Origin of the sequence: Roseovarius sp. M141 (assembly GCF_024355225.1) — a bacterium.
In the GTDB taxonomy this organism is placed as follows: domain Bacteria; phylum Pseudomonadota; class Alphaproteobacteria; order Rhodobacterales; family Rhodobacteraceae; genus Roseovarius.
Window position 1 is genome coordinate 55168 of the sequence record NZ_VCNH01000003.1, and the last position, 56707, is coordinate 111874.

Genomic DNA, 56707 nt, shown 5'->3' on the forward strand with positions numbered 1-56707 from the left:
GATGGTGTTCCATGCCGGGCGATCCGGGCTTCGCGGGCTTACCGGGTGAGCATCAAGGGTATGGAAGACCGTCAGGACAAGCGCCTTCTCATAAGGCTTGATGGTGCCGATGCGCACGATCGCATCCCATGTGAAGGACCCACTCATCGCCTATGTCCCGCCGGTGGTGCGCATCAGCGGCACCAGGGTGACGGGCCACGCCGCCCGAATGGTTCTGCCAGCCCGGCGGCGATCATGGCGAGGCCGACCTCGCCCTCCCGGACCCAGAGCCGGGCGAGACGGCGACCGTATCGGTCCCGCCCGCCATAGGCGATCCGGGTCAGGCCGGTGGTGAGGAGCCGCGTGAGCTCAAATCTTGCCGCCTGCGCCAGACGCCGCTCATTGGCGCAACGCCCTTCGATCTCGGGCGCATCGATGCCGAGCAGACGGATCTTGGTGCCCAAGTACCAGAGCGTGTCGACGACGCAGGTGATGCGGCGCTGGTACGGGCGGCACTCGCGCCAATCAATCTGCTGTGCAGACGTCGCTGCCGGAGCAACCAGCACGACCGTCAGCACGGAAGCCAAAGCCCCGTCAGTGATCATATGCAGCCTCATGTCGGGCGGAACTCGAAGAGGTGCTGGAACTCGAGGAGCAGGCCGCGCAGATGGTAGGTGGCGAAGACGTCCGGAAGGTCGGTATGGCGCCTACTCAACCCCCGCAGATAGCGTTGAATATGCGTGCGGAAGCCCGGATCATCGACCGTGTAGGGAAAGCATTCCGCGGAGATGATCGCGCAGTCCTCGACGGCGATGATATACCAGCCCTCATCCCGGAACCCGAACGTGTCGATCTGCTCTTGGGACAGGCGTCCGGTGGGCAGGGGCTGGCAGATGTCCGCGTTGACCGGCAGCGCGGAACGGGCGTGGACGCTGACCACCTGTTGCCGACGGCGGAGCTGGTTCGCAAGCAGGAGCACCAGATCATCGTAGCGGTCCTGCTCAAGGGCACGGATCACGCTGGCTTTGAAACTGTCGACGACCTCGCTCACATCACTGCCCCTGAAGAGTCAGACTTTCATCGGTGGCTGCACCTTCCTCCAGCGCGGCGGTATTCGCGCGATTACAAACATCCGCGACCCAGACGCGCATCGCCAGAAACAACCCCATAGTTGCCGCGGCGCGGCACAAAGAGAATAGCCATCGCCAGAAATGCCTGCGATTGAGCAGGTCCATGCTCATTTCAACCGAAAGTCGCGCAAGATCGCCGATGCTGGTGCGAGTATCACCGCGCCTCTTGCCGTAAGTGGAAGGTTTGAGATGACGCTGGAGACAGGTGAGCAGCCCCTCTGCGAGTGAAAGGATGCGCAGATAGCGCCGTGCTTCAGGTATCGGTGCTGGGAATCAGACCGTCATTCGGCTGGTGGAAAGGTCCCGTCCCGCGCGAGCGATCGTCACCGGATGGCGAAGACCGCGCCAGTGGGCTTCGGGAGCGTAGCGAGTAGAGCGCGGCCGGAACGGCGCGCCTGAAACGTCAACAACAGAGTTCTGGAAGATAATTTGCTTGGATCCCCGGGCGCAAATCCTGCCTAACTCGCCGCGAAGGAGTGCAAAAATCCCGAAAACCCGAAGACCCCCACCCGGTCATCGGGTTGGCCCCAGACGGCTGCGTTCACAATAGCGCTCCGGTGCGAAATACCTATCGTGAACCTGTCCCTCCGCTCCGGATGGTCGTTTTTGCGGGTGTCGCTCGAGCGGATCGAGACAGGATCGATGTCGGTTTCACCGATGGCGCGGGATGGCCGGGCTCTCATCGCATCGCGGTTTTTGCGAGACTAGGAGGTGGCTCAAGGGCGGCCTGAGCCTTTTGCGGTTCCCAGCGAAGGAGCAGGTTTTGATAGTTTGGCCGACAAGATCGATCATTGAGACCCTCGCCCTAATCGTGTCATCGACGCCGATCTGAATTATGGCCTCACCGCGATCTCTGGGGCATGCGCTGATCTGGCTTTGATGTTACCTGCACCAGGCTTGAGGACGTGGTGGACAGCTTGTCCGACCGCATCGGTACGGCACGGCCAGCCCTTCACCGATGAGTATGCGTCCCACATCCTCACCGTCAACAAACAACGAGCCACAAAGGCGTCCGAAGTTGCATTGCTCTGTGCCTTCCGTCCCGGGCCGACACGAACAGGCCACGCGCTCAAATTCAATCGACGCCGCGTCTCGCACCAGCTGATTGAGACGCGCTGTGGCGCGTTCCCCGACCTGACGTTCTGCAGTGCAGGAAGGCCTCCATGTCTCAGGCGCGTTAAACCCGACAAGACGCACATTCGCCGTCACGCCTCGAATATCGACAGTATCACCATCAATGATCCGCACATCGCCGGCACGAAGGGATCGATCCTGCAGGGCGGGTCGTACCGCGGCTGGCGCCATCCCAGACAGGAAGCTGGAAGACATCCAGCCCGTCCCCAGGTTTGATCGAATTTGGGTCCACTGCCCTTCTTCGCGCAGTCTTTGGACGCGTGTCCCTTCGGCCAAAACACCCATAACGGCATTCGAAGTAGACGGCCCTGCACGTTGGTTGACACGCGTCCCTGTCACATAGACGTAAGCGGCATCTGTCGTCTGCGATGTGGGTGTCGCTGACGGGCTGGAAGATGTGGACGGTGAAGATGTTGAATCAAACAATGATCCAACCAACGCGAAGAACGCGACAGCAATAATCAGTGGCACCATAATTTGGCGTTCAGCCCTGCGCACGGCGCGCCGTGGTGCACTGATCGCACGGGTCACGGACATCGGACGGGATCTCGCCTGAACGGATCTGGTGCTGCGTTTTGGTGCTGGTTTGGAAGCGCCGTTGTCGGCTGCTGTCGGAGTCTGGGCCGGTCTCTCACGTTCCAGTTTCAAGGCTTTGTGCAGGCTGGCATACTGGGCTTTACTCAGGCGCGTCTCAGTCCCATGCCGCTGAAACCGTTCGGCCATGTTTGTGAGAAACGACACCTCCCAGTCGTTTGCCTTCCCGGACCGCAGACGCGCATCAATGCGCGATTGAATCTCTTTGGTGCGTTCCGGAGAAAAGGGCATCGACTGAATAACCTGCGCGGTTGGTATACTACGCAACAAATGTCATTTGCAGCACGGGTACAATAGACTGAGATTACATAGTGATGCCACTCAGCCAATCGCGCAACGGGATTGGCTGGACTGCAATCCCCAAGACTTTGGAGACTTGCGACGCGTCCAACTTTCGCGCGCTCCCGTTGAAACCGAAGAAAGGGCCGCCCGAAGGCGACCCTCTCTTATTTACTGATCTGCTTTCGTCTTCGCAGGATCCGTGACCCGCATGACCGTCAGACCTTTCGCTTCGGCCTTCTGTCCGAGATTCAGCGCGACCCCGTTGCCGCCGAAGAGAACGACCCCGGTCGCGGCGAACTTGTCGTCCAGAAGCTCGTCGTTACACTTGAACGGAGCCGCCCGCCCATGTGCGGACCAGCGCGGATCGAAGCGGGCCTGTGCGACGCCGCGCGCCCGCGCCCACCGGGCCGCGATCATCTCGGCCCCATGCTTGCCGCCCTTGTGGCAGATGAAGATGTCCTGATTGCGGGTCTGCTTGATGCGATCCCGAACCTTGTCGAGCGTGTTGAAGATGACGTCGATATCGCTCCAGTCGGTGGCACCCGAGACGATCAGGGGAACCCCCTCGACCTTCGACTTGGCAGCCGTCTCGCGATCATGCTGCTCGAGCAGCTGCCGAGCCTCGAAGACGGCTCCCGTCTCCTGTGCCCGGACGCTCGCGCGCGACCCCGCTGCCGGGATGAAGGCATGGCCGGTTTCGACCTCGTAGCATTCCGCTGCCGCCTCGGACATCGTCTCAATGGCGCCGACGATCTCCCGTAGCTGCAGGAAGCGGGCCTGGGTCTCTTCCAGAGCGGTTTCCGCGATTTCCGATCCGTCGTGGCATTTCGCCAGTGCGCCGATCTTGTCGGCCGTGCGGTCAACCTCCTTCGTCAGAGTTACCTTGCGGCGCTGCAGGATGGTCGCGAGCCCATGCGCGAGCGGTTCGATCTCGGCCTCGAGACCGGTGCTCCGGAGTTGACCGAGCAGGGTTTCAAAGGTTTCGCGGATGATGCTGTCCTTCAGGATGTCATCCCCGGGGATCGGAAGCTCGGCGTCCTTCTCCGTCAGCCCGAAAAGTTCGATGGTTTCATATGTGTTCGCTTGGTCGTAGGCCATGTTCATATCTCCGGATATCGGTTGTTGAGCCACCACGTGAGTGTGGGGGCATGGCCGAATGTCTGGTTCTCCGAATCTGTCCGGGTCAGGGACGGCGCAGCCGCCGGCTTGCCGGGCGCAAAAGTTTTCCGAGCACGACGCCGACAACACGCGCGTCATCGCGCACTGGACCGACGTCCCCTCTCGCACCCCCCTCGCCGAAAAGTTTTGCGATCCTTGACGCGGGCTGATTCGGGGGCCATCCGGAGGATATGCTTCCGCACTCATGTGTGTGTGTTTGACGGTAGGTTTGCCCGACGCGAGCAGGCAAACGGCGCGACCGGACGCGGGAGACGGATGGAGCGGCGGGATCGTTTTGCCCCCGGGCAAAACAGACCAGAGCGCAATCCGGCGGAGCGGCCGGGGAGCGCCGTGCTCGCGAGACGGGCAGACCGGGAGGCCGGGTGCAACGCCGCGGTGAGGCCGCATGGCCGAATGCGCGATCGGCCAAGGGCCGATATCTCGCCTGCGACTTGGCTGCCGAGCAGGGGAGGCCGAAGGCTTCCGTCAGCTTGGCGAGCATTGTCAAGCAATGCACATAATGGTAGTCTATTGGAACACCGAGAGGATCGTCATGAGCGTACAGAAGCAATCCGTCAGTTTTACCGATACGGCCTACGCCTTCGCCAGAGAACTTGTCGAAGCCGGGGAATATCCCAACATGAGCGCGGCGGTTTCGGGTGAACTGGCGAAGGCCAAAGCGGAGCGTGAGCACGAACGGGTCCTCCTTGAGGCGGAACTGGAGCGGCGGTTGTCGCTGCCGCTCGATCAGTGGGAGCCGGTCGGGAACGCCACTGACGTCACAGCAGGCGCACGTGCGCATCTGGCCGCAAAGACCCGCAAGACTTGATGCGCTTTGTTCGGCATCCGTTCTTCGAACGGGATCTGATTGGCATCGTCGATCACATCATCGAGGTCACACAGGGCGATACCGCGGCAGCGCTTCGACGTTTGGATGAGGTCGATGCCCTGCTGAAAGCGATCGCAGACAACCCGGCTTCGGGCGTCCGCCTTGCCGGAAAACTCGATGGCTGGCTGGTGCGACACGGGGGCTCCGGGCATCGCCTGACGATCGTTTTCAAACCGGATATCGGGGCCGGACAAATTTACCTGGCCCTGGCAGCCTTTGGCGGGCGGGACTGGATGAAGATGGCCTCCGCCCGCCGGACCTTTTCGGAATAGAAGGTGCGCAACGTCAGCTGGTATTCGCTTCCGAGCCGCCGGACATCACGGTCCGGTTGTCATCGCGCGACATCACTTTCCAGTACTTCAGAAGAGCAAGACGGCTCACCAGAACCATGATGATGGGGGCTGTCGGATGCTTGACATGCTCGTCTCTCAGGCGTTGGCCAATCCTGCATCCGTGAATACGCTGGCTCACTCCGACAGCATACCGGCCGCCCGCATGCTGAAGGCGTTCTTCTACCGGCCGAAACCGACAATCACGTGATCGTGGACCACGATCTCCATCACCTTGCAGGCCGCCACGATCTTCCGGATGAGGTCGATGTCGGTCTGGCTCGGATGCGGATCGCCGGACGGGTGATTATGGCAGAGGATGATGGCAGAAGCATCGAGAACAAGCGCTGAGCGGAGGACCTCGCTGACATAGACCGGGACGTGATCGATGCTGCCACGGGTCATGACCCTGTCGCGGATCAGCTTGTTCTTCCGGTCGAGTAGCAGCACCCGAAACACCTCGACCCGTTCGTGAACAGCGTTGAGTGCGAGGTAGTCGGTCAACATGCTCCAGGACTGCAGGGCGGCGGTGGACCGGGCGTGCCTGCGCAGGATCGCCCGGGCGGCGTCGATAGTCGCAATCTCGGCCTCGGAGAAGTCGGGCAAACGCCGCTCGGCGATCTGATCGGGGTCGTGCAGGGTCATGCTGCCTCCAATCGATCGAGAGTGTCGCGGAGGCTCGTCCCGTCGGGACGCAGGGTATGGTCGATCTCGTCTTCAAGCGCAATGTAGGTGGAAAGCAGATCTGGCCTCAGCCGTGCGGCGCATTGCAGATCGGCGAGCGAAGACATTATGCAGAAGCTGCAGGACAGACGCGACATGCCGCGGCCATAGGCCCAATGCGGCTCCTGCCCCGCAGCGGCGATGGTGTCAAACACCTCCCGCCTGGTGAGGCCATGGATTGGCAGCCAGTCGATCCAGGTTCGGCCCGCCACACCGTTTCGGGCATTCGGCCTGACCACGGGACGGCATCGGCGCGCGGCGCTTTCTTCGGCCCGCATCCCCATCGCGCTGACGATCCGCCCGGCGAACCGGGGGTTGGCCGCGAGATAGCGGCGCAACTCGCGCTCGATCGGACCCCGTTTCTGGTCGGATGTGCATTGGCGATATCGTGGGGATGGGAACATGCCCCGCGCCCGGACCATCTCGAAGAACGACCTTCGGGGTCGTGCGATCACCAGCGGCAGTCCGAAAGTGGTCTTCCGGATATGGCTGATCGTGCCGGGCCATTCGATGTCGCCGAGGGTGGCGTGGACGATGAGGAGCTGATCACGCGGGATGCCGGCCTCGACCAGTTTGATCGTCATCGCCTGGCTGTCCTTACCACCGGAATGGTTGATCGCCACGAGGGCGCCGCGCTCAATCAGGTCGGTGATGTCAGGCGGAATTCGCATCGGAGCCTCCAAAGATTGCGGCCCAGTTGTTCCCGGTGCCCATCTCGTCCCGGCGTTTCAGGACGGCAAGACGGTTCATCAGTTCCATGATGATGGGCGTCGTCGGATGATTGGCGCGCTCGCCTTTCGACGGTCTGGCCAATCCAGGAGGGCCGTATTTGAGGAGCTCAATCGCAGCCTCGAGCGATGGCACATGAGTCTCGCGGTCGATGAGCTCGCGAGGCATGGCCGCTCCGTGGGCAGCGAGTGCTCGGTTCCGCGCCTCGCTCAGACGGCGCCCGTCGATCCTTTGGGCGGCATCGACCCATTCTGAGACGTCGGACCAGGTAAGCCGCGCGCCCGGCGTGGTGTATCTATCATGTGTCATGGGAAGCCCTCGATCCTTGCCGCTCAGATCATCCCGGCGATGACGAGGCCGGATTTCATCGACGGGCGGCCGCAGGCCTCGCAGAACCCGGCGCGCTGATCGGGCTCGTGATCCGCCGTGTGGTCGCAATCGGGTGCCATGCAGATCGCGGGCACGATGTCGTCGAGCGCGTGGTCTTCCAGGAAGTCCGCGACCTCGGCGTAGCCCTCGGAAGTTGCGAGCGTGACCAGTTTGGGATGGGTGAGATTGAACATGGGTGTCGTCCTTCTGTCGGGGTGAAACGAAAAGAGGGGAGCCGCCTCACTGCGGCTCCCCTCTCGGGGATCTGCCTCCTACGGACAGGGGACGCTGACCGGCCGGAGACATGCCGACAGCGCTCCGTCAGGCCTGTTTCATGGGAGGAGGATCAGGCCTGCACGGGTGAGAGGCGCCCCGGTTGCCCGGGACGCCAGTTCTGTAGAAGTCGCTGCCTGTCAGCCGACCAGGGCGAGCCCGGCGTTTTCAGCGCGGTCCTGGCCGGCGCTCTCGACGAAGGGAATGATCGAGAAGGTCTTGCCGCCCCGCTGCTCCTCATTCTGCACGGCATTCACCCGCAGATCGCCATCGGGCGTGTTGATGAGGAGCGAGACGTAGTCGTTGCCGGTGCGATTGCTCTTCGCCATCCAGGCCGAGCCGACGCGGATCGGGTGGCCGCGCGGCGAGCTGACCTCGATCCGGTAGTCGGGATGGGTCTCCTCGCTCTTGAACTCGTTCTCGATGAGCATGAAGTCCAAATCGAACATCATGTTGGCGATGTAGCCGGCGAAGGCGTTGTCGGCATCCATCGCGGTCAGTTCGCCCGAGATCGAGCCGGACTTCATGGCCCCGTTCGAGACCAGCGGGATGATCTCGAATTCACCGGTCATCGCTTCGCGTGCTTCCTTGGTCTGCACGGCGTTGACCCGGAAGGGTCCGAGGCCGACATCGATCTGCATCGAGATGTAATGGTTACCGGTGGTATTGCCGGTCTCGTTCCAGGCCGTGCCGATACGCACCTTCCGGCCGGACTTGTTCACCGCGGTCACATCGAAATCCGGGCTGCGCTCGGACATCTTCGTGCGGGTCTCGAGCTGGATCGCGATGTCGAACCGGCTCGAGTGGATCATGCCGGAATAGGCGGTGGCTGCGGTCTCGGCATTCTTGGTCAGGGTTCCTGCGAACATGGGTCTTCTCCTTGGGTTTGCCGCTGCCCGGCACTTGGCCAGAGCACGCGGGATTGCTTTTCGACCCCTCATGGGATCGCAAAACCGAAAGCCCTCTTTCCTTTCTCTCCTGCCTGTCAGCCCGACCCGGCGCCGGAACGGGTGCCCGACGTTGCCCCGCGCACCACCCTCCCCTACGATGCCGCAGCACCATGGTCCGGCTCAGATATGAAGAAGTCGGCCTCCGCCCCATTCAGCCGATGACCGCTTCGGTCGGTCAGACCGATGGTGCTGCCGTTCCGCACAAAGGTGATGAGGTATTGGCCGAGGCCATCCCGATGCACCCGGTAGCCCTCGTTCGCCCAGTGGACGGATTTGCCGGCATCCACGGCGGCCTTGATCTCCGCGACGTTCATCTGGATCTCCATTTCAGTGTTGGCGTTGGAAACAAGAGAGGCCTGATCCGCAGATCGGGCCTCTGTACACCCGCATTCGATCTACCAGTCGAAGACCTCGAGATAGGGCACCGGCGGGACATCCCGATCGAACAGGACGTAGTCGCACCCGGCATCCAGCGCCAACGCCATGACCGTCTTGAAGGCGTCACAGTCGACGCCTGCCGGAAGATCGGCGAGCGTTTCCGGGACGGAGAACAGCCAGCCATACTCGTTCCGCATGGTCGGCGATTTGGCAAAGAGCCCGTTCTCGATGGCCTGCGCGGTTTGCGCCGGCAGATGTGCGGTGCTGCAATCGTAGAACCTGCGAACGTTGCGCATCATGATCCCATCGCCTCCATCCAGTCCTTGAGGCCGAGGATCGTCTTGCCTTCAGCCACCTCGGCCAGCCATTCCGTGCGCGGATCGCCAACGGGCTCACGTGCCATCAGGTCGATATGCCCATTGGCCATCCAGGGTTCTGGCTGGATCCGACCGAGCCAGTCGGCGAGGCTCGGGATGCGGCCCTGGCAGTCTTCGCGGACATGCTGCTCGCCGATCCAGCGGATGGGAATTTCGCGCCCCGTCGCGTTGATGAGCGAAAGCCCGAAGACCCGTTCGGCCTCAAAAATGCCTTGCGTGTGATGGCGTAGCGCACGGTGGGTGAAAATGGCGAGATGCTCCTTGGAGGCATCAAACCAATCGTGAACAGCCTGATAGTCGGATGGCGTTCCGCCGAACTTCCGGGCCGAGCTCTCGGCATGATGGAGGGGATGGGCCATGTCAGAGCCCCTCGTCGCATGTGTGGGTGCATTCGACGTAACGGTCGGCATGATCGAGCGTGATACTGTCGGCGGTGACATCCCAGGTCAGCGTACCGTAGCCGCCCTCGTTGTTCTCGAAGCCCGGATGCTGGTGATAGGCGACGGACCAGACGAAGTCGCCGAGCTTCGTGCAGAGTTCGTCAGGGAGCGCAATGCCTGCGGGCTGCACCGTCACATCTTCGATATTGCCGGAATCGCCGTAGCCTTCGTATTCGGCAATCACTTCGGTAATCCCGAGGCCGCGCAATTGCGGGAGCAATTCACTCCGGGCAGCCCTGTTCGCGGCCTCGCGCTCGGCCTGCCATTTCGCCATCGTCTCGGCGAAGTTTATCTGGGGATTGGTCATGGGTCTCGTCCTCTTGTCTGAGATTGGGGACAGCGCCGACGGGACAGGAGGTCCGCCACGGTGCCGGAACGCGGGCGGGCAAACCCCCTTCCGCGTTCCCCCGACCCAAGGCCCGCTTCCGTAATGGGGCGGGCCTCTGTCAAGGGTTTCGGGCAAGTCAAAAATCCCGGCGAAGATCTCATTCTTCACCGAGTTTTAAGGCACAAATTCAAAAGCTTACTTTTCCTTTTTCACTGCAACCGCACATCAGGACTGAGGGACACCCCCTACCCGGGCTTCGTTCTTCCGTCCGTAGTCAGCCTCATAGCTGCCACTCTATGCCTGGTCCAAATCTGGTCCTGGGTGCCCATCTTTCCCGCGTATTCAGCATTTGCTGATAACTTGCGGGCCTTCGGCATCTCCAGGAACCTCGTCCCGGCAAGGGACCTCGACGTACCTGTCATGAGGCGCAGCTCAACCCTCCGCTCTGAATTGTCCTTGAAGCTTCCCGCTCATGCAGTCGCGCCGGAGTTCTGCGTGTAGCGGAACGGCGTGCCGTCTATCCACATGCGGTGCAAGACGACGCCAATGCGTCGAGCAAGTGCAATCATGGCCCTCTTCGCTCCACGCCTGTGCGCTACTTTAAGTGCCCAAGATTGCAGCCAGTTCGGGGCACCACGGTGCATCAGGATCATCGCTGCCTGATACAACGCGGTTCGAAGCCCGCGATCACCGGCTCGCGTGATTTGTCCAACGATGTCCATCTCTCCGGATTGCGTGCGCCTTGGCGTAAGCCCCGCCCACGGTCCGACATCCTTCGACCGCGCAAAGCGGGTCGGATCATCAATCGCAGATTTGACTGTCAGGGCGACGATCGGACCGACACCTGGCATCGTCATCATCAAACGGCAAACATCGTCGTGTTTTGCCAGACCCGCGATTTTGGCATCCAAGTCAGCCAACTCGGCGCGCAACTGGGAACGCGCGCGCAGAAGAGCCTCAGTCGACGCCGACAGGATTTCATTCTGCTCAACCAGTTCCCTCACCCGGGCCTCGTACCTAATCCGGGTGACATGCCCCAGCTTCATGCCAAAGTTTCGCAGAACACCCCGCATCGAAAGCTCAAGGTTGATGATGGCCTGCTGAACTGACTTGCGCGCCGTCAGCAACGCGCGGATTTCCTGGGAGGACACAGATTTGCGGTGCACGGGCCTGTACCATCCCATTTGAAGCAAGCGCGCAATGCCCTGAGCATCGCGCCTGTCGGTCTTGATCGGCATGGCTTTCAAGGCTGCCTTCACCAATCGTGTTTCCATCATGACCACGTCAAAGCCAGCTTCTTCCATTCCCTTGCTCAGCCATTGGGACAAAGGTCCGGCTTCGAGCCCGATCGCATCGATCGAATATGACAATGACGCTATTGCACGTACCAATGCCTCAGGCTCGCTCTCCGCCTGTAATTCTTCAACGATCCTCCCCTGTGGCCCCAGCACACAAATCGCAGTGCTTGCCAGAGATACATCCAATCCGATAAATACATTCATGTCGTTGCCCTTCTATTCTTAGGAATTGAGGCGCATGGAAACATACGACCTCGTAGACGCGCTGCAGGCGCATCAAGGGCAACGGCACTTCAGATCATGCTGACAAACAAGCGAAACGTGCTCGATTCGCCGATAGCCCCATTACGGCATCTTTTCCTTTCAGGCGGCCCGATCAGTCCTCGAGGATGATCCCTTCCCGACAATCCTGCCCAGGATCGCGGCGGTATCGACGCCCTCCCCGTGCGGAACGAAGACCCGGAGCTGGAAGGCGATGATCTCCGTGAAGCACCCCATGGCCTTCAACCCCTCGATCGTGCCCCGGTCTGCCCCGTCGATCTCGAGACGTGCCACGCCCGCGACGCGGCGGCGGGTGAGGGAGAGACCTCGGCCCAGATCGACAGGTGCGGAAGAGCCAAGCGCGGCCGTCAGCATCTCCTGCGGGGTTTTGGGCGTGCCCACCATGAACCGCGCACGCAGCGCCGCGGCGCCATCCTCACTCACGGTCCGGCCGATCATGCTCCCCTGCCCTTCCGGCGTGACGCGGTAAATGCGCTCATTGCCCGAAGGAATGTCCTTCCAGATCGGCAACAGAAGCCCGGTCAACAGATAGAACCTCGTCGTGGTCACCTTGGGCAGGCTGTCGGCCTCTTCGTCCCAGAGGCGGCGAAACTCAGGCGGCTCGATCTCCTCCCATACGGACGCTTGGAACTTCCCTTCCTCGACATAGGCGGACCCGGTCGGCCGCGTCACCTTGCGCATGAGCGTGACGATCTCCTCGTCATACATCTGCATGGGCCGGGACGAGATCAGCGCCACGCGCCCGGAGGCACGGTTGGTCATCGGCAGTTTGTCGGGGTTCCGATTGAGCGCTTCCTCGGCCGAAAGAACCTTCACTGGGTCGGTGACCTCGAGGCCGATGATCCGCGTCACTGCCCCCGAGCGCGGACAGGTCCAGAGATCTTCCGTCGAGACCTGCACGATCCTCTCCCCGCGTAGCGTCTCCACCCCGAGATCAAGCAAGCCGGCCGCGCGGGCGCGTTCGGTCTGATCGGCAATCCGGGTCATGAACTCGGCAAAGAGCGCATTCTGCATATGGATCGGCAGCGCCAGCACCCGGTTGAGGAACCGCTGGATCGGCGGCAACTCTTCGAGCAGCACGCCGTCCTGGTCGATCAGCCTCAGGGCGGTCCAGTCCGTGAACCGCTCGTAGCTCATGGCCGCCGCGTGCCCGGCGGCCAGATCGGCGTAATAGCCGCGCAGCGCCGCCCGTGCGATCGGGCTTTCGAGATTGTCCTCGGCGCGGAACATGCCCTGCGAGCCGGTCTCGCGCTGACCCTTGGTGAGCGCCCCCAGCTGATCGAGCCGCCGGGCGATCGTCGAAGTGAAGCGCTTCTCGCCATGGACATCCGAGGTGCAGACCCGGAAGAAGGGCGCACTGACCTGTGCCGAGCGATGCGTGCGGCCGAGCCCCTGGATCGCCGCGTCGGCCCGCCAGCCGGGTTCGAGCAGATAGTGCCGCCGCCGCTTCTGGTTCTTCGCGGTCTGGGCCGCGTGATAGGAGCGCCCGGTGCCGCCGGCATCGGAGAAGATGAGGACGTCCTTCTCCCCATCCATGAAGGCACGGGTTTCCGATGAATTGCTGCTGGCACTGCGCTTCTCAATGAAGAGCGCGCCGTCCTGCGATTTCAGCGGCCGGATCGAGCGCCCGGTCACTTCGGCCACCGCGTCGTCGCCAAAGGCCCAGAGAATCTGATCTAGCGCCGAGGGGATCGGTGCCAGCGCCATCAGCTCCATCATTGCCGCATCGCGCAAGGTGAGCGCCTCGCGCGAGACGACCAGGGCGCCATTCGCATCCCGCAGCGGTTCGGCCACCATGTTTCCATCGATCTCGACCAGCTTCCGGGCGTGGATCGGGAAAGCCTGTTCGAGATACGAGAGCACGTAGTCCCGAGGCGTCAAAGCGCCCTCGACCAGTTCGTCTTCGGGATCCATCGCTTCGAGCCGACGTTTCAGGAGGCTTTCGCCGGTGGAAACCACCTGGACGACGCAGGCATAGCCATCCGCCACGTCCTGCTCGATGGCGCGGATGATGGTCGGGGCCTTCATGCCCATCAGGAGATGGTTGAAGAACCGCTGCTTGGTGCTCTCGAACCGAGATTTGGCCGAGGCCTTGGCGGCGGAGGCGTTCGTCTGACCGGACGCATCGTTGACGCCGGTGGCGGTCAGCGCCGCCTCGAGATTGTGGTGGATCGTCCGGAAGGCCCCTGCGTAGGCGTCGTAGATCTCGACCTGGGCCGGTGTGAGGGCATGTTCGAGAACGTCATATTCCACGCCGTCGAAACTGAGCGCCCGCGCCGTGTAGAATCCGAGCGTTTTGAGATCGCGCGCCACCACTTCCATCGCCGCCACCCCGCCGGCCTCCATCGCGGAAACAAAACTCTCGCGGCTCGGGAACGGATATTCCGGCCCCTGGCCCCAGAGTCCGAGGCGCGCGGCATAGGCCAGGTTGTGCACGCTGGTGGCGCCCGTCGCCGAGACATAGAAGACCCGCGCCCGCGGGGCCGCGAGCTGCAGGCGCAGCCCGGCGAGACCCTGCTGGGAGGGTTTGACCCCCCTGCCCGCCTCAGACCCGGCAGCATTCTGCATGGCATGGGCTTCATCGAAGGCGAGCACGCCGTCGAACTCTGCGCCCATCCAGTCGAGAACCTGGCTCAGCCGCGTGGTGCCGCATTTACCCGCGGAGCGCAGTGTGGCGTATGTCACAAAAAGGATTCCGTCACCCATGGTGACCGGCTGGTCCGGCTTCCATTTCGAGAGCGTCTGGATGTCGGCGGGCGAGCCGCCGATATCCGTCCAGTCGCGGATCGCGTCCTCGATGAGCGTGGCAGATTTGGAGATCCAGACCGCCTTGCGCCGTCCCGCGAGCCAGTTCACCAGGATGAGCCCGGCGCATTCTCTCCCCTTGCCGCAACCGGTGCCGTCTCCGAGGAAATACCCGAGGCGATAGGCGCGCGCCGCCGGGTCATCGTCCCTGCGGGTCATCCGGGTCTGGTCCTCGTCGATCGTGAACCGGCCCGGCAAGTCGCGCGCGTGCGCGTCGTTCGCCATGAGAATGGTCTCGAGCTGCGCCTCGGAGAGATGGCCCTCCTCGATCAGGCGACCGGGCAGGCGCAGATCGGTCGCAGCCTCGCTCGACGGCACCGGAGGCGCCACCGACGCCATTGCGATGCTCTCGACCAGCGGGGTTGGATGCTCCTGCGCGCCCGCGATCTCGATGCGCTGCGGACGATAGCGGGCATAGATGTCGGAAACGGGGGTGTTTTCACGCGGGTTGGAGAGGGAGGTGAACGCGAGAGGGACGGCGGCATGTGTCGTCGGTTTGGCGGTGGAGGATGTGGTAACCCGACGGCCCGATCAGGCAGGTGATCCGGCCCTCGCGCAGCGCGCAGGAGAAATCGGTGACCAGCGGCACTGATCCGGCCCGGACCGTCAGATCCTCAACCCGCAGCATCGCGCCCCCTTGCATGTCCGTGGGCCGTGAGCCTCTCGATCAGGCGCAACGTGCCGAGCATCAAAAGCGTGACCGCGGCCGAGACGACGACGGCGGCAAGCACCAGATCGGCGCGGAAATTGTTCTTGGCGGTGAGGATGTAAATCCCCAAGCCCCGCCGCGCCCCGGCGTATTCGGCAAAGATCGTGGCCACGATGGCGTAGGTGGCCGAAATCCGCAGCCCGGCGAAGAACGAGGCCCGCGCCACCGGCAGTGTTGCGCGCCGGAAGATCCGGCCTCGTCCCGCGCCCATCGCGGTCAGAAGGTCGAGATAGGCCTGCGGCACCTGACGGTAGCCCGACAGCAAACTGACGAGCATGGGAAAGAAGGTGACGAGGATGACCAGCAGCACCTTTGGCAGCATACCGAAGCCGAACCACAGGATCATCAGCGGCGCCAGCGCCACCAGCGGGATCGTCTGGCTGGCGACGAGCAGCGGCATCAGCCCGCGTTGCAGCCAAAGGCTGAAATGCAGGGCGACCGAGGCGCCGAAGGCGAAGACCACCGACAGCGCGAAGCCCAGCGTGGCGACCGCAAGCGTGGCACGCGTATGCGGTCCGATCCGTGCCCGCTCGATGACGAGCGAGCGCAGAACGTCGGTCGGGGCCGTGGCAGGACCAGCGCCGAGACGCCGCTTGCCATGCAATAGATCTGCCAGGCCAGCAGCAGGGCCAGCGCGATCAGCGCGGTCGGCAGGATATGGCGCAAGGGGTGCATGAAAGCTCTTGCCGCGAACCGGGCGCGGCGCAAGGGGTGTCAGGCAAGGCTGGGGCTGTTGGCCGATGCCGTGAGGTCGATGGTGACATGCCCCTCGGCGGGACCGAAGCGCAGGAACGCCTGGCGCAGCGCCTCGAAAACCGCGCCCGCATCGCCGCGCAACCGTGTGCAGAAGTTCTTGGACTTCAGGAAAGTGCCCGACCCCTTCAGGAAGTCGATGCAGCCATAGATTTCGTCCATATGCCGGTCCTGGCCCAGCACATAGAGCGAGAACTGCACGTCGATGCCGACACCGAGATCGGGCGCGGCACCCACCGCCTCCCGCGCCAGGGCCTGACGTTGGGACAGGCTCTGGCCCTGGGCCTGCACCAGCGCCTCGCAGCAGCAGTTTGGGTCGTCCGGCTCGCCCGGGCATCCGCGCGACAGGGTGACATGCATGGTCACGTGATCGGGCTGCCGCGCCACGGCGGCAAAGAGATCGCGGATCGCGTCGATCAGGGGGCCGGGCGCCCCGACCATGAGCGTCGAGACATCGTCGGTCTCGATCCGCAATGCGCTTCTGTGGGGATTGAGGGCCTCGAGCCCGGTGGTGATGACATCGACGAAATCCGACGTCATCGGATAGAGTGACACTTGTGCGCCTATGAACATATTCCCTCGCTCCGCCGGCATTACCCGGATCAGCTGTGAAGGGTTCGCGCGGTCTTGCGCATCTCAGCTCCTGAACGGAGCACCCCTGGATGACTTTAGGGTATCCCATGCACCCGGCGTGTCAAGCGTGACTCGCCACAGCCTGCGACAGGCCGCCTGGACCACCTGAGATGAACCTATAGAGTTGGCAGCGCTTGGCGACTGCAGTAACCATTCCACCATGACTCGCGACTCCGTTCCCCTGATCGATGCCATCGCCGCCGCGCCCGATGATGCCGCACAGGCCCGACTGCTCCGCGATGGGGCCCGCGACCTAATGGCCGGTCCCGCTGCCATCCCGGATATCGCCACCGTCGCGCTGGAGTCGACCGACGATGCCGAAACGCAGGCGGCCGCGGCGCTCTTGTCCAGCGCGCTTGACGAGGCACGGATGGCCCGGGAGAACGACGCGCCCGAGGGCGCGGCCCTGATCGACACCCTCGATGAGGCGCTGACAGCGCGGGACGCGGCCCGGCCGTTCGCGCCGGCCCTGCGCCTGCGTCTCGCGCAGATCTACGCGCGTGCGGGCCTTGCGCCGCCGGAATTCGCCATGCTGACCGCCGACGTCATGGACGGGGACGAGGCCGGGTCCGAAGAGATGCCCGATCTCGGCGCGTTGATCGACCCGATCCTGCAGGAGATCGGTGATGACCCCCTTCAGGTTCATGCCGCGCTTGTCGAGCTCCTCGCCGGGCTGCCGCCGGAGCTGGCGGCGATGCTGGTTTCCATGACGGTCGCGCGGCCGGGCGCGGTGGAGGCGCGGCTCGGTCTTTACTGGCTGCTCGATGCACAGCCCGACCTTCGCCTCGCCGCCGCAACGGCGCTTGTGTCCCGTGCCGAGGCGGGGACACTGACGCCGGAGATTGGCGCGCTGCTGCCGACGCTGCGCAAGTGGCTGCCCGAGGATGCCGCGCGCGCCGCGCTCGATGGGGTGATCCGCCGGCAGATGCAGCATGGCGCATCCCGGACGGCGGGGCGCGGGCCGACCATCCACCGGGCCGCCATAAGCCTGCCGGACGGTGCCGGCGCACAAAGCCTGATCGCCGCCGTCCAGATCGGCAGCCGACGCGCGGTTGCCATGGCGATGCTCAAGCAGGGCCACGGCGTGAAGGATGCCTTCGTCATCCCCTGCACAAGTGCGACCGAACAGAAGCAGATGCTGGCCCGCATCCTGGACGAGATGGAAACCTTCGAGGACGCGCCGGACATGCTCGCCGCGATGCTGGCGCGCGGTCTCGGTGAGGGGCTGGAGCTGGGTCTGATGCCGGCGCCCGGCATGGTCGATCTGGCCGAAATCCTCGGCCCCGACGCACTGACCCCCGCCGCCGGCGATACCGAGGCCATTCTCGACGCCATCGGCGCGGCCGAGGCGCTCGAAAGCCTCCCGGCGCCCCGCCGTACCGCGCTGGTCAAGGCCAGCGCCGACTGGATGGGGCATTTTGAGCAGGCCGACAGCTGGTTCGAGGACACCGGTGCATTGCGCGACGCCATTGGCCGCGCGCGAACGGACAAGGGGCGCGAAACCGCTGTCTGGAAACATCTCGCGGGCCGGCGGGCCTGGTGGGCGCGGCAGTTCGCGGTCTCTGCGGCGGTGCTGAAATCAGCAGCCGGCGTGGACCAGGCGCTCTGGCTGTCCTTCGCCGCAGTAGCACAGGCACTGGTCGACGGGCGATCCCTGAAGCGGATCCCGATCATGGCCGACATCATGGCGATGACGCTGGACGCGGCCGCAGCGCGCGACGGGGATATTTTGCCGATATCGCGCTCCGGTGCGCCGGATGACATCGGCGCTCTGCTCGCCGAGGCCGGGATGAGCGCGGCCTATCTGCAGGGCTATCTCACGGCCCTGGCGATCGCACCGCTGCAGCCGTCGCCGCAGGACTGGCTGGGCGCGCTTCTCGGAGGGATCGAGTTTCCGGGCGAGGGTGTGATCGACCACCTGATGGGATTCCTGATGATGCAGGCCAACCAGACCGATGACGACGCCGCAGACCCGGAAATCGTTGCCCGCAACCTTACTGCCCTGGACGAAGACGGCCTGAAGGACTGGGCTGCAGGTTTCGACAACCTCGTGATGGCGACCCGTGGTTCCTGGCCCGCAAAGCTTCTGGGTGCCGACGACAAGCGCATTCTGCGCGACCTCAAGAAGATCGCCACGGGCGCCGAAGGCGACACGCTGCGCAATGTGCTGCCATCCTGGGTACCCCGACGCCACGAATTGCGGCGGTAGCTGCGCCGACTTGCGATCATGCATCGGCGGCGGAGGTTTGGCATATCCGGCCCACAGCCGCCGTTGGAACGCCGCCCGCGGTGCCGCAGAGCAGAGTCACCGGAGCCGCTGTCCAGACACGCTCCCGCTTAGCCGGGCGCGACGATGCCAGCTTAATCGAGCGCTATCTCACGCGTTCCCCCGCCACAACCATCCGGCTGCTGCTCGCTGATCGCCAGTCCATCGGCACCGATCGGCTGAAATTCCCTGAACAATAACGATATCTCCTTCGCCATACACCTGAGGGAGAATCTCCGCGGCACCACAGAGGACGGCCATTGACTGACTGTTGATTTGAGGTGTCGTTACGGCATTGTCAGCTTGTTCTATCGCGACGTGACGAAGACCGGCGCCACCATCATGCGGCCATTTCAGCAGCACAATCGTTCCACAGACTGAACGCATCAGCCCGGGAGTGGCGATAGGATATTGCGGAGAGGCGATGGCGTTTCGGGCGGAACAGGGTTGCGGTCTGATCGTGAACGGAAAAAAACCGCTGCGCTTGGCGCGGAGATTTGAAGCGGCCCATGATCTTTTCTCGTCGTCTTGTGTGTCGATGCGACGCTTCCGACCGGTTGTTCAACCCCTTGTGCGAGCGGTGCTCGACGCTTGGGCAAAGCCCCCGAACGGCGACGCCATAGCTGCGCAGCTTGTCGGTCACGATAACCCGCGGCACGCCCCACCGCCGCATCAGTTTTCGAAGAAATCGCTTGGCAGCATGGGCATTCCTGCGACTTTGGGCCAGGATCTCCAGCACGTCGCCGTTCGCGTCGACCGCCCGCCAAAGCCAGTGCTTCTGGCCCCGGATTGAGATCACGACCTCGTCGAGGTGCCATTTGTCGGCCGGGGTCGGACGGTCGCGACGAATGCTGGCGGCGATCTGTGCTCCGAACCGTTGGCACCACACCCGGATGCTTTCATACGAGACGATCACGCCCCGCTCGGCCAACAGATCCTCGACATCGCGCAAGCTCAGGGCAAACCGATGGTACGCCCAGACGGCATAGGAGATGATCGAACGAGGGAACCGGAAGCCCTTCAGGCGAGGCTGTGAAACTTGGCTGATCATGTGCGGTCGCTATGCATGAACCCAGGCAACGTCAATAACCTGACAATACCCTCCCTGAAGTTGCCGCTGGTGCGATCGCATCGCGGGACGCCTTGTCACCGCTGCGCCAATTGTTGCCCGGCGTCAAAGTGCGTCAGGCCAAAATATTCGCGGTCGACATCCAACGAAAAGTCGTGACGATTTTTCAGGGCGAGCAGAGGCGCTATACCGAAGTTGGATTCGATCATTTGATTATCGCACTTGGCCAGACAAGCAACTTGGCACATATTCCTGGCCTAGCCGAACACGCCTTGCCGATGAAGTCGATGGCCGACGCCCTGGAATTGCGCAATCACGTCATCGAGAAACTGGAGCACGCCGATGTCACGGAGATGGCAGAAGTCAAGGGCCAGCTTCTGACGTTTGCTGTGGTTGGGGCCGGTTTTTCTGGCGTGGAAACAGCTGGAGAGATAAAGGACCTAGTTGACCGGTCGCTTCAGTACTATCCGAATATCGATCCCGCCGAGGTCCGCGTCGTTGTCCTTGAATTCGGAGACCGCATACTGCCTGAATTGCCAGAAAGTCTTGCCAGTTACGCACAGATGAAATTGACGAAGCGTGGCATCGAAGTATTGCTTAATACCGGCGTGACCGAAGCCACGGCGACGCAGATAGTCACCTCTGACGGTCAGCTTTTGGGAACGAGAACAGTCATTGCAACCGTTGGAAACGCTGCGACCGAGGTGGTCCAGGAAATGAACCTGCCTCAGAAGCGCGGACGCATCTACGTCGAGCGGACGCTGCAGGTGGCGGGTCACCAGAATATCTGGGCATTGGGCGATGCGGCGTTGGTCCCGATGCAGGAAGGCGCGACAGAGGATGGCGATTTTGCGCCACCGACAGCACAATTTGCGGTTCGCGAAGCCCGCCTCGTCGCGCGGAACATCGAGACGGTGTTGCAGGGCGGAACGCCCTCGCCATTCCTCTACAGGTCCAAGGGTGCGCTTGCGTCACTGGGGTCCAGTCGCGGCGTTGCAGAGGTGTTTGGCATCAGAATCACCGGGTTCGCGGCATGGATTCTTTGGCGCAGCTACTATCTGTCATTCGCGCCAGGCTTTGGCACCAAGCTACGGATCGCGGTCAACTGGCTGCTGGATTCGCTGATCAACCGCAGCACAGTTCAAATCAAAACTCGCAGGCGCGCCGCCGCCCGCTATGTCCGCTATCGCGCTGGCGACAAAGTATTCGAACACGGCAACCGAGCGGATGGCCTCTATTCGGTCCTTGAGGGCAGTTTCGAACTTATCATCAAGACCCCGGATGGGTCGGTCGCAACGCAGAGAACGTTTCGCCGGGGAGAGCACTTCGGCGAGCGGGTCCTGCTCGGCGAGGGCCTACGCACGGGATCGGTTCGCGCAGTGGAAGATTCGCGCGCACTGATGCTGGATTCCGACGACTTTCAGAAACTAACACGCGGTATGTCGGCGTTTCGAATGATATTCGCAAAAGAACTGGGATTGGGCGAAGAGCCATCTCCGCGTTCTGCCGGCGAGGCCGGAGATGTTTGACGCACTCGAACTTGCCAGATTGCAGTTTGCGTTTACGGTGTCGTTTCACATCCTGTTTCCAGCATTCTCGATTGGTTTAGCGAGTTTCCTGGCCGTGCTGGAAGGCCTGTGGATACTGCGGAAGGACAATACCTACCTACGTGTCTTCGACTACTGGAAAACAATCTTCGCCGTAATCTTCGGCATGGGTGTCGTCTCCGGCCTGGTGATGAGCTATCAGTTTGGCACAAACTGGGCGGTGTTTTCCGACAAGACGGGGCCGGTTCTGGGGCCGATGATGGGGTACGAAGTTCTATCGGCCTTTTTCTTGGAGGCCGGCTTTTTAGGCGTCATGCTTTTCGGTCGCAACAAGGTTGGGTTGCGCCTGCATTTCTTCTCGACGCTGATGGTTGCGGTCGGCACTTTGTTCTCGGCTTTCTGGATACTGTCGGTGAACTCGTGGATGCAAACCCCGGTGGGTTATGCAATCAATGACGTCGGTCAATTTGTGCCTGAGAACTGGTTGGAGATCGTTTTCAACCCGTCTTTTCCTTACAGGCTGGTGCACATGGTGTTGGCGGCCTATCTGACGACGGCCTTTGTGGTCGGCGGCGTTGGCGCGCGGCACCTACTGTTGGGCCAGGGCGGCAAAGAAGCGCGCGTCATGTTTTCAATGGCGCTTTGGATGGCGGCGTTCGTTGCGCCGATGCAAATAGTTGCGGGTGACTTCCATGGGCTCAACACGCTTGAACACCAGCCTCAGAAGATCGCCGCGATGGAGGGTCATTTCGAAACACGTAAAGGTGCTTCGCTGATCCTGTTCGGCATCCCGGATGAAGAAGCCGAGACCGTCAATTGGGCTGTAGAGATACCCAAGCTTGGCTCGATGATCCTTACCCACCACTGGGATGGCGAGATTAAAGGATTGAAGGAATGGCCGCCTGAAGATCGTCCGCCCGTGACCATAGTTTTCTTCTCATTTCGGATTATGGTTGGGATTGGCATGGCAATGACGGCGATTGGGTTTTGGAGCCTATTAAGCCGCGCCATTTGGGGCATCGACCGTGCCAGGTGGCTGCAACGCGCCACAGTCCTAATGGCTCCCAGCGGGTTCATTGCCGTTCTTGCTGGCTGGGTCACAACTGAGGTCGGGCGTCAGCCTTGGACCGTCTACGAACTGCTAAGAACGTCGCAATCCGCCTCACCACTCGATGCACCGGTCGTTGCGACATCGCTGATTGCGTTTATCATCGTGTATTTCGTGCTGTTCGGTGCCGGAACCTATTACACTTTGCGCCTGATGCGGCGACCGCCAAATTCCGGTGAACCGACCGAGATCGCCGGTCCCGTGCGCACAGCGAACCGCAAGCTGATCGAGGGCATTTCTCATGTGAGCGGGGAGGATTGATCCGGCATGGTTGACCTATCTTTTGTCTGGGCCGGGATCATTGCGTTCGCAATTCTGGCATATGTCATCTTGGACGGTTTCGATCTAGGTGTCGGAATACTCTTTCCTGCAATCCGACCCGGATCCGGAATGCGCAGCCGGATGATGAACTCGATTGCGCCGGTTTGGGATGGCAATGAAACTTGGTTGGTGATGGGCAGCGGCGGGCTTTTCGCAGTTTTCCCTCTTGCCTATGGGATAGCGCTGACCGCGCTTTATGTTCCAATCTTCGCCATGCTATTTGGACTGGTCTTTCGCGGCGTCGCTTTTGAGTTTCGTTGGCGCGTTGAAGAGCGAAACAAGTTTTACTGGGATTGGGCCTTTATCGGCGGCTCGTATACGGCGGCGTTCTTTCAGGGCGTCGCACTTGGCGCACTTGTCCAAGGCATCAAGGTTAGCGACCGCGCCTATGCTGGCGGTTGGTGGGATTGGCTCACGCCATTTTCATTGACCTGCGGCCTTGCAGTCGTGATCGGCTACGCGCTCTTGGGCGCCACTTGGCTTGTAATGAAAACTGACGGATGGTTACAGCGCCGGATGCGTGAGTATGCATGGCGGGCCGCTTTCGGAACAATCTTCTTGATTATGGTGGTCAGCCTTTGGACTCCGTTTCACAACCCGGAATACCTAACCCGGTGGTTTTCGTGGCCGAGCGTTCTGTATTCCGCGATTGTGCCGTTCTGCATGTTCGTTCTCACAATTCTTCTGTTTGCCGGCCTGGAGACGCAGAAGGATGTGCAGCCATTCCTGTGTGGACTCGGCATATTCTTCCTTTGCTTTGTCGGAATTGGAATCAGCTTCTATCCTCAGATCATCCCGCCAGATATCGAGATCCGCGAAGCAGCTGCGCCGGACAAGAGCTTGGCATTCCTATTGGTAGGAGCTGCATTCATGCTACCGGTCATCTTGACTTATACTGCGTTTTCCTACTGGGTTTTCCGTATGCGCTGGCCACATCCCATTGATTTGAGGTCTTCCGGGCTTCTTTGATTGGCCGGATACATTCTCCATTGTTTCTGTTGGAGGCTGCTATGGCAGATGGAAGTGGACTTGTGGGTCGGCTGGAGATTGTCGAGCCCCGCCGGGGCAACCGGCGTTGGCCTGACGACGTGAAAGCACGGATTGTTGCGGAGAGTTTTCAACCCGGTGCGCGCGTTGTTGACGTGGCGCGGCGCCATGACATTGTCCCCCATCAACTATCGGACTGGCGACGGATGGCGCGAGAAGGTCATTTGGTTTTGCCTGCGGATGTCATGACATCAGTTGGTGATGCAGAGATTTCGTGCCATCGGTCTGAGCCTGCGTTTGTTCCGCTGGAGATTGCGATGGCATCGCCGGCAGCTGATAGCACATCAGTGCAAGCACAGAGCGAGCGCGCCGGGATGGGCGGCGAGATATCGGTGACGATTGGGTCTGATGTGATGATCCGAATTCCTGGCACTGCTGATGTGGCGCGTGCTGCTGACTTGATCCGCGCGGTACGGGGGGTCTCGTGATTGTTGCGGGTCAGCGGCTGCCAATCGTGATTGCGACGAAGCCGGTCGATTTCCGTCGAGGCCATGACGGGCTCGCAGCAACTGTGCAAAACGAGCTGGGGCTTGATCCCCATTCCGGCATGACGGTGGTGTTCCGTTCCAAGCGTGGCGACAGGTTGAAGATCTTGGTTTGGGATGGAACCGGGCTTGTCCTGATCTACAAGCGGTTGGAGGTTTCCAACTTCGTGTGGCCCAAGATTCAGGACGGCGTCATGCAGCTTTCCCGGGCCCAGTACGAGGCCCTTTTCGAAGGTTTGGACTGGCGCCGGATGGTGGCAAAACCGGTGGTTGCACCTGCTGCGGCAGGGTGACTCAGGACCAAATTTGAGCGTTGTTTTATTGGCTTTTCTTCCTGTTCAGGGTAGAAAAGCGCATGTCAGAACCGTTCGATATTCGCCAGTTTCCAGGTCTGCCGCCCGAGGTCGTGAAGGCCTTTGAGGCGCAGCAGTTCGAACTGGCTGTAGAACGTGCGGCGCGGCAACATGAACAGGCTGTCGGTGCCGAGAAGGACGTCTTCATCACCGAACTGAAAGCGCTGGTCGAGAAGCTGGAAAGTCAGGTTGCCGATCATCGGCGCACCAAGTTCGGACCCAAGTCGGAAAAGCTTAGCCCCGATCAGCTGGAACTGGCGCTCGAAGACCAAGAAACCGCCATAGCCGAGACGCAGCAACAGATCGATGAGGTGCAGAACAAGCTCGACCAGCTCGACAAGACTGCAAAGGACAAAAAGCCCCGCAAACCGCGCAAGCCCCGCACCCTTCCAGAGGGGCTGCCGCGCGTCGAGCGGGTCATCAATCCCGAAAACATCGTTTGTCCCTGCGGCTGTGGCGATATGGTCAAGATCGGGGAGGATCGTTCGGAGCGGCTGGATGTCATTCCTGCGCAATACCAAGTCGTTGTCACTGTGCGCCCGAAATACGCCTGTCCCAAAGGACGCACGGGCGTGGTCCAAGCCAAGGCCCCGGCGCATCTGCTGGAAAACAGCTGGCCGACCGAAGCCCTGCTGGCGCAGATCACTGTGGCCAAATTTTGCGACTTCAATCCTTTGAACCGGCAATCCGTGGCCATGGCCCGCAACGGCGCGCCGATCGATCGTTCAGTCCTGTCGGACTGGATGGGCCGCACAGGCGCACTGATTGCCCCCGTGGTCGATCACATGGCCATGCTACTTCTGAAAGGCAGCACACGGCTTTATGTCGACGAAACAACAGCGCCCGTGCTTGATCCCGGACGGGGCAAAACCAAGACAGGGTACTTCTGGGCTGTTATGCGGGATGATCGCGGCTGGAACGGACCGTCGCCACCTGGCGTCGTGTTCCATTATCGCCCCGGACGAAATGGCAAATATGCCGAAGAAATCCTCAAAGGCTTCGATGGCACAATCCAGGTGGATGCCTATGGAGGCTACACCGCCTTAGGCACTTCCAAGCGGGTGGGTGGCGCACCCTTGAAGCTCGCCTATTGCTGGTCGCATGGGAGGCGCGCCTTGATCAAGGCGCAGCCCAAAGCAGGATCGCCGATCGTCGACGAGGCCCTGCTGCAGATCGCGGCCATCTACAAGATCGAGGCCGAGATCCGTGGGCTGCCGGCCGCGCAAAGGCGTGCGGTCCGGCAGGAGAAATCCTGCCAGCTGGTCGATAAATTCTTTGTTTGGCTGAACGCTCAGGCCGGCCGTGTCTCGCGCAAGTCCGAATTGGGAAAAGCTTTGGCCTACATGCTGCGACGTCAGGAGGGCTTCCGTCTGTTCCTGGACGATGGCCATGTCGACATGGATTCCAACCTGGTAGAAAATGCGATCAGAAGCCCCGCCATGACACGCCGCAACACACTTTTTGCCGGTCACGATGATGGAGCCCGTTGTTGGGCAAGGTTCGCGAGCCTGATCGGAACATGTCGCATCAACGGCGTCGAGCCCTATGCCTACTTGCTCGATCTGTACACCAAGCTGGCCAACGGGCATCTCAAGAAAGACATCGATACTTTGATGCCGTGGGCTTATGCCGCCGCCACGTCCTCACAAATGAGCTCGCCCGGGACTCCCTGACGACCTCCCGCACGCGACAGCCAAATGCCTGTCAACATATGCACTCTGAAAATCTCAATGGGACGCAGGCAGCGCATACGGTTTTCCGGGGAAAAGTTAACGAGGCGGGTGGCTATCACTAACTCGTCCATGAAACAGGTTCTTTGGTTCATCGCGATCTGGGTCGGCAGCGTTACGGCACTCGGTCTTGTGGGCCTGATAGTTCGCAACATTTTGGCTCTGAACTGAATAGGCCATTCAACTGGACAACAGGTTGGGGACTGATGGAGTATTTGGCTTGGCCCTGAAGCCTGACGATACTATCTGTTCGTCGGATCACCACCCGGCGGACGAGCCGCCGCCATCGCCTACACCCTGATTGAGACGGCCACGCTGAATGGCGTCGACCCGCAGGGATGGCTCGCCGATATGCTGGCCTGCATCCCAGACCACAAGATCACCCGCGTGGATGATCTTCTGCCATGGAACTGGTCACAGCGCGCGGTCTGACCGGACGCTTACCTTGATAATGCCTTCACGCGATCCGGAAAATTACACCACCTTTATGGGGTGACCCATATCTCACGGCGCGCCAAGATTGCGGGCGTCGGATAGTTTTTCGGTTTTCTGATTTCGGTCAGAGACTTTCTTGGGCATTGGACCAAAGCTGGCTATATGAGCGCCCTGCGCTCAACGGGGAGGGCGGTAGATTGCAATCTGGAGACGCTAGGACACCTTTCACAGCGGCCAACTTGCCTCTACTGCGGGCCTCCTCTCCGGGTGATCTGCGACCTCGGTGCGTTCAGAACAATCCGACGTTTCCTAGAAACACTGGTTCGCAGGTCAAGGCCCTGGGCCTCCTTGTAAGATGCTTCAACAAAATTGATGTGCTCCTCCGCGGCAGCGGCCGCAGCATCGGCCTCGCGGTTGATAATCGCGTTGCCAATTTTCTGATGCTGTTCCAGCAGTTTCTTTCCGTGACCGTCGACAAGATATTTCGAGCTGCGATGAAGAAATACGCCTCGAGCAAGCAGTTCGTAGACCGACGCCATGGTATGGACCAGCATCGGGTTGTGCGTCGCGTCAACGATTGCGCCGTGAAACTGGACGTCGGACAGCAGTTCGAGTTTGGTATCGGCATTATTCAAGGCTTCCGCCATGTCATCGAGCGTATTAATAATGATTTGAATGTCGTCCTCAGTGGCACGATGTGCCGCAACGAACGCCGCAAAGCCTTCGACCTCCCGCCGAAATTCAAGATATCCACCGAAAGCTGCGGGATGGCGTGTAAACAGGTCGATCATAGCCGGCGCAAAGGCTGTGCCCGTCAGCCGCGTCACAAACGTACCTTCGCCATGTTGTACCCTCAGCAGCCCGCGATGCTCCAAGATCTTGATAGCGTCCCGGATCTTGGGCCGAGACACGCCGATCTGTTCGGCCAGTTCCCGTTCGGATGGCAAGCGTTGACCGCTACGCAAGACGCCCGAAATGATCAGATTCTCGATTTGAGCAACCACGGCGTCGGCAACGCTGTCGTTCTCAATCCTGTCATAAACGCTGTCTCCGTCGTTCATCGATCTCTCCTCAGAGATGGACATTATACTCCGAGACGATTGATCTTCAACCACTTCGCGCAACGCGTTGTCGATTCCGTGATCACTGTTGTTTACTCGTATCACGCTCCGACGAGAGACGAGTATGGTGCTAGTAGGTATAGATTTTTTGCATTCACAGGTTCATGGTCTGGCGTTTGCCGCACCTTAGATGGATGCCTAAGCGAAGTACTGTTTCAGTATGAACAAGGAACGAGAGGTCAAGAAACTTAATGTCAAAATGTTCCGCAACATCACCCAGACCGGAGCCAAACGGGCGCGCCAAGTCCATAGTCTTCATGCGCGCGCTTTCAAGGAAGACCGCACATGGAGACCCCAGATGAATCGCGCCACTACTCTCGAAGTTGTTGCCGCAACTACTATCAGCATGGTTTCGGCCCCAGGCACTTGGACCCGGGAGGGAAAGTCATGCAGAAACTGGGTGTTGCCACTTCGCTCCTGCTTGGCGACGAGATCTTTCCGGCATTGTAAAAGTGCAACGAGCAGAAAGCGCGCAGGAAACGGATGCTGGTCATCTTCGACAGTCACGGTGTCGAATACGCCGCCGAGCACAATGTCGGCCAAATCGGGCAACTCTAGGCGACAAAAACTGAACTCGCCGTCTTCTACATGGCCTGCGATCCGTCCAACAGTTTCAACCCGGGCATCGGCAAGATGACTAAAGCCCGAAACTGCCTTCAGGAGTTCATCACATGACCAATGTTGTAATCGTCTCTGCCGCGCGCACCGCTGTAGGCAGCTTCAACGGCTCTTTTGCCAACACGCCCGCCCATGACCTCGGCGCTGCGGTCATCGAAAGCGTGATCAGCCGCGCCGGAATCGGCAAAGCGGATGTCTCCGAGACGATCCTCGGCCAGGTACTGACGGCCGGCCAAGGGCAGAACCCGGCCCGCCAAGCGCATATCAAGGCCGGGCTCCCGAAAGAGGCTAGCGCCTGGTCTCTGAATCAGGTTTGCGGCTCGGGCCTGCGCGCGGTCGCCCTTGGCGCACAGCATGTGCAACTCGGCGATGCCGCCATTGTCTTGGCCGGCGGGCAGGAAAGCATGTCGCTCTCGCCCCATGTGGCGCATCTGCGGGCCGGGCAGAAGATGGGCGACCTAAAGTTCATCGACTCGATGATCAAAGACGGTCTTTGGGATGCGTTCAACGGCTATCACATGGGCCAGACCGCCGAGAACGTCGCCGAGAAATGGCAGATCAGCCGCGAAGCACAGGACGAATTCGCCGTCGCCAGCCAGAACAAGGCCGAAGCCGCGCAGCAGGCCGGCAAGTTCAAGGACGAAATCGTGCCTTTCACGATCAAGACCCGCAAGGGCGACATCGTGATGGACAGCGACGAGTATATCCGCCACGGCGCCACCATCGAATCGATGCAGAAGCTGCGCCCGGCTTTCACCAAGGACGGCTCGGTCACTGCCGCCAATGCGAGCGGATTGAATGACGGCGCCGCCGGAGTGCTGCTGATGTCCGCCGAGAACGCCGAGAAACGCGGCATCGAGCCCTTGGCCCGCATCGCCTCCTACGCCACGGTCGGACTGGACCCGTCGATCATGGGCGTGGGCCCGATCTACGCATCGCGCAAGGCGCTCGAGAAGGCTGGCTGGAAGGTCGAGGATCTGGATCTGGTCGAGGCCAACGAAGCCTTCGCCGCCCAGGCCTGTGCGGTCAACAAGGACATGGGCTGGGATGCGTCGATCGTGAACGTCAACGGCGGCGCTATCGCCATCGGCCACCCGATCGGCGCCTCCGGCGCGCGCGTCCTGAACACGCTGCTCTTCGAGATGAAACGCCGCGGAGCGAGAAAGGGCCTCGCGACGCTGTGCATCGGCGGGGGCATGGGCGTGGCCATGTGCTTGGAGCGCGACTGACCTGAGAGTTTCCCCAACCCGGGCACAGCCTGCCGGGACCAACTGACTTAGGAGACCTATCATGGCACGAACTGCACTCGTCACCGGTGGATCGCGCGGCATCGGCGCGGCCATCTCGAAAGCTCTGCAAGCTGATGGCCACACCGTCGCCGCCACCTATGCCGGCAATGACGATGCCGCCGCTGCTTTCACAGCGGAGACCGGCATCAAGACCTACAAATGGAACGTGGCGGATTACGCCGATTCCGCCGCCGGCATCGCCAAGGTAGAGGCCGACGTGGGCACGATCGACATCGTGGTCGCCAATGCCGGAATCACCCGCGACGCGCCGTTCCACAAGATGACGCCCGAGCAGTGGCACCAGGTGATCGACACCAACCTGACGGGCGTGTTCAACACCGTCCACCCGGTCTGGCCGGGGATGCGTGAGCGCAAGTTCGGCCGGGTGATCGTTATCAGCTCGGTCAACGGCCAGAAAGGCCAGTTCGCGCAAGTGAACTATGCCGCGACCAAGGCCGGCGATATCGGCATCGTCCGTAGCCTGGCTCAGGAAGGCGCCCGCGCCGGCATCACCGCCAACGCCGTCTGCCCGGGCTATATCGCCACCGAGATGGTGATGGCGGTGCCCGAGAAGGTCCGCGAGAGCATCATCGCCCAAATCCCGGCCGGCCGGCTCGGTAAACCAGAGGAGATCGCCCGTTGCGTCGCGTTCCTGGCCTCCGACGATGCCCAGTTTATCAACGGATCGACTATCTCCGCTAACGGCGCGCAGTTCTTTGGGTGAGGGCATTCTGACATGAGCGAACAAGAGCAAGACATCGACGCCACCGAAACGCTGGAATGGCAGGAAGCCATCGCCGACGTCATCGAGCGCGACGGGGCGAACCGTGCGTATTACCTGCTGGACAAGGCCGTCAACCAGGCGCGTGCCGCAGGGGCAAACCTGCCGTTTTCATCAACCACGCCCTACCAGAACACTATCCAGCCTGACGACCAGGAGGTCTATCCAGGCGATCTGGAGATGGAGTGGCGCATCCGCACCATCAACCGATGGAACGCGATGGCGACCGTCGTGCGCCGGAACAAGGTCTCCAGCGAGTATGGCGGGCATATCGCCTCCTACGCGTCCTCGGCGGTGATGTACGACATTGGGCTCAACCATTTCTGGCGCGCGAAGTCGGCGATCCACGGCGGCGATTTCGTGTTCTTCCAGGGTCACGTGATTCCCGGCATCTACGCGCGGTCCTTCATGGAAGGCCGGATCGGCGAGGAGACGCTGGAGAACTTCCGCTCCGAGGTCGATGGCAAGGGCCTCTCCTCTTATCCGCACCCTTGGCTGATGCCGGATTACTGGCAGTTCCCGACCGTCTCGATGGGCCTCGGCCCCTTGATGGCGATCTACCAGGCGCGGTTCATGAAGTACCTGCACAATCGCGGCCTGATCGACATGGCCGACCGCAAGGTCTGGTGCTTCCTCGGCGACGGAGAGATGGACGAGCCGGAAAGCCTTGGCGCGATCAGCCTTGCGGCGCGGGAAAAGCTCGACAACCTCATTTTCGTGGTCAACTGCAACCTCCAGCGCCTCGACGGCCCGGTGCGCGGCAACGGCAAGATCGTGCAAGAGCTGGAGGGAGAGTTCCGCGGCGCCGGCTGGGAAGTCATCAAGCTTCTCTGGGGCAAGGGCTGGGACGAGCTTCTGGAGAAGGACACGACCGGGAGGCTCCGTCAGCTGATGGACGAAACCGTGGACGGCGATTACCAGACCTTCAAGTCGAAGGACGGCGCCTATATCCGCGAGCATTTCTTCGGCAAGTATCCCGAAACCGCCGCACTGGTCGAAGACTGGTCCGACGATCAGATATGGGCACTCCGGCGCGGCGGACACGATCCCGAAAAAGTCTATACCGCCTTCAAGCGCGCGGCCGGGGTCGAGGGCCAGCCGACCTGCCTTCTCGTCAAGACCGTCAAGGGCTACGGCATGGGCAAGGCGGGTGAGGGCCAGAACATCACCCACCAGCAGAAGAAGATGGCGGAGGATCAGCTCCGCGCCTTCCGCGACCGCTTCAAGATCCCGGTCAGTGACGAGGATTTGCCGAAGGCGCCCTTCGTCAAGCTGAACAACGCCCAGAAGGCCTATCTCGCCGAACGGCGGCAGGCTTTGGGCGGCGAGTTCCCGAAACGCCATTGGCGCGACGTGCCGAAGCTTGAGATCCCGGCCCTGTCGGCGTTCGAGGCGCAGCTGAAAGGCACGGGCGACCGCGAAATCTCGACCACGATGGCATTCGTGCGGATCCTCACGACGCTTCTCCGCGATAAGAACATGGGCAAGAATGTCGTACCCATCGTGCCGGACGAGAGCCGCACCTTCGGGATGGAGGGGCTTTTCCGCTCCGTCGGCATCTACAACCCCTTGGGCCAGCACTACACGCCCGAAGATGCCGACCAGATGATGTATTACAAGGAAACAACCGACGGTCAGGTGCTTCAGGAAGGCATCAACGAAGCGGGCGCCATGGCCGACTGGATCGCGGCGGCGACGTCCTATGCCAATCACGGCGTTCCGATGGTGCCGTTCTACATCTACTACTCGATGTTCGGTTTCCAGCGGATCGGCGATCTCGCCTGGGCAGCCGGCGACAGCCGCGCGCGCGGCTTCATGCTGGGCGGCACCGCGGGGCGGACGACGCTCAACGGCGAGGGCTTGCAGCACGAGGACGGGCACAGCCACATCCTTGCCGGCACGATCCCGAACTGCATCACCTACGACCCGACCTTCCAGTACGAGGTCGCGGTGATCATCCATCACGGGTTGAAGCGGATGTATTCCGATCAGGACGATGTCTATTTCTACCTGACCCTGATGAACGAGAACTACGCCCATCCCGACATGCCGCCCGGCGTGGAGGAGGGGATCATCAAGGGCCTCTACCGTCTGCAAAAGACCGCGAAGCCCGGCAAGAAGCACGTGAACCTCTTGGGGTCCGGCACGATCCTGATGCAGGCGCTGAAGGCCGCCGAGATGCTGAAGGCCGATTTCGGCGTGACCTCCGACATCTGGTCGGCCACCAGCCTCAACGAACTGGCGCGCGACGGGCAGGACGCGGCGCGGCACAACCGGCTCAATCCCCTCGCCGCCGAGCGGGTGCCTTATGTGACCGAGGCGCTGTCCTCCGCCAAGGGGCCGGTCATCGCGGCGACCGACTACATGAAGAACTACGCCGAGCAGATCCGCGCCTTCGTGCCGAACCGCTTCACGGTTCTCGGCACCGACGGGTTCGGGCGGTCCGACAGCCGGGTCAACCTGCGCCGCTTCTTCGAAGTGGATGCGAACCACATCGCGGCGGCGGCGATGGCCGATCTTTTCCGCGAAGGCGCGGTGACGGAGAAAGACCTGCAGGCAGCATTGAAGAAATACGACATCGATGGCGGCAAGCCGAACCCCCGGCTGGTCTGATCGGGACGAAAGGAGACTAATCACATGGCAATTGAAGTCAAAGTGCCCGACATCGGGGATTTCAGCGACGTCCCGGTCATCAACATCCTCGTTGGCGTCGGCGACGTCATCGGCAAGGAAGACCCGCTGGTCGAGCTGGAAAGCGACAAGGCGACGATGGAGGTTCCGTCCCCCGCCGCAGGCAAGGTCGCGGAGATCAAAGTCAAAGAGGGCGACAAGGTCTCGCAAGGTTCGCTGCTCCTCATGCTCGAAGGCGACGGCGCGGGTGATGCCCCGGCCAAGGAGGAGAAGAAGTCCGAAGCTCCGGCACCGGCCAGCACGCCATCGGACCCCGGCGCCCCGGTCGCCGCACCCGCTGCCGCCCCGGCCGCCGTCACTGATGCCGGTTTCGGCAAGGCCCATGCCTCGCCCTCGATCCGCGCCTTCGCGCGGCAATTGGGCATCGACCTCGCCATCATCAACGGCACCGGCCGGAAGGGTCGGATCCTGCGCGAAGACGTGACCGCGGCCTTCAAGGGCTCGGGCGCGCCCGCCACCGGCGGCGCTGTCGGGGGCGGCATGGGTATCCCGCCGATCCCGCCTGTCGACTTCTCCAAGTTCGGCGAGGTCGAAGATGTCGAGATGCCGCGCATCAAGAAGCTCTCCGGCCCGGCGCTGCACCGCTCCTGGCTTAACATCCCGCATGTCACCCATCAGGAAGAGGCGGACATCACCGAGTTGGACAAGTACCGCAAGGAACTTGATACCGACGCCAAGAAGGACGGCTACCGAGTCACGCTTTTGTCGTTCATCATCAAGGCCAGCGTCTCGGCCCTGAAGGAGCACTGGGAGTTCAACTCCTCGCTCCACCCCGACGGCGACAAGCTGATCCGCAAGCACTACTACAATATCGGCTTTGCGGCGGACACGCCGAACGGGCTGATGGTGCCGGTGATCAAGGATGCCGACCGCAAGGGGATCGTGGCGATCTCGAAAGAGCTTGGTGACCTTTCCGCCGCGGCGCGTGACGGCAAGCTGAAAAGCCAGGACATGCAGGGCGCGACCTTCACTATTTCGTCCTTGGGTGGGATCGGCGGCACCGCCTTCACTCCCATCGTCAACGCACCCGAGGTGGCGATCCTCGGCCTGACACGCTCCAAGATGGCGCCGGTCTGGGATGGCGAGGCGTTTCAGCCCCGCAACATACTGCCAATGTCGCTCAGCTACGACCACCGCGCCATCGACGGCGCGCTGGCCGCCCGCTTCGCCGCGACCCTGAAACACCTGCTCGGCGACGTGCGCCGGCTGATGCTGTAAGGGGGCTGTAGGATGGAAGTCAAAGTCCCCGATATCGGCGATTTCAAGGATGTTCCCGTCATCACCATCATGGTGAAGCCGGGTGACACCATCGCCAAGGAAGACCCGCTGATCGAACTGGAAAGCGACAAGGCGACGCTGGAAGTGCCGTCACCCGCCGCGGGCGTGGTGAAGGAGATCAAGGTCAAGACTGGCGACAAGGTCTCCGAAGGCTCCGCGATCCTCGTCCTCGAAGGTGCGGAGGTGGACGAGGCGCCGAAGGAAAGCGCGCCCGCAGCGCCCGCCACCGAGGCGCCGAAATCCGTTGCCGCCACCGGCAGCGCCTCCGGCAAAGGCGATATCCACGGCGAAGTTGTTGTCCTCGGCTCCGGCCCCGGCGGCTACACGGCGGCCTTCCGCGCCGCCGATCTTGGCAAGAAGGTCGTGCTGATAGAGAAGGATTCCAATCTCGGCGGTGTCTGCCTCAACGTGGGGTGTATCCCGTCAAAGGCGCTTCTTCATGCCGCCAAGGTCATCACCGAGGCGGAAGAGATGGAGGATCACGGCCTCAAATTCGCCAAACCCAAAGTCGATCTGAAGAAACTCGTGGGCTGGAAATCATCCGTCGTCTCGAAGCTGACCGGCGGGCTTTCCGGTCTCGCCAAGGGCCGCAAGGTCGAGGTCGTGACCGGCATGGGCAAGTTCACCGGCCCCAACATGATCGAGGTCGAGGGCAAGGACGGCAAGAAAACCGTCAGCTTCGATCAATGCATCATCGCGGCGGGGTCGGAACCCGTCACGCTGCCGTTCATTCCGCATGACGACAAACGTGTGATTGATTCGACCGGTGCCCTGGAACTCGACGGCATTCCGAAGCGCCTCCTCGTCCTTGGCGGCGGTATCATCGGGCTGGAGATGGCCTGCGTCTATGACGCGCTCGGATCGAAGATCACGGTCGTCGAGCTGATGGACCAGATCATCCCAGGCGCGGACAAGGACATCGTCAAGCCGCTCCATAAGCGCATCGAGGGGCGCTACGAGAAGATCCTTCTCAAGACCAAGGTCACGGCGGTCGAGGCCCAGAAAGGCGGGCTGAAAGTCACCTTCGAGGACGACAAGGGCGAAACCTCCACCGACACGTTCGACAAGGTGCTCGTCGCCGTCGGTCGCCGCCCGAACGGCAAGACGATCGATGCCGAGGCGGCGGGCGTGGCGGTCGATGATCGGGGCTTCATCGCCGTGGACAGCCAGCAGCGCACCGGCCAGCACCACATCTTCGCCATCGGCGATGTGGTGGGCCAGCCGATGCTCGCCCACAAGGCGGTGCATGAGGGCAAGGTCGCGGCCGAGGTTTGCGCGGGCCAGAACCGCCATTTCGACGCCCGCGTGATCCCCTCGGTCGCCTATACCGACCCCGAAGTGGCCTGGGTCGGTCTGACCGAAAATCAGGCGAAGGAGCGGGGCGTGAAGATCGGCAAGGGCGTCTTTCCGTGGGCCGCCTCCGGCCGCTCCCTGTCGCTCGGCCGCTCGGAGGGCATCACCAAGGTGATCTTCGATGAGTCCGACGACCGCGTCATCGGCGCGGGGATCGTCGGCCCGAATGCCGGCGATCTCATCGCCGAGGTGGCGCTGGCGATCGAGATGGGCGCGGACGCGGTCGATCTTGGCCACACGATCCACCCGCATCCGACGCTGTCGGAAACGGTGAACTTCGCCGCCGAGATGTTCGAAGGCACGATCACCGACCTCATCCCGCCGAAGAAGCGAAAGACATGAGCAAACTCGTGAATGACATCGCGGGGCAACAAAGTGGCGCAACGGCGCCAGTCACCAAAGGAGATCAGCTATGAGTGGTAGCGTTTACAAATACATTGAACTCGTGGGCACCAGCACCAAATCCTGGGAAGCCGCTGCCGTTGCAGCGGTAGAGCGCGCAAGCCAGACGCTGCGAGATCTGCGCGTCGCAGAAATCGTATCGCAAGACATGGTACTGGAGGACGGCAAAGTGAAGGCCTTTCGCTCCAAGGTCAGTGTCTCGTTCAAGTTTGAAGACTAGACCGATGTGGTGGGACTGCGATTCCACCAACTCTTCGCTGGCATTCCCGGTTGTGGCGAAACGTTTCATCAACTCCATGTGGCGCCGCCAATAGACTCAAGCTCCTGAAAGGATTCGTCCAATGGCAAATAACCCCTTCGACCCGGCAGAAATCTTCAAAGCCTTCAGTTCCGACGCAATGGCGAAGGTTTTCGATCCGACCGCGATGATGAACGTATTTCAGGATGCAGGCAAAAGCCTACCCGGCATGGCCGCCGTGATCGACGCCAACAAGCGTCACTTCGAGGCCACGGCCGAGGCTAACAAGGCTGCCGCCGCAAGCTACAAAGACATGCTCGAGAAACAGATGAAGATTTTCAAGGAAGTGACCGAGCCGATTCAAAAGATGATGGCTGAAGCAACTGACCCGGCGACGATCAAGAATCAGACCAACGCCATGACCGATGCCGTTGAACAGGCTCTGGGTTTGATGCAGGGCATGGCTGAAGCGTCGCGCGTGGCTAACGAGAAAGCTTTCGAGGAAGCGAAGGACCAGGTTGCCAACGCTGTCAAAAAGGCCACCAAATCGGAGGCGTGACAGTTTTGTTCAGGGCATTTCAGAAATCGTCGAGGATCAAGAAATGAGAATTGGAACACCGAAGGAAGTTCTCGACGGCGAAGCGCGGGTCGCGATGACACCGGATAGTGCGGGGCAGCTTCGGAAACTGGGTTACGAGTGCCTGATTGAAACCGGCGCTGGCGCGAAAGCCGGGTTTTCGGACGTGGCTTTCGAGGAGGCAGGTGTAGAAGTCGTCAAGTCCGCCGCGGCGCTTTTCAAGGAGGCCGATATCGTTGCCAAGGTGCAGCCTCCGACCGAGACCGAGGTCAAGCAACTCCGGAAAGGCCAGACGCTTGTCAGCTTCTTCTGGCCGGCTCAGAACGAGAAACTGCTGGAACTGGCGCGCGACGGGGGCGCCACCGTGATCGCAATGGACATGGTGCCGCGGATCAGCCGGGCCCAGAAGATGGACGCGTTGTCGTCGATGGCGAATATCGCTGGCTACCGCGCGGTGATCGAGGCGGGCAACAACTTCGGCCGGTTCTTCACCGGCCAGGTGACAGCGGCGGGCAAGGTGCCGCCTGCAAAGGTCCTGATCGTCGGCGCCGGCGTCGCGGGACTGGCCGCGATCGGCACCTCGACCTCGCTCGGTGCCATCACCTACGCCTTCGACGTACGCCCCGAAGTCGCCGAGCAGATCGAGAGCATGGGCGCCGAATTCGTCTATCTCGATTTCGAGGAAAGCGGCCAAGACGGTTCCTCGACCGGGGGCTACGCGGCGCAGTCGAGCCCCGAGTTCCGCGAGAAGCAACTTGAGAAATTCCGCGAACTCGCCCCCGAGATGGACATCGTCATCACCACCGCGCTGATCCCGGGCCGGGACGCGCCGGTGCTCTGGACCAGGGACATGGTCGAGGCGATGAAGCCCGGTTCGGTGATCGTTGACCTCGCCGCCGAGCGCGGCGGCAACTGCGAACTGACCAAACCCGAGGAGAAGATCGTCACCGACAACGGCGTGACCATCGTCGGCTATACCGATTTCCCGAGCCGCATGGCGACGCAGTCCTCGACGCTCTACGCGACCAACGTCCGTCACATGATGACCGACCTCACGCCCGAGAAGGACGGGGTGGTCAACCACAACATGGACGACGACGTGATCCGGGGCGCGACCGTCGTGCATGAAGGCGAGATCACCTATCCGCCGCCGCCGCCGAAGGTAGCGGCGATCGCCGCCGCGCCTAAGAAGGAGAGGCCGAGGGAGCTGACGGTCGAGGAGAAGCGGGCGCAGGAACTCGCGGCCTTCAAGGCACAGACCAAGAGCCAGGTGACGCTCCTCGCCGTGGGCGGCGGGCTGATCCTGCTCGCGGGGTTCTACACGCCGGCCTCGTTCATGCAGCACTTCATCGTGTTCGTTCTATCCGTGTTCGTGGGCTTCCAGGTGATCTGGAACGTCTCGCACAGCCTGCACACGCCGCTGATGGCGATCACCAACGCGATCTCATCGATCATCATCCTCGGCGCGCTGATGCAGATCGGATCGGGCTCGTTCCTGGTGATCGCACTGGCGGTACTCAGCGTCTTCATGGCCGGGATCAACATCTTCGGCGGCTTCCTCGTCACCCGGCGCATGCTCGCCATGTTCCAGAAATCCTGAAGGAGGCCGGGCAATGGAAATCGGATTCACCACTGCCGCCTACGTGGTTGCGGCTATCCTCTTCATCCTGTCGCTCGGCGGGCTCTCTGGTCAGGAAAGTGCCAAGCGTGCGGTTTGGTACGGCATCGTCGGCATGGGCCTGGCGGTCATGGCGACGCTGATTGGGCCGGGCTCGGGGCTCTGGCTTCTGTCGCTACTGCTGATTGCGGGTGGTGCTGTGATCGGCGTCTATGTGGCCAAGCGCGTACAGATGACTGAGATGCCGCAGCTGGTGGCGGCGATGCACAGCCTCGTGGGCCTCGCCGCGGTCTTCGTGGGATTCAACGCCCACATCGAGATCGGGCGCGTGGCGGCGGCCTTCGCCGAGGCCGGTGCGGGCTTCCCGCTGCCCAATGACGGCTCGGGCCACACGCCTAAGGCGATCGCCGAGATGTTCCGCGGCTTCGCCGCCGTGGTCTCACACAAGACCGGCGCGGAGATCAGCATCCTTCGTATCGAGCTTTTCCTCGGGGTCTTCATCGGTGCGATCACCTTCACCGGCTCGGTCGTGGCCTTCGGCAAGTTGGCGGGCAAGACGACCTCGGCCGCAACCAAGCTGCCAGGTGGGCACGTTCTCAACCTGGCGACGGCGATCATCTCGGTGATCTGCCTGATCTGGTACTTCTCGACGGGCGGCTTCTTCCCGCTCCTTCTGATGACGCTGGCCGCGCTCTTCATCGGCTATCACCTGATCATGGGCATTGGCGGGGCCGACATGCCGGTCGTGGTTTCGATGCTGAACAGCTACTCGGGCTGGGCGGCGGCGGCGATCGGCTTCTCGCTCGGCAATGACCTTTTGATCGTCGTGGGCGCGCTGGTGGGCTCGTCGGGTGCAATCCTCAGCTACATCATGTGCAAGGCGATGAACCGGCATTTCGTCAGCGTCATTCTCGGCGGCTTCGGGGGCGCTCAGGGCCCGGCAGCCGAAATCGAAGGTGAACAGGTTGCGATCGAAGCCGAAGGTGTAGCAGCGGCGCTCGAGGAGGCCGACAGCGTGATCATCATCCCCGGCTACGGAATGGCGGTGGCCCAGGCTCAGCATGCGGTGAGCGAACTTGCCCGCAAGCTGCGCACCAAGGGCAAGAACGTGCGTTTCGCCATCCATCCGGTTGCCGGGCGCCTGCCAGGGCACATGAACGTGCTCTTGGCCGAGGCTAAGGTGCCCTACGACATCGTCTTGGAGATGGACGAGATCAACGACGATTTCCCGGACACAGGCGTGGCCATCGTCATCGGATCGAACGACATTGTGAACCCGGCTGCGCAGGACGATCCCAATAGCCCCATCGCCGGCATGCCGGTGCTGGAATGCTGGAAAGCCAAGCAGGTCTTCGTCTCAAAGCGAGGCCAAGGAACCGGCTATTCCGGCGTCGAGAACCCACTGTTTTACAAGGAGAACACCCGCATGTTTTACGGCGACGCGAAGGTGAGCCTCGACAAGCTCCTGACGATGATCGGGTAAGTGGCCCGGACCGTTGCGCGCCACGGACAACGAAAATTCGCTGCAATAACAGCCTATTCATCGAAACACGGCAGCGCGGTGTCGCCCCGCTGCATTGAGGAGGAAAGATGTCCCAGCTATTCACATTCATATTGGCCTTGCTGCCAATCGCCACAGTGTTCATGCTATTGGTGGTTCTGGCGCGCTCTGCCAAGCTTTCGATGGGCGTGGCCTATCTTGTCACCGCCGCGACCGCGCTTTTGGTCTGGGGCACCGATGTCAACAAGGTACTCGGAGCCACAGTCAATGGGGGCGTGACGGCAATCAGCCTACTTTACATCATCTTCGGCGCGATCCTGCTTCTCTACACGCTAGAGGAGAGTGGGGGCATCCGCTCAATACGAGCAGGATTCACAAGCATCTCTCCCGATCGGCGTGTGCAGGCGATAATCATCGCCTGGCTTTTCGGGTCGCTGATCGAGGGAGCTTCCGGATTTGGAACACCGGCGGCGATCGCCGCGCCGCTTCTGGTGGCGATCGGTTTTCCGGCCATGGCCGCAGTTCTGGTCGCCCTGATCATCCAGAGTACACCGGTCTCTTTTGGAGCAGTAGGCACACCGATTCTCGTGGGCGTCAACACCGGGCTCTCAGGACAGGCATCGGTCGAGGCCGCTATCGCGCCCTTGCCCTTCACCGAGTATCTCATGGAAATTGCCACTCGCGTGGCTATGATCCACGGGCTTATCGGGTTCCTGATACCCCTGATCCTGGTGGGAATGTTGACGCGCTTCTTTGGTGTTAACAGGTCTTTCCGCGAAGGGTTCCGGATCTGGAAGTTCGCCCTCTTTGCAGGGTTGGCCTTCACCGTTCCCTACTATGCCATCGCTGCGCTTCTTGGCCCCGAATTTCCGTCGCTGGTGGGCGGCATCATCGGATTGCTGATCGTCGTACCCGCAGCACAGCGCGGGTTTCTTATCCCGACCGAGACTTTCGAGTTCCCGCCGCGTGCGGCGTGGGAGCCGAGTTGGGTCGGCAAGCTTGACGATCTTGAGGATCACCGGGCCGGTCAGAAAATGATGCCGCTGCTGAAGGCCTGGGCGCCCTATGTGTTCGTCGTGGCGCTGTTGGTCGTCACCCGCACCGTGGCGCCAGTCAAGGAATGGCTGACCTCACCAGAAATGACGCTGGCCTTTTCTGACCTGTTTGGTTCGGGTATCACGGCGCGAGTGCAGGTCGCCTATCTGCCCGGAACCGTGCTGATCCTTGCCTCTGTCTTCACCTTCTTCCTACACGGCATGAAGCTGCGGGACTACGTAACCGCACTGAAATCATCTGGATCGACGATGATCGCCGCCGCTCCGGCGCTGCTGCTGGCCGTGCCGATGGTGCAAGTTTTCCTGAACTCGGCCTCGGACAGCATGGCCAGCATGCCGATCGTTCTGGCCGAGGGCGTCTCGGCGGCGGCGGGTGAGGCTTGGCCGATGTTTGCACCGCTGATCGGCGCGATGGGCGCCTTCGTGGCCGGCTCGAACACAATCTCGAACATGATGTTCTCGCTCTTCCAGTTCTCGACAGCTGAACAGATCGGGCTTGGCGCCGCTGGTGCCGGAACCGTCGTCGCCTTGCAGGCCATCGGCGGGGCCGCGGGAAACATGATCTGCGTACACAATGTGGTTGCGGCATCCGCAACCGTTGGCCTTGTCGACCGCGAAGGCGAACTCATCCGGAAAACTCTGATCCCGATGTTCTATTACATTGTGCAAGGGGGTTTCATCGGTTTCGCACTCCTCGCGGGAAGCCTCAGCCTTTGGTGGATCGCGGCATTGATCTGGCCCGCGGTTGTGCTCATCTTGATGGCACGCAATCGCGGAAGCGTTCCCGCCATCTCGCGAAACTGAGGTCGCCATGTCCGAACAGCCACCCCCCCATGTCGGTCTTTTCGTGACCTGTATTGTAGACGCCATCCGACCCTGCATCGGTTTCTCCGCCCTGCAACTGCTGGAAGAGGCCGGCTGCAGAGTGGAGGTTCCAGAGGCGCAGACATGTTGCGGACAACCCGCCCTGAACAGCGGGGACGAAAAGGATGCAGCAGCACTGGCGCGACAGACCATCGCTGCTTTCGAGGGCTTCGACTATGTTGTCCTGCCCTCGGGATCCTGCGCGGGAACCATCGTGCACGGCTATCCGGACCTGTTGGCCAACGATCCGGTCTGGGCGCCCCGCGCCCGGACCCTCGCCGCGAGAACCCACGAGATCACCAGTTTCCTAGTTGATGTGATGGGTTTTCGGCCAAAAGGCCGTCGCCTGTCAGCGACGGCCACCTACCACGACAGTTGCGCAGGGCTGCGCGAACTGGGCATCGCCGCGCAACCCCGTGCGCTTCTGGCGGAAGTCGAGGGCCTGGAGATGCGGGGACTGGAAGGCAATGATGTCTGCTGCGGCTTTGGCGGCACGTTCTGCGTCAAGTATTCCGACATCTCGAACGCCATCGTCACCGAAAAGGCCGAGGCGATCGAGCGCACCGAGGCCGACCTGCTTCTGGCGGGAGATCTGGGATGCCTGATGAACATGGCAGGCAAGCTGAACCGCCGGGGCGCAAGGACGCGCTGTTTCCACACCATCGAGGTTCTGGCGGGCCGGGCCGACGGTCCCGCCATCGGCGAGGAGGGCTGAGAATCATGAGCGCACCAGAGGCAACTGTGCAGGTTTCGTTCAAGAACCGTGCCAAGACGGCACTGGCGGACCGGACGCTGAAGATCGCCATCGACCGCACCACCGGCACGGCCGAGGCCAAGCGCGCGGTTGCGGTGGCGGCGTTTCCCGAATTCCAGGCCGCCCGCGCCCGCGGACGCGCGATCAAGGATCACGTGATCGCCCATCTGGACCATTATCTTGAACAGTTCGAGCGCAACGCCACCGCATCCGGTGCGACGGTCCACTGGGCATCCGACGATGCCGAGGCGCGGGCGATCATCACCCGCATCTGCCTGGATGCCAAGGCCAAGCTGGTGACGCGGTCGAAATCCATGCTGGGCGAGGAAATCGGTCTGCCGCATGCCTTGGCCGATGCCGGGATCGAGCGGGTCGAGACCGACCTGGCCGAACACATCATCCAGCTTGCCGGAGAGGCCCCCTCCCACATCGTCTGGCCCGCGATGCACCGCACCCGCGAACAGGTGGCGGAGCTGTTCAAGATAGCTCATCACCCGCCGCCCGCCGCCGACGATCCGGCCACCATGGTGCAAAGCGCGCGGCGCGAATTGCGCGCCAAGTTTCTGGGGGCCGACATCGGCATTTCGGGGTCGAATTTCCTGGTGGCCGATACGGGTGCCACCTGCACGGTGACGAATGAAGGCAATGCCGAACTGACTACCACGCCGCCGCGCATTCATATCGTGACGGCGGGGATCGAGAAGATCGTGCCGACCACCGCCCATGCCCTGTCCCTGCTGCGCCTGCTGGTGCGGTCGGCCACGGGCGGCGAACTGACGCAATACACCACCTTCCACTGCGGACCCAAACGTCCTGGCGACGCCGATGGTCCCGAGGAGATGCACATCGTGCTGGTGGATAACGGTCGCACCAGGATGCTGGACAACGAGTTCCGCGAGATGCTGCGCTGCATCCGCTGTGGTGCCTGCATGAACCATTGCGTGGTCTATCGCCAGATCGGCGGGCACGCCTATGGCGGCACCTATCCCGGACCGATGGGTTCGGTTCTGACGCCGGTGCTGAACGGGCTGGCCGGATCGCGCGACCTGCCCAATGCCTGCACCATGAACGGCCGCTGCGCCGAAGTCTGCCCGGTTGAGATTCCCATCCCCACGCTGCTGCGCGCCTGGCGGATCCGCAGTTGGCGAGAAAGGCTGGAACCGGGAAGCCTTCGCGTCGGTATCGGTATCTGGGCCGTTCTGGCCCGGCGGCCCGGTCTTTACCGGCTAGCCAGCCGGATCGGCGTGCGCGCCCTCCGGTTGTTCGGCAAGGGGGGCTGGATCGCGCGCCTGCCGCTGGCGGGCGGCTGGACGGCCCATCGCGACCTGCCGCGCCCGGCGGGCCGCACCTTCATGGACCAGTATCGCGCCCAGCAGGCACATAAGGAGGACCGCCCATGACCGCCCGCGACCGCATCCTGTCGGCGATCCGCGCCGCCCTGCCCCAGGAACGCCCGCCGCCCGACGTCATCGCCGCCGAGGCCAAGGCCCTGCTGGCCGATCCCGACACCAGCCGCCCCCGGCTGGTCGCCGAGGGGCTGGTCGATGCCTTCATCCTGAAGGCTGAGGCGATCAGCACGACCATCGACCAGGTTGGCCGCATGGAAGCCGTTCCCGACGCCGTGCGGCGCTATCTGTTGGGACACGGCCTGACCCTTTCCCTGGCCCTAGAACCGACGCCTGCGCTGACCGCGCTTGACTGGACGGGTCTAGACACCGGTACCATCCTTGCGCCGGACCAGCCGGCAGCGCTCGGAATGGCGCTTTGGGGCATCGCCGAAAGCGGGTCCATGATCGTGCATTCGGGCTCCGATACGCCGATCCTGCTGTCTTTCCTGCCCCTGCATCACATCGTGGTGCTGCGGGAATCCGATGTCCTGTCCCATCTCGAGGACTATGCTGCGCGGTTGGCCGAGCGGCCTCATCCGCGCAACGCGATCCTGATCACCGGACCCAGCGGCACGACCGATATCGAAGGGAGCTATGTGCGCGGGGCGCATGGGCCGGGCTTCCTGCATGTGATCCTTGTTTCAAGCTCAGATTGACAACCTACCGGTTGCCAATGCCCACCGCCGCCGACCTTTGCCAGCAGAGCCCGTCGCTCTATCTACCCCCAAGGAGAACCGGAATGGACCAAAGCGAGATTGCCGAACAGACCGCGGAATTTGCCAGCCTGATGCAGCGGGCGCAGGGGCTGGCGCAGCGCAGCAGCGCCAGTGCCCTGGCCAAAGCCACGGGGCGCGACTTCACGGTGCTGGATTCCGGAACGGTGGCGCAGGCTTATGCTCGCGCGGGGATGAAGCTGGCGCAGAACCCGTTTGCGCTGGCGCAGTTCCAGGTGGATCTCTGGGCCGACAGCGCCAAGGCCTGGGCCGGGGCTTGGGTGGGCGAGGGCCACGACAGCAAGGACCGACGCTTTCGGGACGGGCGCTGGAACAGCAACCCGGTCAGCCGGGGCCTGCGCGACGTGCATCTGGCCATCGAAGGCGCCGCCGACCGGCTGATCGAGACCCTGCCCGACGGCGACAAGGACAGCCTGCGGGTGCGCTTCTATACCCGCCAACTGCTGAGCGCTCTGTCGCCCAGCAACTATCTGGCGCTGAACCCGGTACCGCGCGAGAGCGGTTCCTGGAAACCGATGGCCGCAGCCTGCTGGACGGGTTCCGCAACCTGCTGGATGATCTTGAGCGCGGCGAGGGACGGCTGGACATCAACATGACCGACCGCGCCGCCTTCGAGGTCGGGCGCGACCTGGCCACCACGCCGGGGCAGGTGATCTATCAGAACGAGCTGATCCAGCTCATTCACTACGAGCCGCTGACCAAGACCCAGTTCAAGCGGCCGCTGCTGTTCGTGCCGCCTTGGATCAACAAGTATTACATCTTCGACATGAAGCCCGACAACAGTCTGGTCCGCTATATGCTGGAACAGGGGCACAGCGTCTTTCTGATCTCATGGGTCAATCCGACCAAGAAACATGCCGCGCTGAGCTTCGAGGATTACATGCGGCTTGGCCCGCTGGCCGCGCTGGAAGCGATCACCCAAGCGACGGGCGAGGACGAATTCGACATTCTCGGCTTCTGCATCGGCGGCATTCTGGTCACTGCGACGCTGGCCTATATGGCGGCCAAGGGCGACAAGCGGGTCAAGACAGCCACGACCCTGGCCACCATGGTGGATTTCACCGATGTGGGCGAGATCGGCGTCTTTATCGACCGCGACCGGCTGAAGGTACTGCGCGAACATATGGCCGAAAAGGGCCATCTGGAAAATCACCACCTGCAGGACATGTTCTCGATGATCCGGGAAAATGACCTGATCTGGTCTTTCCACGTGATGAACTATCTGATGGGCCGCAAGCCACCGGCCTTCGATCTGCTGTTCTGGAACGGCGACAGCACCCGCCTGCCTGCCGCGATGCTGCTGTGGTATCTGGAGAAGATCTATATCGAGAACGGGCTGCGCCAGCCCGGTCATCTGACCATGGACGGTGTGCCCATCGATATCGGCAAGATCGACATTCCCTTCTATGTCTTTGCCACGAAAGAGGATCATATCGCGCCCTGGAACTCGATCTATCCGACGACCGGGTTGCTGGGCGGTGACACGACCTTCGTTCTGGGCGGCTCGGGCCATATCGCGGGGGTGATCAACCCGCCCGCCAAGCGACCGAAATACGGTTACTGGACGTGCGCAGACTATCCAGAGCAACCGTTGGAATGGCTGGCAGGGGCCGAACATCAGGAGGGTTCGTGGTGGGCGCACTGGCTGGCCTGGATAGACAGCCAGTCCGACACCGAACAGGTGTCCGCCTATGTGCCGGGCAAGGGCAAACTTAAGCCGATCGAACCCGCCCCCGGCAGCTATGTTCGCGCGGACTGATTGTCGCTGTCCGACGGTCGCTCCGCTGGGAGGGGAGCAAGCGCTGACAGGTGGTTGGGCCAGAAAGGTATCCGAGAGCGCTACGATCGGGACGAGTTCCAGCACGATGCCGAGTTCGTCAGCGATCCGCGTCGCGCGACGGAAGCGATTGAGATGCTGAGCGGTGTTCTGCCGCCGATCTGCGGGCGGCGGCGCGCCTCTACGCGACCGGCGGCAATGGCGCGATCGTTCTTTTCGGATAGAGCGCTTGAACGGTCAGGCCCCATTGGAAGGTTTGTTCGTAGGATCCCGTTAAGGCGGAACAACCAGAGAACATCTACTGTGCCGCGGGTATTGTCAGGTTATTGACGTTGCCTGGGTTCATGCATAGCGACCGCACATGATCAGCCAAGTTTCACAGCCTCGCCTGAAGGGCTTCCGGTTCCCTCGTTCGATCATCTCCTATGCCGTCTGGGCGTACCATCGGTTTGCCCTGAGCTTGCGCGATGTCGAGGATCTGTTGGCCGAGCGGGGCGTGATCGTCTCGTATGAAAGCATCCGGGTGTGGTGCCAACGGTTCGGAGCACAGATCGCCGCCAGCATTCGTCGCGACCGTCCGACCCCGGCCGACAAATGGCACCTCGACGAGGTCGTGATCTCAATCCGGGGCCAGAAGCACTGGCTTTGGCGGGCGGTCGACGCGAACGGCGACGTGCTGGAGATCCTGGCCCAAAGTCGCAGGAATGCCCATGCTGCCAAGCGATTTCTTCGAAAACTGATGCGGCGGTGGGGCGTGCCGCGGGTTATCGTGACCGACAAGCTGCGCAGCTATGGCGTCGCCGTTCGGGGGCTTTGCCCAAGCGTCGAGCACCGCTCGCACAAGGGGTTGAACAACCGGTCGGAAGCGTCGCATCGACACACAAGACGACGAGAAAAGATCATGGGCCGCTTCAAATCTCCGCGCCAAGCGCAGCGGTTTTTTTCCGTTCACGATCAGACCGCAACCCTGTTCCGCCCGAAACGCCATCGCCTCTCCGCAATATCCTATCGCCACTCCCGGGCTGATGCGTTCAGTCTGTGGAACGATTGTGCTGCTGAAATGGCCGCATGATGGTGGCGCCGGTCTTCGTCACGTCGCGATAGAACAAGCTGACAATGCCCCTGCGCGTGCTGATGCTGCGAATGAACACGAACGTACAGTCACTATACAAGGTCGCGCTCCCCCAGACGTGATTCGAATCTTCCGTGTGGCTCCCCGCAACCCTATCCGCGCAGGCCCACGGCGCGCTGATCCTAATCAGAATCTCCAACAAGCTCAGCGGCTTCTTCCGCCTGACTAAGAGCGACTTGACAAAGAGGTAAACTAACATTACCATCGTGTTTACAAAAATAGCGGTGGTTTCAGATAGTTGTATCAGATGCCCTGCGCATTCAGGAACCTATGAGACTTAAAGGTCAATAAAATAGCCACAATATGGTGGCTCGGAAGAGAAGCGGACACAACAGTATGAAGCATCAGTATCCGAAGACCGAGCCAGGCTGTTCGTTGCTTTCCGCAATCTCTTGTAGGCAGGGCCGGACCCGGCGGCCTCGTCTTTGCTGTGGCGTGGAGATGCGGGCCGGAAAGCCTTGTGAGTATTGTCTGTTCGTTAGGGAATCGACGATCCGTACAATCCCGAAATGCACTATGCTTGCGCTTGCCGGGAGCCCGATTGATGTTGTGATCTTGGTCGAATCGGGCGTTCTTAAGCTGTCAGTTAACCTGGCGGACGGTCGGACCCAAATCGTGGGCCTTCGATTCCGCGGAGATGTTGTGACGACGCAAACTCTTGGGTCGCGATGGCTTGCGACAGTCGAGGTCGTTGAAGACGCTACATTGTACTTTCTGGATCAGGCAAGGATCAACACCCTTAAAGCTGAGAATCCAGTGGTTCAGTCGACTTGGAATGCCTTTGCCAAGAGAGAAACCGAGATGACGCAAGATCTACTGGTGACACTTGGACGACGGTCGCCGGTAGAGCGACTGGCAGTTTTTTTGCACGAGCTTGAAATTCGCCATTGTCGGAAAGCACTCAATCCGCATGAGATCTATATACCAATCTCTCGCGACGAAATTGGCCAATACTTGGGCATGGAAAGCGAAACAGTCAGCCGGCAGTTCACGCGTTTAAAGAATGCCAGGTGTATTGAACTGCTGTCTCCAAGTCGCGTCATTGTGAAAGATCGGCAGATTATGAAGCACTTGATTGCCGGTGTTAAAATCCCTCACCTTTAGGCAACATACCGGCTTGGATGATGTGACCGGCCCCCGACGGCCTCGATGTGCCAAGGTGATGGGGTTGTCTAATCGCTCTTGTAGCGTCAAGCGCTGCTTGCCTGAATGCGTGCCTGCCGGATGCATGGTTGTCTCCGCGGTCGGCATTGGCCGCCGCATTTTGGGCGTCGCGGGAATAGCCTTCAATGTGGATGACGCACTCTGTCTGAAAGACGGTGCAACCCCATCAACGGAATAGCCCGGCCCACGTCCCGGCAGGGACGCCTCGAGCGTTCGGGACCCGAACGCTATCCGCTGGACTTCAGGTTGCAGCTCCTGGTTGCGGTTCGAAGACCTCGCCAGTCTTGAGCATCGCATGCATGATCACCGCCAGTTTGCGGGCCACGGCGACGGCGGCGCGCTTGAAGCCGAGCCTTTCCCGGAGCCCGAGCCCCCATGTGCGCAGACTGCCTTCGGTCCGAACGCGTGTCAGGATGATCGCCGCGGCTTCGTAGAGCAGCCAGCGCAGATGCCGGTCGCCGCGCCGAGATATATGGCCGTCATAGTCGACCTCCGCCGATCTTCAAGCCTATCACGCCGCGAACCCGCGCCCCCCACGTAAGGGCGGAGCTTTCGGTCGATGGATTGCTTCGACCACTCTGCGCTGGCAGCGACGCAAGATGATCGCTATGCTTGAGAGGCTCCGCGACGAAGTTCTCCATGATATCGGAATTGCCCGAGGCGATATACGCCGCGTGGTTGAAGGGTTCGACTCACGCGAGCTCCGGATGACACCGGTGGCGAATGCCAGGGCGGAGCGAAATGCCGATAACGAAGTTTATCGGCAAGCAGCTTGAGCGAGATTCGATGTGGCGCCCGGCCGCCGACCCCGTACAATTGGTCGACCCGAAATTGGAAACCGACAAGATAGAGGAGTTAGACTAATGATTCTCTACAAGCCAAATTTTGACAGCTTTCTTTCCTCCACCAAACGAGCGCGCAGTTATGTGTCTCGGCTTTCCGGGCTGGGTGAACTCAGCATCTCGCGTTGGGAGGACGATGGCGGCAGGACCCGCGCAGATCCGGAGAACGACGAAGCGGCAGGTTCGCGGTCGGCTCAAGGCAGCAAACGTATCGAGAGGGTCGGTGCCGTCCCATGATGCCACTGTCATCGGTGACATGGTGTACGGACGCTGACTTTAGTCGGATAGTGGCCGTTCGGACCGGACCGCTTCGGACTTGATTCCGCGCTTCACCGCAAGCGCGCGCACCGCCTCCCTCAAGGTCTTGTTGCCATCCATGAGGCGCCTGAATTGCGCTCCTGTCAGAATGAGAAGCGTCGATGGTGTGAGGACCCGCGCCTCGACTCGGTGTTCATTCTTGTCACCGCTTCAATTTGCCCGAACATCTCTCCGCGCCCCACCTCGATATCGCTTAGTTCAGCTTGAGCAACGTCCAAGCTGAGCTTATTATGTTAAATAATGCGGCCATCCTGACCTAGTTCTCAAGTCGTTCATTCAATCATAGATAACATCACTGTGCGGCGCTGCAGTCCATCTCGGAACAAGATCGCCAGTGTTCCATTCGTAAAGCCATCCAATATGCTCACCGGTATGGCGGTCATAAATGCGCTTTACAGCATGGGCGTGGAGGCGCTCTTCGCGCCCACTCTGCTTTTGGTTGGAGCCTCGACCTGCGGTGCGGTATGGCTTCACTTTGATCCTTACGACGGTTGTCATGCAAAGTCCTCCAGTATTCTTGATGCTGGATCGGCACACCGATGTTTGATGTCGCGGTGCAGCAACGGCCACTTCCAGCCAAAATCCGCCACTCGGAATAGTTGAGCTTACCTGTTCGGCGTCATCACGATAAACTACGCAGAGGGGCGCAAAAGAACGAAAAACTGGCGCGCAAAATATTGATCAAGAATGGAAAATACTTTGTTGCACCGCAGAAATCTGGCGAAGACTTTAAGCAACTTTTTGCTCGTTTAGCGGCAGCAGGTGCGGGTAGACCGGTCGACCTTCAGGGGTTTCCTGACGGACCGTGGACGCCGGAGACGTTGGCCGACGCAATTTCGTCAATCGAAGCCAACCGGAATGGTATCGATCTCCGCACTGTCCAGGTCTGGTTCCAGGACAACGACAACGGGATCAGCAGCGAGAACATCAGATGGCTTGCAAGGGTCTTCGGCTGTGATGATCCGGAGGCGGCGAGCGATTTGCAAACGGAGCTCAGTGCCGCCCGATCCAAACTGGACGCCAAACGGCGCGAAAAGCGCGGAGCGAAGGCCACCCCTGCCGCATCCGCTTCAAATCTGGAAGAGGGCAGCCACGCTGACGAAAACGCGCCAGACGACAGACCAGCGGAGGCAACAAAGCCCGAACTCGCCCCCAGCCCGACTTCACCTTTCGGTCTCATTTCGGCATCGGAGGCTCTGTTTAGCCGATCACCGCTGAACTTGCCGGCCTCGGTCTTCGCGGGAGCCGTGGCACTTCAGTTCACCTCCTACTTTCTTGGAATCCACGAAGTGACTTTCGAGGCTCCCGATGGCCTCGCCAAGCAAGTCGGCTTCCCAAAGTTGCAGGCACCCGAGTTGAAGTACCGTGCGTTATCAAGGCGACAAACCAACCACCCCCGGTTGCTTGCGCTGATGCGCGACCTCCTTGGTGAATTCAAGTGTGTTACCTACGTCTGCGACAAACGGTTCATGTTGACGCTCATGTTCGTCGACTACGCCGTGGAGCCCTACTATTACGAGCGCGGTTTGGACTTCTACGCGAATGGCCAGAACTATGCGATGGCGTCCATGTTGCACATGGCTGGCCCGGCACTGCTCGGCGAACCGCAATTTGAACGGCTGATGGAGTCTTTTCAGCGAGCTATGAAGGAGAAAACCTGCGAAGCACTGAATGACCTAGTGTCGGCAGCCAGAGCGACGGGTCGTGTCGCGAAGGTGGTAGAAATTCGAAGGTGGCGTAATCTCCGGGTGACTTGAACCCACCCAACCGGCGGCTGACACCGCCAGGGAGATCACGCCATGAAGAACAATACCGACACTGCCACGCTTTCGCTACTGTCCAATGAAACGGGCCATGATCCGATCGAGGATCGCCTTCGAGAAAATATCCGCGCCACGATCGAGGCGGTTTTCGAAGAGGAATTGGAGGCGTTTCTGGGGCGCTGCCGCTATGACCGCAGCACCGACAAACCCACGGGCTACCGGCACGGCCACCGGGAGCGTCAGTTGATTGGCACGTTTGGGACCGAGACGATAAGCGTGCCGCGTGCCCGCGCCGTCGATGAGACCGGCAAGACCACGGAATGGCGCTCGAAGGCGCTGCCGCGTTATCAGCGGCTGACCAAGAAGGCTGAAGCGCTGATTGCCTCGGTCTACCTGGCAGGCACCAACACGCGGCGCGTGAAACGGGCGCTGTATGGGCTATTCGAAGGCGCGGTGAGCAAGGATGTGGTCAGCCGGGCCTGGCGCAAGGTGAAGGTCGACTGGGATGCCTGGGTGGCGCGCAACCTGGCCAATGAGGACATCGTCCGGCTGATCCTCGACGGCACGGTGATCAAGACGCGCATTGACAAGAAAGCCACCAACATCTCGGTGCTGGCGGCTATCGGCATACGCCGGGACGGGCAGAAGGTGCTGCTCTCGATTATGAATATGGGCGGTGAAAGCAAGGCTGCCTGGGCCGAGTTTCTCGGCGATCTCGACGCGCGCGGCCTGAAGCGACCGGAGTTTGTCATTGTCGACGGCGCTCCCGGTCTTGAGGCCGCTCTTGTCGCGCTCTGGGGAGAGGACCTGCCGATCCAGCGCTGCACGGTTCACAAGCATCGCAATCTTCTCGGCCACGCCCCGAAACGCATGCAGGACGAGTTGACCGAGGATTATCGCGACATGATCTATGCCGAAAATGCGGCTGAAATCGACAAGCGCCGCAAGGCGTTCCTGCGCAAATGGCGGTTGAAATGCCGCGCGGTGGCGGACAGCCTGGAAGAGGCCGGAGACCGGCTGTTCACCTTCACCCGGCTGGACCCGCCGCAGTGGAAATCAGCCCGCACGACAAACGCCATCGAGCGCCTGAACGAGGAGTTCCGCCGCCGCATCAAAACCCAAACCGTGCTGCCCTGCGCCGAAACCGTGCCGATGCTGCTCTGGGCGCTGATGGCATCGGGCCAGATCCAGATGCGGAAAGTGGACGGTTGGGAAACGCTGGCTCAGCCCATCGCCCCGATCAGCCTTGACCTCGCGGCCTGATCAGGCCCAAATCCCCATACTCGGAGAACGCCGCCGGGGAATTTCCACCAGATTCGAGACACCACCGAGCGACGAATTGGAGGCAGATGCCCGAGGTCATTGGTCCTCTCGCACAGTATGCCGATCGCGATTGTTTGTCGGCCATCGCCACCCCAGAACTGACCACCGACGTCGCGATGATTGTACTGACATCGCTCATCACTCGGATGGAGGTGATGGCGGACGGCCCCTACCGGGTACAGCACGACCAGTCCAAGAATCTTGCTACCTATCATGAACTCTTGCAGCGTTTCATCAATCACGACGATACGGTCGAGTTTCGGGCGACCGAGATCACGACGCTTAGCTTTCCCCTCAAGCTCACAGACGTGGAACAGGTGGACTCGAAGAAGAGCCCGGCAGTGCAACTGGCAGATGTCATGGTTGGCGCTGCGATCGAGGCGGGGAATAATCTGGCTGGTTTACGCACTGGCGGCCTCAATCCCGAGCAAATGTTGGCTCTGTATGCCGACGACCAGTTCATCCACATGTTGCCGTCTACTGATTTCGAGGAGCAAAGGCGCTTTCGACAGGGCAATCAAGGCGGTGAACTGATCGACTATCTTGCTGCCAATCTAATGGGTTCCAAACGTTAGATCTTTCCGCCATTTTCTCTCAAATCCGTTCGCTCTTCATTTTGGCTATCCACGTTTTCAAAGTGTCTCTGTCGGCGGCTTCTACGGGGTATTCCCTCGCCACGCGCATCGTTTCCGCGCCGGGGGACATGTATGAACTTGTAACGATAAGCCCTGACTCTGACTTCTCGTGGAGAACATCCGCATAGACGGATTTCAGTAACGCCTTTCCAATCTTTTCTTTCTGCCTTTTGCATTGAACAATAATTAGCGGTGGCATTTCCTCCAACTGCTCCCTTGGATATATTCTGAGGTCTATGCCATCATCATTTCGCCCGGGTCCCACATCCACGCGAAACCCCTCCCTTTCAAAAAATTCTCCCGCCAAACCTTCAAACTTGCGCCAGTGTATTTCTCCAACTTTTTCAAAGTTCCGCTCCAAATAATCGATGAACCGCTGATCGAAAAAACTGCCATACATGGTTTCGAGCGACTCCGATTTGAAGAGAGTTTCCAGATCGGCTGTGTCCTTCCAATCGCGAGAGCGAATCCGGCCGTGCGGTGAAATATGAAGCTGGTGGTTGATGCCCTTAATGACTTCCATTGCCATATCCAGGCCATCCTTCCCGTGCCCCTTCATTGCGGCCCTCATGAATGGCTCAGGGTCCAATGCCGTCCCATAAGGCGGCGGATCAGCAAAAACCGACCTCATGAAGTCACTGTAACAGCCCATGACATGTTCGTAGCAGGCGAGCTTTTTGGGGTCGGACTTTACCTTATGATAAAGTCGGAGGTGATGGGGGATGGTAGTTGGTTCGTCAATATTTCCAAGCTTGTACAGGATGTGCGCCGCAATCTCATCGAATTCAGATGAATGAAAGCGAAAGCCCCCAATCTCCTCTGAAACGATTTTCTTTGATAATACTGCGTCATAATCCTGTAGAAGTTCCGAAAGTTCAACGTCTGTCAGAACGATCCCCGCCTTGAATCCCGCAAACTCCGTGAGTAAATCAACTGTGGTCTGTCGTGATATGTTAATGCTTCCCATGTTGCTCCAGTCCTGAGTGTAGTCATCCGTTCTGACGAAGTATTGAGCCGCGGTAGTTCTATAAGGCTTGTGTCAATCGCATTCGCCTTGGAACTATAGCATGCACGCTCGAGCACATATCGCACGTTCTGTGTCTCTTGTGGCCGATAAAGCGGCCATTGGTCTGCTCTGCAGGGAATTCGCGTTCCGTGCCAATTACTGGACCTTGTATGCCGGGAAAAGCATGTCCCATTTGGAGGCCCGTAGTGGCATGCCCCCCATCGTAGTTACCGCTCCGAGAGCGATATCCTCGGCTACCATCAGCGTACCAACCCTCTTCCGCCAAACTTCAGGCCGCCGGAACGGCACCCTTCTTACGAGCCCGCTCGACCAAGTCCGCATAGCGCTGCCCGATACCAACTTCGGAGAAATGCCTGCACCAGGCGGCTAGGAAAGCCTTCTCGCGCTCAACTTCTTTCTGCTTCGAGAGGATCACAGCAATCCGGTAGGAATAGTACGGCGCGGGTGTCATGCCGGACCGTTCCCATCCATCGAGTCCTTCGCTGACGATCTCCACCTGCTTGGCAAGGTCGTTGTCGTATTGTTTGATACCGCCGGCGTCCTCCAGAACCGAAGGTGATCTGTCGGCCTCCAGTTCGGCCAACTTGCGCTGAATTGTAGCTTCGTCGTCCTCGATGAAATCGATCCTATTCGTTTTCTGTCTCGCGGCCGCTTGCTTCGCTGTGAGGGCAGGCATCGCGTTCATGCGCTGGATCAAGGCATCGAGCTTCTCGAGTGCTTTCTCGTCCACTCTGGTGGCAGGTTTCGATGGCGCCGTCTCAAATCCCATCTCCTGTCGCTGCTTGGCCGGTGGCCACAAACCTGCGCAGTTCAAGATGACGTCAACCTCCCCGATCCGGGATTTCTTCAGTTCCACGGCAATTGGCATCCCCTCCGGAAAGCTTGCGACCTCGGCCGCCACATCGGCTGGCACATAGCCCAAGGCGACCCGTGACGTCGGCGCTTCGTGCGGACCAAGGATGCCGATGACTTGCATGGCGTTCTTATCATGCTTGTTGTCAGGCTCGGGGTTAAGCAATGCCCCGAAAGGCTCGCCCCGCATGTCGGCTTGAGCTGCCAGCCGAAGAAACTCCCTTACTCCCTCTTTGCGATTGAAGAGACCTTGGACATCGAACCATCCGCTTCCGATATTCCACTGTACCCAGTCGCCCGCGGGCGCATTGTCGCCAAACTTGTGAACTTCCCAACCCATCGGGACCGGAGCCCGCAAGCCGCGTTGCTCGGCGCGCAAAAGACCCTTGGGTTTTGCCACTTTGATAGAAGGCGGAGTTTCATCGAGACGCCCGTGCTGCCGGGCCGCCTTACTCGGCTTCCAGGTCCAGATTCCGAGAATGACAAGGACAATCCCGCCAACAATCCACCAGAACGAAAAACTCACTCTCTTCCTCCATCCGACAAGCGCCCTTTTACTACCAGCTGCGCAATGACAGCGTAATACCGCACTTGGCACTGCCAGCTGCAGCACTCGGGCTATTCCGACGCGACCGGACCGAATTTTCCAAAATCGTTATCGGACCGATGCCACTTTCGGCCCAAGAATAGAATGAGTGGACTTTCGTTT

General features: G+C 61.0%; 56 protein-coding genes, 4 pseudogenes and 1 riboswitch (1 of these 61 cut by a window edge). Of the genes and pseudogenes, 34 read left to right on the forward strand and 26 right to left on the reverse strand.

Features of this window, described 5'->3' with window-relative positions:
* From FGD77_RS02415 to FGD77_RS02435, 6 genes are all read right to left on the reverse strand, one after another.
* Positions 1 to 117, reverse strand: partial view of a single-stranded DNA-binding protein gene (locus tag FGD77_RS02415; RefSeq protein ID WP_255006008.1) — the beginning only. It extends 192 nt beyond the left edge of the window; only the first 117 of its 309 coding nucleotides appear in the window; the start codon lies at positions 115 to 117; its stop codon lies off the left edge, out of view.
* 56 nt (positions 118 to 173) lie between these two features.
* On the reverse strand, positions 174 to 584 hold the full coding sequence (locus tag FGD77_RS02420; RefSeq protein WP_255006012.1) for a thermonuclease family protein: 411 nt from the start codon (positions 582 to 584) through the stop codon (positions 174 to 176).
* Between the two features lie 8 nt (positions 585 to 592).
* On the reverse strand, positions 593 to 1030 hold the full coding sequence (locus FGD77_RS02425; protein WP_255006015.1) for a hypothetical protein: 438 nt from the start codon (positions 1028 to 1030) through the stop codon (positions 593 to 595).
* A gap of 1 nt (position 1031) precedes the next feature.
* Positions 1032 to 1214, reverse strand: a complete 183-nt coding sequence (locus FGD77_RS02430; protein WP_255006018.1) for a hypothetical protein — start codon at positions 1212 to 1214, stop codon at positions 1032 to 1034.
* A 777-nt stretch (positions 1215 to 1991) separates the two neighbouring features.
* Positions 1992 to 3068, reverse strand: coding sequence for an SH3 domain-containing protein (locus tag FGD77_RS22250; RefSeq protein WP_369682675.1), 1077 nt, complete (start codon positions 3066 to 3068; stop codon positions 1992 to 1994).
* A 219-nt stretch (positions 3069 to 3287) separates the two neighbouring features.
* A complete protein-coding gene (locus tag FGD77_RS02435; RefSeq protein WP_255006021.1) occupies positions 3288 to 4217 on the reverse strand; it encodes a DUF2493 domain-containing protein in 930 nt (309 codons plus the stop codon).
* Between the two features lie 613 nt (positions 4218 to 4830).
* Here FGD77_RS02435 and FGD77_RS02440 point away from each other — a divergent pair.
* The gene (locus FGD77_RS02440) at positions 4831 to 5106 is read left to right on the forward strand and encodes a hypothetical protein (protein ID WP_255006023.1); all 276 of its coding nucleotides are present in this window, start codon (positions 4831 to 4833) and stop codon (positions 5104 to 5106) included.
* Positions 5106 to 5438, forward strand: coding sequence for a type II toxin-antitoxin system RelE/ParE family toxin (locus FGD77_RS02445; RefSeq protein ID WP_255006127.1), 333 nt, complete (start codon positions 5106 to 5108; stop codon positions 5436 to 5438). The genes FGD77_RS02440 and FGD77_RS02445 overlap by 1 nt, the downstream gene beginning before the upstream one ends.
* A 240-nt stretch (positions 5439 to 5678) precedes the next feature.
* Here the strand turns inward: FGD77_RS02445 and FGD77_RS02450 are convergent, their stop codons facing one another.
* From FGD77_RS02450 to FGD77_RS02515, 14 genes and pseudogenes are all read right to left on the reverse strand, one after another.
* A complete protein-coding gene (locus tag FGD77_RS02450) occupies positions 5679 to 6140 on the reverse strand; it encodes a RadC family protein (RefSeq protein WP_255006027.1) in 462 nt (153 codons plus the stop codon).
* Positions 6137 to 6889, reverse strand: coding sequence for a phosphoadenosine phosphosulfate reductase family protein (locus FGD77_RS02455; RefSeq protein ID WP_255006030.1), 753 nt, complete (start codon positions 6887 to 6889; stop codon positions 6137 to 6139). The genes FGD77_RS02450 and FGD77_RS02455 overlap by 4 nt, the downstream gene beginning before the upstream one ends.
* Complete coding sequence (locus FGD77_RS02460) at positions 6873 to 7256, reverse strand: hypothetical protein (protein WP_255006031.1); 384 nt, start codon at positions 7254 to 7256, stop codon at positions 6873 to 6875. The genes FGD77_RS02455 and FGD77_RS02460 overlap by 17 nt, the downstream gene beginning before the upstream one ends.
* A 23-nt stretch (positions 7257 to 7279) precedes the next feature.
* Positions 7280 to 7510, reverse strand: a complete 231-nt coding sequence (locus FGD77_RS02465; RefSeq protein WP_255006032.1) for a hypothetical protein — start codon at positions 7508 to 7510, stop codon at positions 7280 to 7282.
* A 219-nt stretch (positions 7511 to 7729) separates the two neighbouring features.
* Positions 7730 to 8458 carry a DUF736 family protein gene (locus FGD77_RS02470; protein WP_255006033.1) on the reverse strand — a complete coding sequence of 243 codons (729 nt, stop codon included), beginning with the start codon at positions 8456 to 8458 and terminating at the stop codon, positions 7730 to 7732.
* A gap of 173 nt (positions 8459 to 8631) precedes the next feature.
* A complete protein-coding gene (locus tag FGD77_RS02475; protein WP_255006034.1) occupies positions 8632 to 8853 on the reverse strand; it encodes a hypothetical protein in 222 nt (73 codons plus the stop codon).
* An 81-nt stretch (positions 8854 to 8934) separates the two neighbouring features.
* Positions 8935 to 9216, reverse strand: a complete 282-nt coding sequence (locus FGD77_RS02480) for a hypothetical protein (protein WP_255006035.1) — start codon at positions 9214 to 9216, stop codon at positions 8935 to 8937.
* On the reverse strand, positions 9213 to 9653 hold the full coding sequence (locus FGD77_RS02485) for a hypothetical protein (protein ID WP_255006036.1): 441 nt from the start codon (positions 9651 to 9653) through the stop codon (positions 9213 to 9215). The genes FGD77_RS02480 and FGD77_RS02485 overlap by 4 nt, the downstream gene beginning before the upstream one ends.
* Position 9654: 1 nt before the next feature.
* Positions 9655 to 10041: a DUF6878 family protein gene (locus tag FGD77_RS02490; RefSeq protein ID WP_255006038.1), complete on the reverse strand. Its 387-nt coding sequence runs from the start codon at positions 10039 to 10041 to the stop codon at positions 9655 to 9657.
* A 491-nt stretch (positions 10042 to 10532) separates the two neighbouring features.
* Positions 10533 to 11564, reverse strand: a complete 1032-nt coding sequence (locus tag FGD77_RS02495; RefSeq protein ID WP_055296358.1) for an IS110 family transposase — start codon at positions 11562 to 11564, stop codon at positions 10533 to 10535.
* Between the two features lie 159 nt (positions 11565 to 11723).
* Positions 11724 to 14921: pseudogene (locus FGD77_RS02500) on the reverse strand (strawberry notch family protein); the annotation flags it as partial.
* A complete protein-coding gene (locus FGD77_RS02505) occupies positions 14887 to 15075 on the reverse strand; it encodes a hypothetical protein (protein WP_255006044.1) in 189 nt (62 codons plus the stop codon). The gene FGD77_RS02505 and the pseudogene FGD77_RS02500, both read right to left, overlap by 35 nt.
* Positions 15062 to 15760 (reverse strand): ABC transporter permease, encoded by a 699-nt coding sequence (locus tag FGD77_RS02510; RefSeq protein ID WP_255006046.1) that lies wholly within the window; start codon positions 15758 to 15760, stop codon positions 15062 to 15064. Before FGD77_RS02510 ends, FGD77_RS02505 begins: the two co-directional genes overlap by 14 nt.
* A 110-nt stretch (positions 15761 to 15870) precedes the next feature.
* Entirely contained in the window at positions 15871 to 16482 is a 612-nt protein-coding gene (locus FGD77_RS02515) for a Ykof family thiamine-binding protein (RefSeq protein WP_255006048.1), read from the reverse strand.
* Positions 16472 to 16579, reverse strand: a riboswitch (TPP riboswitch). Its footprint overlaps the gene before it by 11 nt.
* 123 nt (positions 16580 to 16702) lie before the next feature.
* Here FGD77_RS02515 and FGD77_RS02520 point away from each other — a divergent pair.
* Positions 16703 to 18751, forward strand: a complete 2049-nt coding sequence (locus tag FGD77_RS02520; RefSeq protein ID WP_255006051.1) for a UPF0149 family protein — start codon at positions 16703 to 16705, stop codon at positions 18749 to 18751.
* 397 nt (positions 18752 to 19148) lie between these two features.
* On the opposite strand, the gene FGD77_RS02525 is transcribed toward FGD77_RS02520, so the two are convergent.
* Positions 19149 to 19859 carry an IS6 family transposase gene (locus tag FGD77_RS02525; RefSeq protein ID WP_255006053.1) on the reverse strand — a complete coding sequence of 237 codons (711 nt, stop codon included), beginning with the start codon at positions 19857 to 19859 and terminating at the stop codon, positions 19149 to 19151.
* Positions 19860 to 19951: 92 nt separating this feature from the next.
* On the opposite strand from FGD77_RS02525, the gene FGD77_RS02530 reads away from it, so the two are divergent.
* From FGD77_RS02530 to FGD77_RS02560, 8 genes and pseudogenes are all read left to right on the forward strand, one after another.
* Positions 19952 to 21406 (forward strand): FAD-dependent oxidoreductase, encoded by a 1455-nt coding sequence (locus tag FGD77_RS02530; protein ID WP_255006055.1) that lies wholly within the window; start codon positions 19952 to 19954, stop codon positions 21404 to 21406.
* Positions 21399 to 22793: a cytochrome ubiquinol oxidase subunit I gene (locus tag FGD77_RS02535; RefSeq protein WP_255006057.1), complete on the forward strand. Its 1395-nt coding sequence runs from the start codon at positions 21399 to 21401 to the stop codon at positions 22791 to 22793. The genes FGD77_RS02530 and FGD77_RS02535 overlap by 8 nt, the downstream gene beginning before the upstream one ends.
* A gap of 6 nt (positions 22794 to 22799) precedes the next feature.
* Entirely contained in the window at positions 22800 to 23822 is a 1023-nt protein-coding gene (cydB, locus tag FGD77_RS02540) for a cytochrome d ubiquinol oxidase subunit II (RefSeq protein ID WP_255006059.1), read from the forward strand.
* A 41-nt stretch (positions 23823 to 23863) separates the two neighbouring features.
* Positions 23864 to 24328 carry a transposase gene (locus FGD77_RS02545; protein WP_255006061.1) on the forward strand — a complete coding sequence of 155 codons (465 nt, stop codon included), beginning with the start codon at positions 23864 to 23866 and terminating at the stop codon, positions 24326 to 24328.
* Positions 24325 to 24678: an IS66 family insertion sequence element accessory protein TnpB gene (gene tnpB / locus FGD77_RS02550; protein ID WP_255006064.1), complete on the forward strand. Its 354-nt coding sequence runs from the start codon at positions 24325 to 24327 to the stop codon at positions 24676 to 24678. The genes FGD77_RS02545 and tnpB overlap by 4 nt, the downstream gene beginning before the upstream one ends.
* Positions 24679 to 24740: 62 nt before the next feature.
* Positions 24741 to 26411 (forward strand): IS66 family transposase, encoded by a 1671-nt coding sequence (locus tag FGD77_RS02555; protein ID WP_255006065.1) that lies wholly within the window; start codon positions 24741 to 24743, stop codon positions 26409 to 26411.
* 129 nt (positions 26412 to 26540) lie between these two features.
* The gene (locus FGD77_RS22255) at positions 26541 to 26639 is read left to right on the forward strand and encodes a DUF2474 family protein (protein WP_369682676.1); all 99 of its coding nucleotides are present in this window, start codon (positions 26541 to 26543) and stop codon (positions 26637 to 26639) included.
* A 111-nt stretch (positions 26640 to 26750) separates the two neighbouring features.
* Positions 26751 to 26900, forward strand: a pseudogene (locus FGD77_RS02560) (transposase domain-containing protein); the annotation flags it as partial.
* A gap of 248 nt (positions 26901 to 27148) precedes the next feature.
* Here the strand turns inward: FGD77_RS02560 and FGD77_RS02565 are convergent.
* On the reverse strand, positions 27149 to 27964 hold the full coding sequence (locus FGD77_RS02565; RefSeq protein ID WP_255006066.1) for a FadR/GntR family transcriptional regulator: 816 nt from the start codon (positions 27962 to 27964) through the stop codon (positions 27149 to 27151).
* Between the two features lie 633 nt (positions 27965 to 28597).
* On the opposite strand from FGD77_RS02565, the pseudogene FGD77_RS02570 reads away from it, so the two are divergent.
* The 18 genes and pseudogenes from FGD77_RS02570 to FGD77_RS02655 all read left to right on the forward strand — a co-directional run.
* Positions 28598 to 28699 (forward strand): annotated as a pseudogene (locus tag FGD77_RS02570) (hypothetical protein); the annotation flags it as partial.
* Positions 28696 to 29871 (forward strand): acetyl-CoA C-acetyltransferase, encoded by a 1176-nt coding sequence (locus FGD77_RS02575; RefSeq protein ID WP_255006067.1) that lies wholly within the window; start codon positions 28696 to 28698, stop codon positions 29869 to 29871. The pseudogene FGD77_RS02570 and the gene FGD77_RS02575, both read left to right, overlap by 4 nt.
* A gap of 61 nt (positions 29872 to 29932) precedes the next feature.
* Complete coding sequence (phbB, locus tag FGD77_RS02580; protein ID WP_255006068.1) at positions 29933 to 30655, forward strand: acetoacetyl-CoA reductase; 723 nt, start codon at positions 29933 to 29935, stop codon at positions 30653 to 30655.
* Between the two features lie 12 nt (positions 30656 to 30667).
* Positions 30668 to 33325, forward strand: coding sequence for a pyruvate dehydrogenase (acetyl-transferring), homodimeric type (aceE, locus tag FGD77_RS02585; RefSeq protein WP_255006069.1), 2658 nt, complete (start codon positions 30668 to 30670; stop codon positions 33323 to 33325).
* Between the two features lie 24 nt (positions 33326 to 33349).
* Entirely contained in the window at positions 33350 to 34621 is a 1272-nt protein-coding gene (gene aceF, locus FGD77_RS02590) for a dihydrolipoyllysine-residue acetyltransferase (protein ID WP_255006071.1), read from the forward strand.
* Positions 34622 to 34633: 12 nt separating this feature from the next.
* On the forward strand, positions 34634 to 36376 hold the full coding sequence (lpdA, locus tag FGD77_RS02595; protein ID WP_255006074.1) for a dihydrolipoyl dehydrogenase: 1743 nt from the start codon (positions 34634 to 34636) through the stop codon (positions 36374 to 36376).
* 70 nt (positions 36377 to 36446) lie between these two features.
* Positions 36447 to 36656 (forward strand): dodecin family protein, encoded by a 210-nt coding sequence (locus FGD77_RS02600; RefSeq protein WP_255006078.1) that lies wholly within the window; start codon positions 36447 to 36449, stop codon positions 36654 to 36656.
* 121 nt (positions 36657 to 36777) lie between these two features.
* Positions 36778 to 37233: a hypothetical protein gene (locus tag FGD77_RS02605; protein ID WP_255006079.1), complete on the forward strand. Its 456-nt coding sequence runs from the start codon at positions 36778 to 36780 to the stop codon at positions 37231 to 37233.
* A gap of 43 nt (positions 37234 to 37276) precedes the next feature.
* Positions 37277 to 38851 (forward strand): Re/Si-specific NAD(P)(+) transhydrogenase subunit alpha, encoded by a 1575-nt coding sequence (locus FGD77_RS02610; protein ID WP_255006081.1) that lies wholly within the window; start codon positions 37277 to 37279, stop codon positions 38849 to 38851.
* Positions 38852 to 38864: 13 nt separating this feature from the next.
* Positions 38865 to 40352, forward strand: a complete 1488-nt coding sequence (locus tag FGD77_RS02615) for an NAD(P)(+) transhydrogenase (Re/Si-specific) subunit beta (RefSeq protein ID WP_255006083.1) — start codon at positions 38865 to 38867, stop codon at positions 40350 to 40352.
* Positions 40353 to 40459: 107 nt separating this feature from the next.
* Positions 40460 to 42229: an L-lactate permease gene (locus tag FGD77_RS02620; RefSeq protein ID WP_255006084.1), complete on the forward strand. Its 1770-nt coding sequence runs from the start codon at positions 40460 to 40462 to the stop codon at positions 42227 to 42229.
* Positions 42230 to 42236: 7 nt separating this feature from the next.
* Positions 42237 to 43004 carry a (Fe-S)-binding protein gene (locus tag FGD77_RS02625; RefSeq protein ID WP_255006085.1) on the forward strand — a complete coding sequence of 256 codons (768 nt, stop codon included), beginning with the start codon at positions 42237 to 42239 and terminating at the stop codon, positions 43002 to 43004.
* Positions 43005 to 43009: 5 nt separating this feature from the next.
* On the forward strand, positions 43010 to 44443 hold the full coding sequence (locus tag FGD77_RS02630; RefSeq protein ID WP_255006086.1) for a lactate utilization protein B: 1434 nt from the start codon (positions 43010 to 43012) through the stop codon (positions 44441 to 44443).
* Entirely contained in the window at positions 44440 to 45087 is a 648-nt protein-coding gene (locus tag FGD77_RS02635) for an LUD domain-containing protein (RefSeq protein ID WP_255006087.1), read from the forward strand. Before FGD77_RS02630 ends, FGD77_RS02635 begins: the two co-directional genes overlap by 4 nt.
* Positions 45088 to 45170: 83 nt before the next feature.
* Entirely contained in the window at positions 45171 to 45761 is a 591-nt protein-coding gene (locus FGD77_RS02640) for a hypothetical protein (RefSeq protein WP_255006088.1), read from the forward strand.
* The gene (locus tag FGD77_RS02645) at positions 45716 to 46924 is read left to right on the forward strand and encodes an alpha/beta hydrolase (RefSeq protein WP_255006129.1); all 1209 of its coding nucleotides are present in this window, start codon (positions 45716 to 45718) and stop codon (positions 46922 to 46924) included. Before FGD77_RS02640 ends, FGD77_RS02645 begins: the two co-directional genes overlap by 46 nt.
* A gap of 379 nt (positions 46925 to 47303) precedes the next feature.
* Positions 47304 to 48014: an IS6 family transposase gene (locus tag FGD77_RS02650; RefSeq protein WP_255006053.1), complete on the forward strand. Its 711-nt coding sequence runs from the start codon at positions 47304 to 47306 to the stop codon at positions 48012 to 48014.
* A 501-nt stretch (positions 48015 to 48515) separates the two neighbouring features.
* Complete coding sequence (locus FGD77_RS02655) at positions 48516 to 49178, forward strand: Crp/Fnr family transcriptional regulator (protein ID WP_255006095.1); 663 nt, start codon at positions 48516 to 48518, stop codon at positions 49176 to 49178.
* Between the two features lie 301 nt (positions 49179 to 49479).
* On the opposite strand, the pseudogene FGD77_RS02660 reads toward FGD77_RS02655, so the two are convergent.
* Positions 49480 to 49740: pseudogene (locus FGD77_RS02660) on the reverse strand (transposase); the annotation flags it as partial.
* Between the two features lie 76 nt (positions 49741 to 49816).
* On the opposite strand from FGD77_RS02660, the gene FGD77_RS22260 reads away from it, so the two are divergent.
* Positions 49817 to 50014 (forward strand): DUF1127 domain-containing protein, encoded by a 198-nt coding sequence (locus FGD77_RS22260; RefSeq protein ID WP_369682677.1) that lies wholly within the window; start codon positions 49817 to 49819, stop codon positions 50012 to 50014.
* Between the two features lie 87 nt (positions 50015 to 50101).
* Positions 50102 to 50317 (forward strand): hypothetical protein, encoded by a 216-nt coding sequence (locus FGD77_RS02665; RefSeq protein WP_255006097.1) that lies wholly within the window; start codon positions 50102 to 50104, stop codon positions 50315 to 50317.
* Positions 50318 to 50674: 357 nt separating this feature from the next.
* Here the strand turns inward: FGD77_RS02665 and FGD77_RS02670 are convergent, their stop codons facing one another.
* Complete coding sequence (locus FGD77_RS02670) at positions 50675 to 50896, reverse strand: hypothetical protein (protein ID WP_255006100.1); 222 nt, start codon at positions 50894 to 50896, stop codon at positions 50675 to 50677.
* Between the two features lie 101 nt (positions 50897 to 50997).
* Between FGD77_RS02670 and FGD77_RS02675 the strand changes: the two genes are divergently transcribed.
* The 3 genes from FGD77_RS02675 to FGD77_RS02685 all read left to right on the forward strand — a co-directional run bounded on the left by FGD77_RS02675 (position 50998) and on the right by FGD77_RS02685 (position 54059).
* Entirely contained in the window at positions 50998 to 52155 is a 1158-nt protein-coding gene (locus FGD77_RS02675; protein ID WP_255006102.1) for a hypothetical protein, read from the forward strand.
* A gap of 42 nt (positions 52156 to 52197) precedes the next feature.
* Positions 52198 to 53424 (forward strand): IS256 family transposase, encoded by a 1227-nt coding sequence (locus FGD77_RS02680; protein ID WP_255006103.1) that lies wholly within the window; start codon positions 52198 to 52200, stop codon positions 53422 to 53424.
* A gap of 86 nt (positions 53425 to 53510) precedes the next feature.
* Positions 53511 to 54059, forward strand: a complete 549-nt coding sequence (locus FGD77_RS02685; RefSeq protein WP_255006104.1) for a DUF3800 domain-containing protein — start codon at positions 53511 to 53513, stop codon at positions 54057 to 54059.
* Positions 54060 to 54078: 19 nt separating this feature from the next.
* Here the strand turns inward: FGD77_RS02685 and FGD77_RS02690 are convergent, their stop codons facing one another.
* Both FGD77_RS02690 and FGD77_RS02695 read right to left on the reverse strand, forming a co-directional pair.
* A complete protein-coding gene (locus FGD77_RS02690) occupies positions 54079 to 55086 on the reverse strand; it encodes a restriction endonuclease (protein WP_255006105.1) in 1008 nt (335 codons plus the stop codon).
* A 328-nt stretch (positions 55087 to 55414) separates the two neighbouring features.
* The gene (locus tag FGD77_RS02695) at positions 55415 to 56524 is read right to left on the reverse strand and encodes a hypothetical protein (protein WP_255006106.1); all 1110 of its coding nucleotides are present in this window, start codon (positions 56522 to 56524) and stop codon (positions 55415 to 55417) included.
* Positions 56525 to 56707 lie beyond the last annotated feature (183 nt).

Coding starts and splice junctions, on each gene's coding strand:
- FGD77_RS02420 (WP_255006012.1), bottom strand. CDS start 584: ATGATCACTGACGGGGCTTTGGCTTCCGTGCTGACGGTCGTGCTGGTT.
- FGD77_RS02430 (WP_255006018.1), bottom strand. CDS start 1,214: ATGGACCTGCTCAATCGCAGGCATTTCTGGCGATGGCTATTCTCTTTG.
- FGD77_RS22250 (WP_369682675.1), bottom strand. CDS start 3,068: ATGCCCTTTTCTCCGGAACGCACCAAAGAGATTCAATCGCGCATTGAT.
- FGD77_RS02435 (WP_255006021.1), bottom strand. CDS start 4,217: ATGGCCTACGACCAAGCGAACACATATGAAACCATCGAACTTTTCGGG.
- FGD77_RS02440 (WP_255006023.1), top strand. CDS start 4,831: ATGAGCGTACAGAAGCAATCCGTCAGTTTTACCGATACGGCCTACGCC.
- FGD77_RS02445 (WP_255006127.1), top strand. CDS start 5,106: ATGCGCTTTGTTCGGCATCCGTTCTTCGAACGGGATCTGATTGGCATC.
- FGD77_RS02450 (WP_255006027.1), bottom strand. CDS start 6,140: ATGACCCTGCACGACCCCGATCAGATCGCCGAGCGGCGTTTGCCCGAC.
- FGD77_RS02455 (WP_255006030.1), bottom strand. CDS start 6,889: ATGCGAATTCCGCCTGACATCACCGACCTGATTGAGCGCGGCGCCCTC.
- FGD77_RS02460 (WP_255006031.1), bottom strand. CDS start 7,256: ATGACACATGATAGATACACCACGCCGGGCGCGCGGCTTACCTGGTCC.
- FGD77_RS02465 (WP_255006032.1), bottom strand. CDS start 7,510: ATGTTCAATCTCACCCATCCCAAACTGGTCACGCTCGCAACTTCCGAG.
- FGD77_RS02470 (WP_255006033.1), bottom strand. CDS start 8,458: ATGTTCGCAGGAACCCTGACCAAGAATGCCGAGACCGCAGCCACCGCC.
- FGD77_RS02475 (WP_255006034.1), bottom strand. CDS start 8,853: ATGAACGTCGCGGAGATCAAGGCCGCCGTGGATGCCGGCAAATCCGTC.
- FGD77_RS02480 (WP_255006035.1), bottom strand. CDS start 9,216: ATGATGCGCAACGTTCGCAGGTTCTACGATTGCAGCACCGCACATCTG.
- FGD77_RS02485 (WP_255006036.1), bottom strand. CDS start 9,653: ATGGCCCATCCCCTCCATCATGCCGAGAGCTCGGCCCGGAAGTTCGGC.
- FGD77_RS02490 (WP_255006038.1), bottom strand. CDS start 10,041: ATGACCAATCCCCAGATAAACTTCGCCGAGACGATGGCGAAATGGCAG.
- FGD77_RS02495 (WP_055296358.1), bottom strand. CDS start 11,564: ATGAATGTATTTATCGGATTGGATGTATCTCTGGCAAGCACTGCGATT.
- FGD77_RS02505 (WP_255006044.1), bottom strand. CDS start 15,075: ATGCTGCGGGTTGAGGATCTGACGGTCCGGGCCGGATCAGTGCCGCTG.
- FGD77_RS02515 (WP_255006048.1), bottom strand. CDS start 16,482: ATGTTCATAGGCGCACAAGTGTCACTCTATCCGATGACGTCGGATTTC.
- FGD77_RS02520 (WP_255006051.1), top strand. CDS start 16,703: ATGACTCGCGACTCCGTTCCCCTGATCGATGCCATCGCCGCCGCGCCC.
- FGD77_RS02525 (WP_255006053.1), bottom strand. CDS start 19,859: ATGATCAGCCAAGTTTCACAGCCTCGCCTGAAGGGCTTCCGGTTCCCT.
- FGD77_RS02535 (WP_255006057.1), top strand. CDS start 21,399: ATGTTTGACGCACTCGAACTTGCCAGATTGCAGTTTGCGTTTACGGTG.
- cydB (WP_255006059.1), top strand. CDS start 22,800: ATGGTTGACCTATCTTTTGTCTGGGCCGGGATCATTGCGTTCGCAATT.
- FGD77_RS02545 (WP_255006061.1), top strand. CDS start 23,864: ATGGCAGATGGAAGTGGACTTGTGGGTCGGCTGGAGATTGTCGAGCCC.
- FGD77_RS02555 (WP_255006065.1), top strand. CDS start 24,741: ATGTCAGAACCGTTCGATATTCGCCAGTTTCCAGGTCTGCCGCCCGAG.
- FGD77_RS22255 (WP_369682676.1), top strand. CDS start 26,541: ATGAAACAGGTTCTTTGGTTCATCGCGATCTGGGTCGGCAGCGTTACG.
- FGD77_RS02565 (WP_255006066.1), bottom strand. CDS start 27,964: ATGAACGACGGAGACAGCGTTTATGACAGGATTGAGAACGACAGCGTT.
- FGD77_RS02575 (WP_255006067.1), top strand. CDS start 28,696: ATGACCAATGTTGTAATCGTCTCTGCCGCGCGCACCGCTGTAGGCAGC.
- phbB (WP_255006068.1), top strand. CDS start 29,933: ATGGCACGAACTGCACTCGTCACCGGTGGATCGCGCGGCATCGGCGCG.
- aceE (WP_255006069.1), top strand. CDS start 30,668: ATGAGCGAACAAGAGCAAGACATCGACGCCACCGAAACGCTGGAATGG.
- aceF (WP_255006071.1), top strand. CDS start 33,350: ATGGCAATTGAAGTCAAAGTGCCCGACATCGGGGATTTCAGCGACGTC.
- lpdA (WP_255006074.1), top strand. CDS start 34,634: ATGGAAGTCAAAGTCCCCGATATCGGCGATTTCAAGGATGTTCCCGTC.
- FGD77_RS02600 (WP_255006078.1), top strand. CDS start 36,447: ATGAGTGGTAGCGTTTACAAATACATTGAACTCGTGGGCACCAGCACC.
- FGD77_RS02605 (WP_255006079.1), top strand. CDS start 36,778: ATGGCAAATAACCCCTTCGACCCGGCAGAAATCTTCAAAGCCTTCAGT.
- FGD77_RS02610 (WP_255006081.1), top strand. CDS start 37,277: ATGAGAATTGGAACACCGAAGGAAGTTCTCGACGGCGAAGCGCGGGTC.
- FGD77_RS02615 (WP_255006083.1), top strand. CDS start 38,865: ATGGAAATCGGATTCACCACTGCCGCCTACGTGGTTGCGGCTATCCTC.
- FGD77_RS02620 (WP_255006084.1), top strand. CDS start 40,460: ATGTCCCAGCTATTCACATTCATATTGGCCTTGCTGCCAATCGCCACA.
- FGD77_RS02625 (WP_255006085.1), top strand. CDS start 42,237: ATGTCCGAACAGCCACCCCCCCATGTCGGTCTTTTCGTGACCTGTATT.
- FGD77_RS02630 (WP_255006086.1), top strand. CDS start 43,010: ATGAGCGCACCAGAGGCAACTGTGCAGGTTTCGTTCAAGAACCGTGCC.
- FGD77_RS02635 (WP_255006087.1), top strand. CDS start 44,440: ATGACCGCCCGCGACCGCATCCTGTCGGCGATCCGCGCCGCCCTGCCC.
- FGD77_RS02640 (WP_255006088.1), top strand. CDS start 45,171: ATGGACCAAAGCGAGATTGCCGAACAGACCGCGGAATTTGCCAGCCTG.
- FGD77_RS02650 (WP_255006053.1), top strand. CDS start 47,304: ATGATCAGCCAAGTTTCACAGCCTCGCCTGAAGGGCTTCCGGTTCCCT.
- FGD77_RS02655 (WP_255006095.1), top strand. CDS start 48,516: ATGCGGGCCGGAAAGCCTTGTGAGTATTGTCTGTTCGTTAGGGAATCG.
- FGD77_RS02665 (WP_255006097.1), top strand. CDS start 50,102: ATGATTCTCTACAAGCCAAATTTTGACAGCTTTCTTTCCTCCACCAAA.
- FGD77_RS02670 (WP_255006100.1), bottom strand. CDS start 50,896: ATGACAACCGTCGTAAGGATCAAAGTGAAGCCATACCGCACCGCAGGT.
- FGD77_RS02680 (WP_255006103.1), top strand. CDS start 52,198: ATGAAGAACAATACCGACACTGCCACGCTTTCGCTACTGTCCAATGAA.
- FGD77_RS02685 (WP_255006104.1), top strand. CDS start 53,511: ATGCCCGAGGTCATTGGTCCTCTCGCACAGTATGCCGATCGCGATTGT.
- FGD77_RS02690 (WP_255006105.1), bottom strand. CDS start 55,086: ATGGGAAGCATTAACATATCACGACAGACCACAGTTGATTTACTCACG.